The sequence below is a fragment of the Pseudomonas sp. 3MAES_34.3B genome (assembly GCF_058145875.1).
In genome coordinates, this window is record NZ_CM176960.1 from 2,618,432 (window position 1) to 2,674,803 (window position 56,372).

General features: G+C 62.8%; 53 protein-coding genes and 1 pseudogene (2 of these 54 running past the window's edge). 39 read left to right on the plus strand and 15 right to left on the minus strand.

Annotated features, from left to right (window positions below; all coding sequences use genetic code 11):
• Both AC3Z8Y_RS11655 and AC3Z8Y_RS11660 read right to left on the minus strand, forming a co-directional pair.
• Positions 1-386: the 5' end (the start) of a maleylacetate reductase gene (locus tag AC3Z8Y_RS11655; RefSeq protein WP_490089827.1), read on the minus strand. It extends 682 nt beyond the left edge of the window; the window shows 386 of its 1,068 coding nt (coding positions 1-386); its start codon is at positions 384-386; the stop codon falls past the left edge of the window.
• Between the two features lie 59 nt (positions 387-445).
• Positions 446-1,270 carry a dioxygenase gene (locus AC3Z8Y_RS11660; protein WP_490089828.1) on the minus strand — a complete coding sequence of 275 codons (825 nt, stop codon included), beginning with the start codon at positions 1,268-1,270 and terminating at the stop codon, positions 446-448.
• A 112-nt stretch (positions 1,271-1,382) separates the two neighbouring features.
• On the opposite strand from AC3Z8Y_RS11660, the gene AC3Z8Y_RS11665 reads away from it, so the two are divergent.
• From AC3Z8Y_RS11665 to AC3Z8Y_RS11735, 15 genes are all read left to right on the plus strand, one after another.
• On the plus strand, positions 1,383-2,297 hold the full coding sequence (locus AC3Z8Y_RS11665; RefSeq protein ID WP_490089829.1) for a LysR family transcriptional regulator: 915 nt from the start codon (positions 1,383-1,385) through the stop codon (positions 2,295-2,297).
• A gap of 201 nt (positions 2,298-2,498) precedes the next feature.
• On the plus strand, positions 2,499-3,932 hold the full coding sequence (locus tag AC3Z8Y_RS11670; protein WP_490089830.1) for a sugar porter family MFS transporter: 1,434 nt from the start codon (positions 2,499-2,501) through the stop codon (positions 3,930-3,932).
• A 75-nt stretch (positions 3,933-4,007) separates the two neighbouring features.
• Positions 4,008-4,904 (plus strand): intradiol ring-cleavage dioxygenase, encoded by an 897-nt coding sequence (locus AC3Z8Y_RS11675; RefSeq protein ID WP_490089831.1) that lies wholly within the window; start codon positions 4,008-4,010, stop codon positions 4,902-4,904.
• A gap of 42 nt (positions 4,905-4,946) precedes the next feature.
• Complete coding sequence (locus AC3Z8Y_RS11680; RefSeq protein WP_490089832.1) at positions 4,947-5,819, plus strand: sugar phosphate isomerase/epimerase family protein; 873 nt, start codon at positions 4,947-4,949, stop codon at positions 5,817-5,819.
• A gap of 56 nt (positions 5,820-5,875) precedes the next feature.
• Positions 5,876-6,871 (plus strand): inositol 2-dehydrogenase, encoded by a 996-nt coding sequence (gene iolG / locus AC3Z8Y_RS11685; RefSeq protein ID WP_181112083.1) that lies wholly within the window; start codon positions 5,876-5,878, stop codon positions 6,869-6,871.
• Positions 6,872-6,914: 43 nt separating this feature from the next.
• Entirely contained in the window at positions 6,915-8,006 is a 1,092-nt protein-coding gene (locus AC3Z8Y_RS11690; RefSeq protein ID WP_490089833.1) for a Gfo/Idh/MocA family protein, read from the plus strand.
• A 110-nt stretch (positions 8,007-8,116) separates the two neighbouring features.
• The gene (gene chvE, locus AC3Z8Y_RS11695) at positions 8,117-9,187 is read left to right on the plus strand and encodes a multiple monosaccharide ABC transporter substrate-binding protein (RefSeq protein WP_181112085.1); all 1,071 of its coding nucleotides are present in this window, start codon (positions 8,117-8,119) and stop codon (positions 9,185-9,187) included.
• A 51-nt stretch (positions 9,188-9,238) separates the two neighbouring features.
• Positions 9,239-10,774: a multiple monosaccharide ABC transporter ATP-binding protein gene (gene mmsA, locus AC3Z8Y_RS11700; protein WP_181120892.1), complete on the plus strand. Its 1,536-nt coding sequence runs from the start codon at positions 9,239-9,241 to the stop codon at positions 10,772-10,774.
• Positions 10,771-11,961, plus strand: a complete 1,191-nt coding sequence (gene mmsB / locus AC3Z8Y_RS11705; protein WP_181112087.1) for a multiple monosaccharide ABC transporter permease — start codon at positions 10,771-10,773, stop codon at positions 11,959-11,961. The genes mmsA and mmsB overlap by 4 nt, the downstream gene beginning before the upstream one ends.
• Positions 11,962-11,994: 33 nt before the next feature.
• Positions 11,995-12,297, plus strand: a complete 303-nt coding sequence (locus AC3Z8Y_RS11710; RefSeq protein ID WP_490089834.1) for a Dabb family protein — start codon at positions 11,995-11,997, stop codon at positions 12,295-12,297.
• Positions 12,298-12,365: 68 nt separating this feature from the next.
• Positions 12,366-14,219: an ABC transporter ATP-binding protein gene (locus AC3Z8Y_RS11715; RefSeq protein WP_490089835.1), complete on the plus strand. Its 1,854-nt coding sequence runs from the start codon at positions 12,366-12,368 to the stop codon at positions 14,217-14,219.
• A 73-nt stretch (positions 14,220-14,292) separates the two neighbouring features.
• The gene (locus tag AC3Z8Y_RS11720; protein WP_490089836.1) at positions 14,293-15,006 is read left to right on the plus strand and encodes an rRNA pseudouridine synthase; all 714 of its coding nucleotides are present in this window, start codon (positions 14,293-14,295) and stop codon (positions 15,004-15,006) included.
• A 65-nt stretch (positions 15,007-15,071) separates the two neighbouring features.
• A complete protein-coding gene (locus tag AC3Z8Y_RS11725; protein WP_490089837.1) occupies positions 15,072-16,076 on the plus strand; it encodes a DNA-binding protein in 1,005 nt (334 codons plus the stop codon).
• 574 nt (positions 16,077-16,650) lie between these two features.
• Positions 16,651-17,343 carry a response regulator gene (locus AC3Z8Y_RS11730; RefSeq protein ID WP_490089838.1) on the plus strand — a complete coding sequence of 231 codons (693 nt, stop codon included), beginning with the start codon at positions 16,651-16,653 and terminating at the stop codon, positions 17,341-17,343.
• Positions 17,321-19,684: an ATP-binding protein gene (locus AC3Z8Y_RS11735; protein ID WP_490089839.1), complete on the plus strand. Its 2,364-nt coding sequence runs from the start codon at positions 17,321-17,323 to the stop codon at positions 19,682-19,684. Before AC3Z8Y_RS11730 ends, AC3Z8Y_RS11735 begins: the two co-directional genes overlap by 23 nt.
• Here the strand turns inward: AC3Z8Y_RS11735 and AC3Z8Y_RS11740 are convergent, their stop codons facing one another.
• From AC3Z8Y_RS11740 to AC3Z8Y_RS11750, 3 genes and pseudogenes are all read right to left on the minus strand, one after another.
• Positions 19,685-20,548, minus strand: a complete 864-nt coding sequence (locus AC3Z8Y_RS11740) for a methyl-accepting chemotaxis protein (RefSeq protein WP_490089985.1) — start codon at positions 20,546-20,548, stop codon at positions 19,685-19,687. It abuts the gene before it with no gap.
• Positions 20,543-21,316, minus strand: a pseudogene (locus AC3Z8Y_RS11745) (MCP four helix bundle domain-containing protein); the annotation flags it as partial. The pseudogene AC3Z8Y_RS11745 and the gene AC3Z8Y_RS11740, both read right to left, overlap by 6 nt.
• A gap of 89 nt (positions 21,317-21,405) precedes the next feature.
• Positions 21,406-21,798, minus strand: coding sequence for a c-type cytochrome (locus AC3Z8Y_RS11750; protein WP_490089840.1), 393 nt, complete (start codon positions 21,796-21,798; stop codon positions 21,406-21,408).
• A 195-nt stretch (positions 21,799-21,993) separates the two neighbouring features.
• Here AC3Z8Y_RS11750 and AC3Z8Y_RS11755 point away from each other — a divergent pair, with 195 nt between their 5' ends.
• From AC3Z8Y_RS11755 to AC3Z8Y_RS11780, 6 genes are all read left to right on the plus strand, one after another.
• Positions 21,994-22,881, plus strand: a complete 888-nt coding sequence (locus AC3Z8Y_RS11755) for a LysR substrate-binding domain-containing protein (protein ID WP_490089841.1) — start codon at positions 21,994-21,996, stop codon at positions 22,879-22,881.
• Between the two features lie 92 nt (positions 22,882-22,973).
• Positions 22,974-24,098: an agmatine deiminase gene (aguA, locus tag AC3Z8Y_RS11760; RefSeq protein ID WP_490089842.1), complete on the plus strand. Its 1,125-nt coding sequence runs from the start codon at positions 22,974-22,976 to the stop codon at positions 24,096-24,098.
• The gene (locus tag AC3Z8Y_RS11765) at positions 24,095-25,204 is read left to right on the plus strand and encodes an extracellular solute-binding protein (protein WP_490089843.1); all 1,110 of its coding nucleotides are present in this window, start codon (positions 24,095-24,097) and stop codon (positions 25,202-25,204) included. The genes aguA and AC3Z8Y_RS11765 overlap by 4 nt, the downstream gene beginning before the upstream one ends.
• Before the next feature lie 67 nt (positions 25,205-25,271).
• Positions 25,272-26,339 (plus strand): zinc-binding metallopeptidase family protein, encoded by a 1,068-nt coding sequence (locus AC3Z8Y_RS11770; protein ID WP_490089844.1) that lies wholly within the window; start codon positions 25,272-25,274, stop codon positions 26,337-26,339.
• 70 nt (positions 26,340-26,409) lie between these two features.
• Positions 26,410-27,183 carry an OBAP family protein gene (locus tag AC3Z8Y_RS11775; protein ID WP_490089986.1) on the plus strand — a complete coding sequence of 258 codons (774 nt, stop codon included), beginning with the start codon at positions 26,410-26,412 and terminating at the stop codon, positions 27,181-27,183.
• Between the two features lie 137 nt (positions 27,184-27,320).
• Complete coding sequence (locus AC3Z8Y_RS11780) at positions 27,321-27,596, plus strand: hypothetical protein (protein ID WP_490089845.1); 276 nt, start codon at positions 27,321-27,323, stop codon at positions 27,594-27,596.
• On the opposite strand, the gene AC3Z8Y_RS11785 is transcribed toward AC3Z8Y_RS11780, so the two are convergent.
• Complete coding sequence (locus AC3Z8Y_RS11785; protein ID WP_490089846.1) at positions 27,574-28,059, minus strand: REP-associated tyrosine transposase; 486 nt, start codon at positions 28,057-28,059, stop codon at positions 27,574-27,576. The two genes, AC3Z8Y_RS11780 and AC3Z8Y_RS11785, sit on opposite strands and share 23 nt — an antisense overlap.
• Positions 28,060-28,339: 280 nt before the next feature.
• On the opposite strand from AC3Z8Y_RS11785, the gene AC3Z8Y_RS11790 reads away from it, so the two are divergent.
• The 3 genes from AC3Z8Y_RS11790 to AC3Z8Y_RS11800 are packed head-to-tail and all read left to right on the plus strand — an operon-like array spanning position 28,340 to position 32,198.
• Positions 28,340-28,984: a (2Fe-2S)-binding protein gene (locus AC3Z8Y_RS11790; RefSeq protein WP_490089847.1), complete on the plus strand. Its 645-nt coding sequence runs from the start codon at positions 28,340-28,342 to the stop codon at positions 28,982-28,984.
• On the plus strand, positions 28,984-29,964 hold the full coding sequence (locus AC3Z8Y_RS11795) for an FAD binding domain-containing protein (RefSeq protein ID WP_490089848.1): 981 nt from the start codon (positions 28,984-28,986) through the stop codon (positions 29,962-29,964). The genes AC3Z8Y_RS11790 and AC3Z8Y_RS11795 overlap by 1 nt, the downstream gene beginning before the upstream one ends.
• An 11-nt stretch (positions 29,965-29,975) precedes the next feature.
• Positions 29,976-32,198, plus strand: a complete 2,223-nt coding sequence (locus AC3Z8Y_RS11800) for a xanthine dehydrogenase family protein molybdopterin-binding subunit (protein WP_490089849.1) — start codon at positions 29,976-29,978, stop codon at positions 32,196-32,198.
• Here AC3Z8Y_RS11800 and AC3Z8Y_RS11805 read toward each other — a convergent pair.
• Positions 32,173-33,147: a D-isomer specific 2-hydroxyacid dehydrogenase family protein gene (locus tag AC3Z8Y_RS11805; RefSeq protein WP_490089850.1), complete on the minus strand. Its 975-nt coding sequence runs from the start codon at positions 33,145-33,147 to the stop codon at positions 32,173-32,175. The genes AC3Z8Y_RS11800 and AC3Z8Y_RS11805 overlap by 26 nt on opposite strands.
• Before the next feature lie 226 nt (positions 33,148-33,373).
• Between AC3Z8Y_RS11805 and AC3Z8Y_RS11810 the strand changes: the two genes are divergently transcribed.
• The 6 genes from AC3Z8Y_RS11810 to AC3Z8Y_RS11835 all read left to right on the plus strand — a co-directional run bounded on the left by AC3Z8Y_RS11810 (position 33,374) and on the right by AC3Z8Y_RS11835 (position 39,279).
• Complete coding sequence (locus tag AC3Z8Y_RS11810; protein ID WP_490089851.1) at positions 33,374-34,450, plus strand: ABC transporter substrate-binding protein; 1,077 nt, start codon at positions 33,374-33,376, stop codon at positions 34,448-34,450.
• Positions 34,437-35,435 (plus strand): ABC transporter permease, encoded by a 999-nt coding sequence (locus AC3Z8Y_RS11815; RefSeq protein WP_490089852.1) that lies wholly within the window; start codon positions 34,437-34,439, stop codon positions 35,433-35,435. Before AC3Z8Y_RS11810 ends, AC3Z8Y_RS11815 begins: the two co-directional genes overlap by 14 nt.
• Positions 35,429-36,211 (plus strand): ABC transporter ATP-binding protein, encoded by a 783-nt coding sequence (locus AC3Z8Y_RS11820; protein ID WP_490089853.1) that lies wholly within the window; start codon positions 35,429-35,431, stop codon positions 36,209-36,211. The genes AC3Z8Y_RS11815 and AC3Z8Y_RS11820 overlap by 7 nt, the downstream gene beginning before the upstream one ends.
• A 123-nt stretch (positions 36,212-36,334) precedes the next feature.
• Positions 36,335-37,300 (plus strand): ABC transporter substrate-binding protein, encoded by a 966-nt coding sequence (locus AC3Z8Y_RS11825; RefSeq protein WP_490089854.1) that lies wholly within the window; start codon positions 36,335-36,337, stop codon positions 37,298-37,300.
• Between the two features lie 14 nt (positions 37,301-37,314).
• The gene (locus AC3Z8Y_RS11830; protein WP_490089855.1) at positions 37,315-38,637 is read left to right on the plus strand and encodes an LLM class flavin-dependent oxidoreductase; all 1,323 of its coding nucleotides are present in this window, start codon (positions 37,315-37,317) and stop codon (positions 38,635-38,637) included.
• A gap of 81 nt (positions 38,638-38,718) precedes the next feature.
• Complete coding sequence (locus AC3Z8Y_RS11835; RefSeq protein ID WP_490089856.1) at positions 38,719-39,279, plus strand: DsbA family protein; 561 nt, start codon at positions 38,719-38,721, stop codon at positions 39,277-39,279.
• Positions 39,280-39,282: 3 nt separating this feature from the next.
• Here the strand turns inward: AC3Z8Y_RS11835 and AC3Z8Y_RS11840 are convergent, their stop codons facing one another.
• The 5 genes from AC3Z8Y_RS11840 to AC3Z8Y_RS11860 form a co-directional block, all read right to left on the minus strand.
• Positions 39,283-39,726, minus strand: a complete 444-nt coding sequence (locus tag AC3Z8Y_RS11840) for an RES family NAD+ phosphorylase (RefSeq protein WP_490089857.1) — start codon at positions 39,724-39,726, stop codon at positions 39,283-39,285.
• Positions 39,723-40,172, minus strand: a complete 450-nt coding sequence (locus tag AC3Z8Y_RS11845; RefSeq protein ID WP_490089858.1) for an Xre family toxin-antitoxin system antitoxin — start codon at positions 40,170-40,172, stop codon at positions 39,723-39,725. The genes AC3Z8Y_RS11840 and AC3Z8Y_RS11845 overlap by 4 nt, the downstream gene beginning before the upstream one ends.
• A gap of 119 nt (positions 40,173-40,291) precedes the next feature.
• Positions 40,292-41,218 (minus strand): aliphatic sulfonate ABC transporter substrate-binding protein, encoded by a 927-nt coding sequence (locus tag AC3Z8Y_RS11850; protein WP_490089987.1) that lies wholly within the window; start codon positions 41,216-41,218, stop codon positions 40,292-40,294.
• Positions 41,219-41,414: 196 nt separating this feature from the next.
• On the minus strand, positions 41,415-42,254 hold the full coding sequence (gene yghU / locus AC3Z8Y_RS11855; RefSeq protein ID WP_490089859.1) for a glutathione-dependent disulfide-bond oxidoreductase: 840 nt from the start codon (positions 42,252-42,254) through the stop codon (positions 41,415-41,417).
• A gap of 46 nt (positions 42,255-42,300) precedes the next feature.
• Positions 42,301-43,194: a LysR family transcriptional regulator gene (locus AC3Z8Y_RS11860; RefSeq protein WP_490089860.1), complete on the minus strand. Its 894-nt coding sequence runs from the start codon at positions 43,192-43,194 to the stop codon at positions 42,301-42,303.
• A 139-nt stretch (positions 43,195-43,333) separates the two neighbouring features.
• Here AC3Z8Y_RS11860 and AC3Z8Y_RS11865 point away from each other — a divergent pair, with 139 nt between their 5' ends.
• Both AC3Z8Y_RS11865 and AC3Z8Y_RS11870 read left to right on the plus strand, forming a co-directional pair.
• Positions 43,334-44,353 (plus strand): alpha/beta hydrolase, encoded by a 1,020-nt coding sequence (locus AC3Z8Y_RS11865; protein ID WP_490089861.1) that lies wholly within the window; start codon positions 43,334-43,336, stop codon positions 44,351-44,353.
• 118 nt (positions 44,354-44,471) lie between these two features.
• Positions 44,472-45,389, plus strand: a complete 918-nt coding sequence (locus AC3Z8Y_RS11870) for an alpha/beta hydrolase (protein WP_490089862.1) — start codon at positions 44,472-44,474, stop codon at positions 45,387-45,389.
• A 29-nt stretch (positions 45,390-45,418) separates the two neighbouring features.
• On the opposite strand, the gene AC3Z8Y_RS11875 is transcribed toward AC3Z8Y_RS11870, so the two are convergent.
• Positions 45,419-46,231, minus strand: coding sequence for a helix-turn-helix transcriptional regulator (locus tag AC3Z8Y_RS11875; RefSeq protein ID WP_490089863.1), 813 nt, complete (start codon positions 46,229-46,231; stop codon positions 45,419-45,421).
• A gap of 131 nt (positions 46,232-46,362) precedes the next feature.
• On the opposite strand from AC3Z8Y_RS11875, the gene AC3Z8Y_RS11880 reads away from it, so the two are divergent.
• From AC3Z8Y_RS11880 to AC3Z8Y_RS11905, 6 genes are all read left to right on the plus strand, one after another.
• On the plus strand, positions 46,363-47,184 hold the full coding sequence (locus AC3Z8Y_RS11880; RefSeq protein ID WP_490089864.1) for a carbon-nitrogen hydrolase family protein: 822 nt from the start codon (positions 46,363-46,365) through the stop codon (positions 47,182-47,184).
• 80 nt (positions 47,185-47,264) lie between these two features.
• A complete protein-coding gene (locus tag AC3Z8Y_RS11885; protein ID WP_490089865.1) occupies positions 47,265-48,590 on the plus strand; it encodes an APC family permease in 1,326 nt (441 codons plus the stop codon).
• Positions 48,591-48,708: 118 nt separating this feature from the next.
• Positions 48,709-51,216, plus strand: coding sequence for a M10 family metallopeptidase C-terminal domain-containing protein (locus AC3Z8Y_RS11890; protein ID WP_490089866.1), 2,508 nt, complete (start codon positions 48,709-48,711; stop codon positions 51,214-51,216).
• An 81-nt stretch (positions 51,217-51,297) separates the two neighbouring features.
• Positions 51,298-52,104, plus strand: coding sequence for an alpha/beta fold hydrolase (locus tag AC3Z8Y_RS11895; RefSeq protein ID WP_490089867.1), 807 nt, complete (start codon positions 51,298-51,300; stop codon positions 52,102-52,104).
• A complete protein-coding gene (locus AC3Z8Y_RS11900) occupies positions 52,105-53,274 on the plus strand; it encodes a PAS domain-containing sensor histidine kinase (RefSeq protein ID WP_490089868.1) in 1,170 nt (389 codons plus the stop codon).
• A 120-nt stretch (positions 53,275-53,394) separates the two neighbouring features.
• Positions 53,395-53,649, plus strand: a complete 255-nt coding sequence (locus tag AC3Z8Y_RS11905; protein ID WP_490089869.1) for an AbrB/MazE/SpoVT family DNA-binding domain-containing protein — start codon at positions 53,395-53,397, stop codon at positions 53,647-53,649.
• 54 nt (positions 53,650-53,703) lie between these two features.
• Here the strand turns inward: AC3Z8Y_RS11905 and AC3Z8Y_RS11910 are convergent, their stop codons facing one another.
• A complete protein-coding gene (locus AC3Z8Y_RS11910) occupies positions 53,704-54,564 on the minus strand; it encodes an urea carboxylase-associated family protein (protein ID WP_490089870.1) in 861 nt (286 codons plus the stop codon).
• A gap of 162 nt (positions 54,565-54,726) precedes the next feature.
• On the opposite strand from AC3Z8Y_RS11910, the gene zigA reads away from it, so the two are divergent.
• Entirely contained in the window at positions 54,727-55,935 is a 1,209-nt protein-coding gene (zigA, locus tag AC3Z8Y_RS11915) for a zinc metallochaperone GTPase ZigA (RefSeq protein WP_490089871.1), read from the plus strand.
• Positions 55,936-55,946: 11 nt separating this feature from the next.
• Here zigA and AC3Z8Y_RS11920 read toward each other — a convergent pair whose 3' ends face one another.
• On the minus strand, positions 55,947-56,372 hold the end of the coding sequence (locus AC3Z8Y_RS11920) for an NAD(P)/FAD-dependent oxidoreductase (protein WP_490089872.1). 852 nt of this gene lie beyond the right edge of the window; only the last 426 of its 1,278 coding nucleotides appear in the window; its start codon lies off the right edge, out of view; the stop codon is at positions 55,947-55,949.

Here is a 56,372-nt window from a genome sequence, read left to right on the forward strand (position 1 = left end):
ACCGGGGTCATTTCCGAGCCCGCGTAGGTGGTGGGAATTGCCAGGATGGGCAAGCCCGAATCCATGGCAATGGCCTTGCCAAGGCCTGTGGTAGAACCGCCACCGATGGCGACGGCGCAGTCCGCGCCCAGTTCACGCGCCACCTCGCGGGCCTTGCGCGCCGTCTCGATCGGCACATGCATCACCGCCTTGTCGAAGATAGCCGCAGCACGGTCCCCCAGCAATGCGGCCACTTGCTCGGCCTGGGCGCGCTGTTCGGGGGTACAAAGCACCAGGGCGCGGCGGGCACCGAGGCGGTCTATTTCGGCCTCGAGCTGGGCGAGCGAGCCTTTGCCGAAAATCACCCGTGAAGGTTGGCCGTTATAAACGAAGTCCGGTGTAGCCATGGAAGTACTCTCCTGTACCTGGGATAGGGGCGCCTGAACCCGAGAACTGCACGGGGTGGTCAGGCAGGTGCTAGGACAAAATCGAATTCGAGCGTATGGAAGGGCGCCTGGCTGACCACGCCATTGGGCTGTGGCCCGGGCGGATGCTGTTTCCATTCGGCAATCAACCCAGCGCGCACGCCAAACAGGGCATCACAGGCCAGATAAGGGTCGCCTTCCTGGAATACGGACGTGGTGAGCGGTCGATAGCCTGCCGCGTCGATGTCAAAGGTCATGTGCGCCGGCCGCCACGCTGGGCGATCAAGGGCTTCGAGCAAATCCTTGACTGGCCCTTGGGCTTGCACTCGCTGCGGCTGTGGCATCGCACATGCGAACCGGAAGTTGCCGCCACCATCGGCTTGCAACAAGGCTGCTGGCGCCGATGGGTTACCCGACGTCGTAAGGCGCAGCCTGGCGTGGGGTATCGGCTTGCCCAAGGGATCGCGCACAGTGCCGTGCACCCAGCTACGAGGGCCGGGTAGGCTGGCGCTGATGTCCGCATCAAGGTCATGAAGCGCGGCTGCGGGGGCAGGCCGCTGTTCCAGTGCGGCGGGCTCCGTGCAGCCGCCCGGCTTGGCCGAGTGTTGAGCCAGCACCAAAGTGGACAAGCCCAGCACATGGGACAGCAGCGCCAGCTCGCAGTGGCTGGCCGAACCCGCCTGGCCGGCCTGTTCAAGAAACGCAACGCCTTGCCGCCATTCGTGCTCGCTCAGCCGAATATCCCGTGCAAAGGCATGGAGGTGCTGCACAAGGCTGGTCATCACCTCGTTCAGGCGCGGGTTCGGCGCATTGCGATGTGTGGCCAGTACCGCCTGTGTGATCGTGGTTTCGTCCAGGTTGCGCATGGTGACTGCTCTTCTAGCCTGATGCGCTGAACGTTATAGTTCCACGAGCCGTTAAAAAAGGCCGGTTATGGAATTGTTTATTTCACTGATGAAAAAATAAGAAGGAGCGCCGATGGACCGTCTCACTGAGCTGGAACTGTTCGTACTCACGGCCGAAGTAGGCACCCTGAGCAAGGCGGCGGAGATTCTGGGGCTGTCCAATGCCGCCGCCAGCCGGCACCTGGTGGCGCTGGAGCAGCGGTTGAACGTGCGGCTGATCGACCGCAATACGCGACGGCTGGCGCTTACTCACTCAGGGCACCAATTTTATACAAGCTGCAAAAGCCTGCTAGGCGAGCTCAAGGAGGCCGAAGCGTCGTTGACCGAGTCCTTGGTGCAGCCGGTGGGCACCTTGACCATCACGTCTTCCATTTCTTTCTGCATGCTGCATATCGCGCCGCTGATCCCGGCCTTCCGCAAGCTGTACCCGCACATCAATGTGAAGGTACTGGGTGAGAACCGCTATTTCGACATCATCGACAGCGAGATCGACCTCGCCATCAGAACCCGCGAGTACGAGCCGGATTCCAACATCACTATCCGCCGGCTGGCTGAAACACGCCGCGTGCTGGCGGCGGCCCCCGGTTATCTTCAACGCAAGGGCATACCGCAAACGGTGGAGGACCTGGCCAACCACGACTTGCTGATCTACAGCCATGCCAACCAGCCGCGGGTGATGCGGTTCACCCGGGGCAGCGAGGAAGTGGCTTACAAGGTGGACCCTATCCTGGAAACCAACGACGGGCAGATCGTGCGGGCGGCGGCGCTGGCGGGTGGGGGCATTCTGGTGCAGCCTAAATACATCATCAATGCCGACCTCGTGGCCGGGCGCCTCATACCCGTGCTGGACGACTGGGACCTGCCGCGGCTGATCATCAATATGGCCTTTCAAAGCCGCCGCTACATGCCCACCAAGCTGCGAGTATTCATCGACTTTCTGCTGGCTGACTTCAACACGCACCAGTATGAGCGCCACTGGACCCGTTGAGCGGTTCAGATCATTCCCCGACTACGCGCGGTTCACACCCCTCGCGCGCCTCAAGCGATCCGGACCTCTAAGTCACTACTGGGCTATCAGTTTTCCACCAGGCGGAAAACACATTTGCCGCATGCGCGTTTGTTTTCCGTTTCATTGGCAGTAATCTCGACCTCACTGAGCGTACACACAATTTCAATAAAGGTTGACCTCATGTCCGACTACCCAGCAGTACGTAGCGCGTCGTCGAAGATCCTCTGGCGTATCGCGGCCATTACCACCATGGGCTCGTTGGGGTTCGGCTACGACACCGGCGTTATTTCCGGTGCGCTGCCCTTTATGTCGCTCGACGCCGCCCAGGGCGGCCTTGGGTTGACCCCGGTATCTGAAGGGCTTGTAGCATCGGCGCTGATTTTTGGCGGGGCGCTGGGCGCGTTGTTCGCGGGACAGCTGTCCGACCGTTATGGCCGCCTGGGTGTGCTCAAGGGCCTGGCCTTGTTGTTTGCCATCGGCGCACTAGGCACTGCCTGCTCCCCCGATTTGACCACCATGATCATCACCCGCTTCATCCTCGGCATCGCGGTGGGCGGCGCGTCGTCAGCGGTGCCGGTGCTGATCGCGGAGCTGGCAGCACCCCGGCATCGTGGCCGCCTGGTGTGCCAGAGTGAATTGATGATTGTCTCCGGGCAATGCCTGGCCTATGTGGCCAGCGCCGGCCTGGCCCACCTGTTCGACAGCCCGATCATCTGGCGGTACATGCTCGCCATCGCTTTGGTGCCGGCGGCGCTGCTCTATATCGGCATGCACTTTGTGCCCGCGTCGCCCCGCTGGCTGGTCAGCAAGGGGCGCATCGCCGAGGCCAAAGCCACGCTTTCGGGCATCCGCGACACCCAGCGCGAAGCCGACCTGGAAATGAAGGAAATTGTTACCCAGCACAAGCTGGAACGGCGCCACGGCAGTGCCTGGAGCGCCCTCAAGGCACCGTGGATGCTCAAGTTGCTGGCCATCGGGATCGGGCTGGGCTTTGTTATCCAGTTCACCGGCGTTAACGCCTTTATGTACTACACGCCGATGATCCTCAAGGAAACCGGCATGGGCACCCACGCCGCGCTGGTCGCCACCATTGGCAACGGGGTGGTCTCGGTAGTGGCTACGCTGATTGGCATGTGGGTGATCAACCGCATGGGGCGCCGCAGCATGCTGTTGCTGGGGCTGACGGTAGTGGTACTGGCGCAAATCTTCCTCGGCGTGGTGGTCAACTTCCTGCCGCACTCGCTGATGCAGAGTTATCTGGCGCTGTCCGGCGTGCTGGTCTTCCTGTTCTTCATGCAGATGTGCATCGGCCCGGTGTACTGGCTGCTGATGTCGGAAATATTCCCCACCCATGCCCGTGGTTTGATGAACGGCATTGCGGTAGGCATTTTCTGGGTGTTCAACGCGATCGTAGCCTTCGTGTTCCCGATCCTGCTCAGCCAGTTCGGTGGCATGACGTTCTTCCTCTTCGCGGTCATCAACATTGGCTCCATTGTGTTCTGCAGCCTCTGGCTGCCCGAGACCAAAGGCCTGAGCCTGGAAGAAATCGAGACACTGATGGAGCAGCGCCTCAGCGGCGGAAAACGTATCCCCGACGCGGCCCGGGCCTGCTGAACCTACATGGCAAATGCCGGCCATTGAGCCTTCGGGCAAGCCGGCTTTCACGAATACGTGCAAAAGGTGAACACCATGAATGCGCAACTGGATGCTGAATCGCCCATTGGCGGCATGTTCGAAGAGGAGCGCTCGGCTGACATTGTGAACGCTCGTATCAGCAAGGGCGCCGACGCCCGGTTGAGCGAAGTGATGGCAGTGCTCACGCGGCACCTGCATGCCGCGATCAAAGAGATCGAGCCCACCCATGAGGAGTGGTTCAAGGCCATCGAGTTCCTGACCCGCACCGGGCAGATGTGCACCGACTGGCGCCAGGAGTACATCCTGCTGTCCGACGTGCTGGGCGCGACCATGCTGGTGGATGCGATCAATCACCGACGGCCCACCGGCGCCACGCCCAACACCATCCTGGGCCCGTTCTATGTGGCTGACGCCCCGCGCTACGAAAACGGCGCCAACATCTGCCTGGACGGCAAGGGCGAACCTACGCTGGTCAGCGGCCGGGTGCTGGACACCGAAGGCCACCCTATTGCCGGGGCCACCCTGGACGTTTGGCAAACCAACGACGACGGCTTTTACGATGTGCAGCAAAAGGGCGTACAGCCGGACTACAACCTGCGCGGCCTGTTCACCAGCGATGAAAACGGGTTCTACGCCTTTCGCACGGTCAAGCCGCGGCACTACCCGATCCCTGCGGATGGCCCGGTGGGTAAGCTGTTAAGGGACCTGGGGCGGCACCCCAACCGCGCGGCGCACCTGCACTTTATCGTGACCGCGCCCGGCTACGACCAGGTGATCACCCACATCTTCACGCCCGATTGCCCGTATCTGCATGAGGACACGGTGTTCGGCGTTAAAAAGGAGCTGGTGGCGCGGTTTACCACCGAGACCGACCCCGGCGTCGCTCAACGATACGATTTGCAAACGCCTTTCCTGGCCGTGAACTGGGATTTTGTCCTCACCCCGGCCTGACCTCCCAACGATTGCTCATCAACTTTGACCCAAGTGACCACCATGCCCAATAACAATGTAGAACTGCTGGCTGCTTATTGGACCCTCGCGGGCGACACCTACCCGGGCGCACCGAGCGAAATTGCCACGCATTCCCTCCAGGCGAGGGCCGAAGCCGCAGCCAAGGCCGGCTGGCGTGGCATGGGGCTGCTGCATGCAGACCTGTTGCATAACCTGGAAAAGTTGGGCCTGTCCACCATGCGCAACATCTTCAAGGACAATGGCATCAAGTTCCTTGAAGTCGAGTTTCTCACCGACTGGCACCTGCAGGGCGCGCCGCGGGCGGCCTCTGACAAAATGCGCGATGAACTGCTGGAACTCGCCGGCGAGCTGGGCGCGCACAACATGAAAGTGGCCGGTGGCCTGTTCGAGGAAGGCCCGCCTGATGTTTCGCTGATGCGAGACAGCTTCGCCATCCTGTGTGACCGCGCGCAGCCCTTCGGCGTGAACGTGGTGATCGAGTTCCTGCCGTTCTCCAGCGTTAACACGATCGACCGCGCCATTGCCGTGACAGAAGGCGTGCGCCCCAACGGTGGCCTGCTGGTCGATACCTGGCACGTGGCTCGCGGCGGCATGCAATTCGATGAAATTGCCAAGTTGCCGCTCGAATTGGTGAAGTCCATCGAGCTCGATGACGCCAACCACAAGATCGTCGAATCCCTGTTCAACGATTCCACTCACCATCGCAAGTTCTGCGGCGACGGCGAGCTGGACGTTCCGGCGTTCATTCAACAGGTGGTGAACCTGGGCTACCGCGGGCCATGGGGTGTGGAATTGATCAGCGCCGAATGCCGCAAGCTGCCATTGGACGTGGCGGCCAAGCGAGCCTTCGATACCACCATCGCCCAGTTCGAGAACATCCGTTTTCCGGCCTAGAAACAAGCCGCAGGCGTCCTCTTACAACAATCAATAAGCAGATCTGGAGAAGTACCATGGTAGGTATCGCGGTTTTGGGCGCTGGGCGCATCGGCAAGATCCACGCCGCTAACGTGGCCGCCAGCAAGCTGGCGACACTGGTGGCGGTGGCAGACCCCTTCGCGGACGCGGCCGCCAGCCTGGCGGATGAGCTTGGCACGCAAGCCATGACCGATTGCGAAGCCGCCATCGACCGCCCCGACGTAGACGCCATCGTGATCGGCACCCCGACGCACACCCATATCAACCTGATGCTGCGCGCGGTGCGCCAGGGCAAGGCGGTGCTGTGCGAGAAGCCGATCGACCTGGACATGGCCAAGAGCCTGGCGGCGGTGGAGGAAGTGGAGCGGCTCAATGGCCGGGTGATGCTGGCCTTCAACCGCCGCTTCGAGACCACCTTCGCGCAGATGCGCGCCGCCATTGACGCCGGTGACATCGGCGACGTGCGCCAGGTCATCATCAGCAGCCGTGACCCCGGCCTGGCACCCGAGGACTACATCAAGCATTCCGGTGGGATCTTCCGCGACATGACCATCCACGACCTGGACATCGGTCGCTGGTTGCTGGGCGAGGAGCCGGTGGAATTGAGCGCGATCGGCAGCCGCCTGGTGAACTCGCCACTGATGGAAAAATACGACGACTACGACACCGCGATGGTGCACATGCAGACGGCCTCCGGCAAACAGTGCCACATCAACAACTGCCGCCAGGCCGTGTACGGGTACGACCAGCGCATCGAAGTGTTCGGCTCCAAAGGCATGTTGCAAATGGACAACCTGCGGCCCACCACCATCCGCCGCTGGAGCCAGGACGTAACGGATGCGCGCGAGCCGCTGCTGAACTTCTTCCTCGAGCGTTACCAGCAGGCCTACAAGGCAGAGCTGGAGGCTTACATCGACGCCTTGGCGTACAACAAACCAATGCCGACCACCGTGCAGGATGGCTTGCAGGCCTTGCGCCTGGCCGACGCCGCGGTGGAATCGGTTGCCACCGGCCGTGCAGTGCGCCTGTAAGCGGTTCGCGCTCAATTCTGGACAGCATCATCAGGAGAACCTCATGTCCTATCAACTTCAGAGCGGTACGACCATCGGCGTGGCCTGCCTGGGCATCACTCACCCACATACCTCGGGCCGGGTGAAAGCATTCCAGCGTATGGCCGATGTGCAGTTCCTCGGTGCCTTCGACGACAGCCCCTTGCTTGAACCGTTCTGTGACGCGTTGGGCCTGCAGGCGCGCAGCAAGGAGGAAATCCTCGCCGACCCCAACGTGCACGTGGTGCTGGTGCATCCCAAAAGCTATCTGATGGCCGACTGGGCTATCGAGGCCCTGAACGCCGGCAAGGCGGTGCTGTGTGAAAAACCGGCAGGCCGCGGTAGCCAGGACACCAGCAGAATCGTCGAGGCAGTGGAGCGCACCAATGGGCTGTTCCAGGTGGGCTACTGCTGGCGCTACGCGCCGTCGGTTGAAAAGATGCAGCAAGTGCTCGAAAGCGGTGAGATCGGCAAAGTGCTGCAAGTGCGCGCCCATGCCGGCTGCTCCCATGACGAGGCAGATACCAACCACATGAAGCAGCCCGGGGACCGCGGCGGCGCCTTTTATGTGATCGGCTGCCACACCATCGACCGGATCCTGCTGCACTTCGGCAAGCCTCGCTCGGTTAACGCCCGCATCACCAAGTTTGCCGGGCAAATGAGCGAATCCGCCCGGGAAGACGCGGTAGGCGCGGTGCTCAACTATGACGACAAGCTGATCACCATCGACTTCATGTCATGGGACCCGATGCCCTGGACCGAAAGCTGGGACATCACCGCCTATGGCACCCATGGGGTGATGCATTCCACCCCCATGCCAGCGTCGTACAAGCTGTACCACGACGGCAAGAACGGCCATCAGCAGGGCTGGACGCACTGGAACGAGAACAGCTTCCCGGAAATCTGGGCGGTGCGCAAAACCGTGTACTCGCCGGAAATCGCCGAGATCGGCAACCCGGTGTACTTCGATCGTGAGGCCGCTGCGTTCGTGAAGTCGTTGCGCACAGGCAGCCCCTCCACCGTGCCGGCCACGCAGGCACACAACATCAACGTGATCCTCGAAGCGCTGTTCGAGTCCGCTGATGCCAACGGCCAGGAAGTTTCACTGGCCTGGTAACCCGATAGCCGTCCGAGTACGCAACGTCTGCTTCACCGGCCTCGATTTCGAGGCCGGTCGGGCGCTTGCACCCTCGAGAGTTCACAACAACAACAAAAGCTGAGGGCATCATGCACAAGATCATCAAACTGGTTGCAACTGTGGCGCTGGGGCTGGCCGTTGCGGCGTGCTCCAAGCAAGACGCCAATACCAAGGGCACGGTAGGTATCGCCCTGCCGTCCAAGACCGAAGCGCGCTGGGTATCGGACGGCAGCAGCATCGTCGATTCGCTGAAAAAACTGGGCTACGACACCGACCTGCAATACGCCCAGTACGAAGCGCCCACGCAGCTCTCGCAGATCGAGAACATGATGGTCAAGGGCGTGAAAGCGTTGATCGTGGCGCCCATCGACGGCACCACCATGGCCGATGTGCTCAAGCAGGCAAAGGAGAAAGGCATCAAGGTCATTTCCTACGACCGCCTTATCCGCAATTCCAAGGACTTCGACTACTACGTTACCTTCGATAACTTCCGCACCGGGGTACTGCAGGGCCAGTCCATCGTCGATGCGCTGGCGCTCAAGCAAGGCAAGGGCCCGTTCAACCTGGAGATCTTTGCCGGCTCCACCGACGATAACAACGCGCACGTGGTGTACGCCGGGGTGATGTCCCAGCTCAAGCCCTACATCGACAGCGGCAAGCTGGTGGTGCGAAGCGGCCAGGTAGACATCGACAAGACCGCCACCCCGAACTGGGACGGCGCCCTGGCCCAGGCGCGTATGGACAACCTGTTGAGCGCCTTCTACGGCACCGCCCACCTGGATGCGGTACTGGCCATGAACGACCAGATCGCCAACGGGGTGGTGTCCTCGCTGCGCGGGGTAGGGTATGGCAGCGGCAAGAGCGCGATGCCCATCGTGACGGGCCAGGATGCCGAAATCTCCAGCGTGAAGTCGATCATCGCCGGTAACCAGTCCTCCACGGTGTTCAAGGACACCCGTGCCCTGGCCGGCGCCGCGGCGCAGATGACCGACGCGGCCTTGACCGGCCAGACCGTGAGCGTCAACGACACCAAGTCCTACGACAACGGCTCGATGGTGGTGCCTACCCAGTTGCTTACGCCCCAGCTGGTGGATCGCAGCAACTGGCAGAAAATCCTTGTGGACGACACCAAGTTCTACACCGCCGAGCAGCTGCGCTAGGCACCGCGCACGTCAACGCCATCGGCTTGCCCCCTGGGCAGGAGAGAGCACATGAGCAAAACCATTCTCGACATGCGGGACATCCAGAAAAGCTTCGGGCCGGTCAAGGCGCTGACCCGGGTCAGCCTCTCGGTGGGCGAAGGCGAAATCCACGCCATCTGCGGCGAAAACGGCGCGGGCAAATCCACGCTGATGAAAATACTCAGCGGCGTGTACCCCCATGGCAGCTTCGAGGGGCAGATCATTTTCGACGGCCAGCCCAGGAGCTTTCACAACCTGCGCGACAGCGAGGCCCTGGGCATCTGCATCATTCACCAGGAACTGGCTCTGGTACCGATGCTGTCGATCACCGAGAACCTGTTCCTGGGCAACGAAATTGCCAGCCGAGGCGTGATCGACTGGGACAAGGCGCACCGGCTCGCCCGGGGGCTGCTCGATCGCGTAGGCCTGGACGTACGGCCGCAGACGCTCGTTGCCAACCTGGGCATCGGCCAGCAACAGATGGTGGAGATCGCCAAGGCCCTGGCCAAGGACGTGCGCTTGCTGATCCTCGACGAGCCCACCGCCAGCCTCAATGAAAAGGACAGCGACACCTTGCTCAAGCTCATGCTGGAGCTCAAGGGGCGAGGGATCACGTCAATCATCATTTCCCACAAGCTCAACGAGATCGGCCGGGTGGCGGACGAAATCACGGTGATTCGCGACGGCAGCACCGTGGATGTCATCGACTGCCGAAGCGCGCCCATCGACGACGCCCGGGTTATCCGCTCGATGGTCGGCCGGGAGCTGTCCGACCGTTACCCCAGGCGAGAACCCAGCATCGGCGAGGTGCTGTTCGAGGTCGAGGGCTGGTCGGTGGGTGACCCCGAGCATGCTGGGCGGGACCGGATTCGCGACATCACCTTCAATGTGCGCCGCGGCGAAGTGGTCGGTATTGCCGGGCTGATGGGTGCCGGCCGCACAGAACTGGCCATGAGCGTATTCGGCCGCTCCTACGGTACCCGTATCCGCGGCAAAGCCCGCCTGGAAGGCCGCGAGGTAGACGTAAGCACCGTGCGCAAGGCCATCGACCTGGGGCTGGCCTACGCCACCGAGGACCGCAAGGGCGCGGGGCTGGTGCTGGGCGACAGCATCACCCGCAACACCACCCTGGCCAACCTGGCAGCGGTGTCCCGGCGCTGGGTAATGGACGGGGCGGCTGAAACCGACGTTGCCGAGGACTACCGCACGCGTTTGCACATCCGCTGCCCAGGGGTGGATCAGCCCGTGGAAAAGCTATCGGGTGGCAACCAGCAAAAAGTGGTACTGGGCAAATGGCTGTTCTCCAACCCCAAGGTGCTGATCCTCGATGAACCCACGCGGGGCATTGATGTGGGCGCCAAGTACGAGATCTATGGCGTGGTCAATCAGGTGGTGAGCGAGGGCAGAGGGGTGGTGATGATTTCCTCTGAAATGCCGGAACTGCTGGGTACCTGCGACCGCATTTATGTGATGAACGAAGGGCGCTTCGTGGGCGAGTTCCCGATAGCCGAAGCCTCTCAGGAAAAGATCATGCAAGCGATCATGAATAACGAGGTGACCCCATGAGCGAAGCCACGCTGCCGCTTTCCACCAAACCCACGGCGCTTACCTCGTTCAAGCGTGGCGCGCGTGAATATGGCCTGCTGGCCTCGCTGATCGTGATCATGGTGTTCTTCCAGGTGGCCACCGGCGGGGCCTTGATGCAGCCGCTGAACCTGACCAACCTGCTGCTGCAAAACAGCTACATCGTGGTGATGGCGCTGGGCATGCTGATGGTGATCGTGTGTGGGCACATCGACCTGTCGGTGGGCTCGGTGGTCGGGGTGATCGGCGCCCTGGCTGCAGTGCTGATGGTGCAGTACCGGATGGATTTCTTCAGTGTGTCGCTGATCTGCCTGCTGGCAGGCGGGTTGATCGGTGCCGCACAGGGCTATTGGGTGGCGGTGTGGCGGATGCCTTCGTTCATCGTCACGCTGGCCGGCATGCTGATCTTCCGCGGCGCCACTATCGCCATTTCCCAGGGGCAGTCCATCGGGCCGTTCCCACCGGCCTTCACGGCCCTCAGTTCCGGCTTCATACCGGAGCTGTTCGCGTACGCCGACCTGCGGATCACGTCTCTGCTGCTGGGCGCGGCCGTGGCGGCGATGTTCTGGGCCGTGGAATACCGCAGCCGCCGGAAAGCCGCCAAAAGCGGCGCGTCAGTGGGGCCCATGGCCTTGTTCGCGCTGAAGAACGGCGTGATCGCCGCGCTGATCGTCTACTTCTGTTACCTGCTGTCGACCTACCGCGGCATACCCACCGTGATGGTCATCATGAGTGTGCTGGTGGCTATCTACACCTTCGTGATGAACCGCACTGTGATCGGCCGCTGGGTCTACGCCGTGGGGGGCAACCTCAAGGCCGCCAAACTGTCCGGCATCAACACCTCACGCGTGACCTTCTTCGCCTTCGTCAACATGGGTGTGCTGGCGGCGGTGGCCGGGCTGATTTTCGTGGCCCGCCTCAACAGCGCCACGCCGCGGGGCGGTACCGGCTTCGAGCTGGACGTGATCGCTGCCGTGTTCATCGGCGGCGCCTCGGCATCGGGCGGTGTGGGCAAAGTAGTGGGTGTGGTCATCGGGGCGTTCATCATGGGCGTGCTGAACAACGGCATGTCGATCATGGGGATCGGGATCGACTATCAGCAGATGATCAAGGGCGCCGTGTTGCTCGCAGCGGTGTTCGTGGATGTGTACCAAAAGAGCAAGGCCTGACGGTCGCGGCAGTTTATTTTCAGAGAGACAGCGATGATCAAGCACATAGTGATGTGGAACCTTGCAGGCACCACCCCGGAAGAAACCCGCAAAGCCTGTTTCTACCTCAAGGAGCTGTTCGAGGGGCTGGCCGGGCGCATACCTGGCCTGCTCAAGGTAGAAGTAGGCGTTGATTTCAGCCGAATCGACTACGCCTGTGACGTAGTGCTTTATACGGAATTCGATTCCGCGCAATCGCTCGCCGGTTATGCCGAGCACCCGGAACACCTTCGCGTGCGCAAGGCGCTTGGCAACTCGCGCATTGCCCGCCACCAGGTCGATTACATCGTTGAATAAGGGATGGGCGGCCTCCCGCGGCTCAATCAATGGCAGAATCCCCTGACTGAAACGTTTCGGAGACTGCCATGCTTCGTTCATTCGAACGCCGCCTCGACCCTTTCCCGCCTGATGAAATACCGCCACCGCCCGACGGCCTGGCCCGTTTTCTCTGGGCCTGCACCCGTGGCGCGCGGGGGTATATCCTTGCCATGGCGGTGTTCAGCGCCGGTGTGTCGATCTACGAAGCCTGGCTGTTTTCCTTCCTTGGCCAGGTGGTGGACCAGCTCTCTGCCTGGCAGGGGGGTGGCGCGGCGGCCATCGAAGAAAAACGTGTGTTGTGGAGCATCGCGATTGTGTTGCTGACCAGCATCGGGCTGGTGGCGCTGCGCACGATGGTTCAACACCAGGTGTTGGCGATCAACCTGCCGCTGCGGCTGCGCTGGGATTTCCATCGGCTGATGCTCAGGCAAAGCCTGTCGTTCTTTTCAGACGAATTCTCCGGCCGGGTGACCACCAAGGTGATGCAAACCGCGCTCGCGGTGCGTGAGGTGCTGTTCACGGTGATCGAGATTGCCCCGGGGATTGGGGTGTATTTCATCGCGATCATTGCGCTGGCCGGTGGCTTCGACCTCAAGCTGATGCTGCCCTTCGTTGCATGGATTGTGCTGTTCGGGTTGGCTATGTGGTACTTCGTGCCACGCTTGGGCAAGGTGGGGCAGGAACAGGCCCATGCACGGTCGTCCATGACCGGCCGCATTTCCGACGCCTACACCAACATCACCACGGTAAAGCTGTTCTCTCATTCCCGGCGCGAGGCGCATTTTGCGCGGGCAGCCATGGAAGACTTCAAGCACACCGGCTTTCGCCAGATGCGCCTGGTGAGCCAGTTCGAGATCGTCAACCAGGCGCTGGTGGTAGGGCTGATTCTCGGTGCCGGCGGCTATGCCCTGTGGCTGTGGCACCAGGGCGAAGTGGGCACTGGCGCGGTGGCAGCGATCACCGCCATGGCCTTGCGCATCAACGGCATGTCGCACTGGATCATGTGGCAGATGACCACGCTGTTCGAGAACATCGGCACCGTGCAGGACGGTATGTCTACCCTTACCCGCGGGCCCAAGGTGCAGGACGCGCCTGGCGCGGGCGTGTTACAGACCACCGGCGGCGCGGTAGTGTTCGATAACGTGAGCTTCAACTACAACGGCGAGCGGCAGGTGCTCGATGGCCTTAACCTGGCCATACACCCCGGCGAGAAGATCGGCCTGGTAGGCCGTTCCGGCGCGGGCAAGTCAACCTTGATCAACCTGCTGCTGCGCTTCTACGACGTGGACACCGGCGAAATCCGCATCGACGGGCAGAACATCGCCCAGGTGACCCAGGACAGCTTGCGCAGCGCCATCGGCATGGTGACCCAGGACACCTCGCTGCTTCACCGCTCGATCCGCGACAACATCGCCTACGGCCGGCCCGACGCCACCGACGAGCAGGTACACCGCGCCGCGGTCAACGCACAGGCCGATGGGTTCATCAGCCAGCTCAGCGACAAGCAGGGCCACAGCGGCTACGACACGCTGGTGGGCGAGCGCGGTATCAAGCTCTCGGGTGGTCAGCGGCAACGTATCGCCATCGCCCGGGTGATGCTCAAGAACGCACCGATCCTGCTGCTGGACGAGGCCACCAGCGCGCTGGACTCCGAGGTGGAAGTCGCCATCCAGGAAAGCCTCGACGAAATGATGCAGGGCAAGACGGTAATTGCCATTGCGCACCGGCTGTCCACCATCGCGGCCATGGACCGGCTGATCGTGATGGATCAAGGGCGTATCGTGGAGCAGGGCACGCACGCCCAGTTGCTCGAGAAAAAGGGCACCTATGCCCGGCTGTGGCGGCACCAGAGCGGTGGCTTCCTGGGCGAGGATCAGGCGGTGGCAGAAGAAATGGAGTAGCGGCGCGCCTAACGGGCGGCGACTCACGGCGCGTGGCCCGTTACAATGGCTTCTTTTGCCTGAGCATCCTGTAATGACCGAAGCACAACGCCTGTCTCGCCGCCTGATAGAACTGGTCGGCTGCTCCCGTCGCGAGGCGGAGATGTACATCGAGGGGGGCTGGGTCACCGTGGATGGCGAGGTGGTGGACGCACCCCAAGCCCAGGTACAGCCCACGCAGCAAGTGGTGTTATTGCCGGGCGCCAAGGCCGAGCCGCCGGAACCGGTCACGCTCCTTCTGAATCAGGGCCCCGGCCTGGATGAGGACGGGGCCTTGGCGTCCATCACGCCAGACAGCCAGGCGCCAGCCTTCGACACGGGCAAACGGGTGCTCAAAAGCCACTTTCACCGCCTGCAATGCCTGGCGCCACTTCAAGCCGGCGCCACCGGCCTGCAGGTGTTCACCCAGGACTGGCGCATCGCGCGCAAGCTTACCGCCGAGTTCGGCAAGCTGGAGCAGGAATACGTTGTGGAAGTGCAGGGCACCCTGCGCGAAGGCGGCCTTGAGCGGCTCAAGCGGGGCGCGATGCATAAGGGGCAGGCATTGCCTGCCGCCAAAGCCAGCTGGCAGAACGAAACCCACTTGCGGATCGCCATCAAGGCCCCGACGCCCGGGTTGATTGCCCTGTTGTGTACGGCGGTAGGGCTCACGCCAGTCACGATGCGCCGGTTGCGCCTGGGCGGCGTGCCGATGGGCAAGCTGCCGGTGGGGCAATGGCGCTACCTTACCGGGCAAGAACGGTTCTGAATGCAACTGCAACCAGGCGCCTGCGGGCAGGCACTGGTCACAACACATACACCTCAGGGGCAGGCATGGCACGCGGCGGTATCAACAAGGCGGTAGTGGAGAAGGCGCGCAACGCGCTGATTGCCCAGGGGCGCAATCCCAGTATCGACGCCATCCGGATCGAACTGGGCAACACAGGCTCCAAAAGCACCATCCATCGCTACCTCAAGGAGTTGGAGCAGGCCGAAGGAACGCTTGCCGAGGGCATGCTTTCCATCAGCGAGGAATTGACCGCACTGGTGACTACCCTTGCCCAGCGGCTGCACGACCAAGCCCAGGGCCGCATCGATGTGGCCCAGGAAGGTTTTGACGAACACCGGGCACGGCTGCAGGCGCAGTTGAACGAAACCGCCAGCCGGGCGGATGCGCTGCAACAGTCGGTCGCCCACACGCAAGAGGCCTTGGGCCAGGCGTTGCAGCGCCATGAGCACCTTCAGGCGACGCACCAGGCCGAGCAAACACGGAGCGCGCGCCTTGCCCAGGCCAATGAAGACCTTCAGGCCCGGCTCGCCGACAAGCAGGCGCAAGTGCTTTCGATCGAAGAGCAGCTTCGCCAGGCCCGCGATACGATCGAGCAGCACCGCGCCCTGAGCGACGAGCAACGCGCGCAAGAGCAGCGGCGCCACGAAGCGCAGCTTCAACAGCTTCAAGCGCAGGTGCAGCAGGCTCAGGAAGCCTTGGCGGACCGCGAGAAGGCGCTGACGCGGCTTGAACGGGATAACGAACGCTTGATGTCTGCCTTGAGCCAGAGTGAGCAGCAACGGCTGCAGGCTGTAGAGCATGGCGCTCACTTGCAGCGCGAAGTGGCGCGGTTGGCAACGCTCCAGGGCCAGGCCCAGGGCGCCCGCGAGGTATTGGCCAGCCAGTTGGCCGACACTCGGCAGGCATTGGAGAACGCCCGCGAAAGTGCAGCGCAGCAGGGCCGCGACCTGGCAGAGGCGCGGGTGCGTGGGGAGCTACTGGAGCAGGCGCTATCCGAGGCGAAGGCTGCGCTTCGGCCGCCTGTGATCGACGCGCCCGAGCTCGCCTGATCCGTTCCCGGTAGCGATAGGGCAAAAAAAAGCCACCGTCCCCAAAGGGCGGTGGCAAACGTTATCACCAAAGGACGAAGTGGAGACGCGCCGGGCCGCGCAGACGGCGGGGGATGCCTGTCGCCCCGGCAGCATCAGTCTTCAGGGCAAACGTTAACACCGTTCGAAAGGTTTGATGAATCAGGGCTGTTGATAGCAATCATCGCTCAAATCCATGAATGGAAAGCGCATTAAGCAGCGCAGCGCCGCCGGCTAAATCGTTACATTTGGTTCGAATTCGGAACAATCCGATACTCTGCGTTACCCCCAGCCCCTAAAGTGCCCGGCCAGTTCAATGGCGGGCTTTTCGGCGGCAGCATCTTCCTGGGTTTCCCATGCCGGGTCTTCGGGCTAAGCTCTGAAAACGGGAGATTTCCCGAGCCAAGCCTTCCGGCGAACTCCCTCAAGGAGCGTGCCTGGCGCGCCATGAACCGAAAGTTTCGAGGCTTGGCAATATGAAAACACTAGTGCATCTACACAGCCCCCTTTTCCAGTTGCGTATTGTGGCCGTCGTCATGTGCGGGGTTGTCTCGTGATGAAGGCCAACCCCGTTCGCACACGGCTGATCCTGCTGGACGACCATGAGTTCATCCTCCATGGCATTTCCCAGATCCTCGCCCGCCACCCTGATGTGGAAGTGATCAGCACGCACACCGAGAGCCGCACCCTGCTGGAAGCCCTGCGCGTTGTGCAGGTGGACATCGTGGTGATGGATTACGCCCTCAGCCCAGGTGAAGTCGACGGCCTCAACCTTATCAAGGCCATCAGAACCCGCCATCCCCGAACCCGTGTGATCGTCATCTCCTCACTGCATACGCCTTCTACCGTCGCGCTCACGCTGCGCTGCGGCGCGGCCGGTTTTGTAGGCAAGGAATTGGGTGCAGAAGAATTGCTCAAAGCCATACGCGTCGTCTCGAACGGGCGGGTGTATCTGCACCCGGACATGGAGGACGCCCTCCAGCGTAATAGCGTTGCAGTGCATCCGTTGGGCCCGACCGAAGAGGTAGACGAGCCGGTGGCTGCGTTGGTCAATACCACCACCTTGACCTTGCGCGAACGGGAAGTGCTTCGCTGCTGCCTGGATGGATTATCCGTCACCGACATCAGCAGCAAATTCTCACGAAGCATCAAGACCATCAGCGCGCAGAAGCAGTCGGCCTATCGAAAACTGGGGCTTCGCACCGACCATGAGTTGTTCAAGCTCCGTGCGCTTCTTGAACGTCGGTAACGCCAGCCGGCGCAGCCTGATCGCTGCCGTGTGCGGCCTCTGGGCCGGCGTGGCCACAGGGCAGACGTTCACACCCCAGGAGCAGGCCTGGATACGCGAGCACCCTGTGGTGCGCTATGCCATTGACCCCTATTGGCCGATGGAATACTACGGCGGCCATGGCGAGCATCAGGGGCTCACCCGGGAATATATCGACCATATCGAGCAGGCCACCGGCCTTGCCTTCGAACTCGTGCCCAGCAGTGACTTCCAGCACAGCCTGGCGATGATCGAGCAGGGCGAGCTTGATGCCGTCTCGGCGGTGTCGGTGCGGTTGCTCGATGACCAGATCCGTCATCGGCTGCTGTTCAGCGATCCCTATTTCGTCGGGGCTTCGGTGATCCTGACCAAGGCGGCCAGCCCGATCGCCTATAGCCCGGCCAAGCTGGAGGGCCAATTGGTCGCCGTGAAAGGGGGCGGGGGCTACGAGCGCTACCTGAGCCGTAATTACCCGGGTATTCACTTGCTGTTATTGAACGATCCCGAAGCCGCCCTGGCGGCCGTGGATGAGGGGCATGCCGACGCCGTCATCGGCCTGGACCAGGTGTTGCGCCCGCTGGTGCGGCGCAAGTATTTCGACCAGTTGCACCTTTCCGGCATTCTTTCGGACATGCCGGCCGTGATCGCCATGGGCATCGCACCCACGGAACCGCTGCTTAAAAGCATCATCGACAAGGCCCTCGGGAAGCTTACCTCCCGGGAAACCGACCTGATGGAGGCGCGCTGGATCGCCAGCACCGACTTCGGCGTTCCGTCCTGGGGGTCGTTGTTGCGTTATTACCGCTGGGAGCTGGCCGGTGCGGCCCTATGCGTGCTGCTGCTGGCAGCGTTTGCTCGCCATGCCTTGATGGCCCGGCGGGCCGCGCTAGAGAGTGAGGGAGTGAAAACGGCCTTCCTGGCCATGATGAGCCATGAAATTCGCACGCCGATGAACGCGATTGTTTCGTCCCTCGAGCTGTTGCGGCGCACGCCTATGCCACCCCGGCAGGAGCAACTCACCAGCCTGGCCAGCAATTCGGCGGGGAACTTGCTGGAGCTGCTGGACAATGTACTGGACCTGTCGCGGCTGGAGGCTCAGCAGGTACAGCTGGAATCGCAACCCACCCGCGTGTGGGAACTGGCCAGCGCCGTGGCGGACATCCACCGGTTGGCCGCCGAGGCCAAGGGCATCGCCCTGCGCCTGCATACCGAAGGCCCGGCACATGCGGTAGTGGCGATTGACGCCATGCGCCTGCGGCAGATCCTGGGCAACCTGCTGTCCAATGCGGTCAAGTTTACCGAGCAAGGGCAGGTAGACCTGCGCGTCACGTTGCAAGCGCAGGAGCAGGCCCACCTGGTGGTGGAGGTCGCCGACACAGGCATCGGCATCCCGGCCGAGCGGCAAGCCAGGCTGTTCCAGCCGTTCGTTCAAGCTGACAACTCCACCAATCGCCGGTACGGCGGCAGCGGCCTGGGGCTTGCCATCTGCCGCGACCTGGCGCAGCTGATGGGCGGCGATATCGGCCTGCGCAGCGCGCCGGGGCAGGGCACTACCGTATGGGTACGGCTGCCTGTGCAGGTATTGCACATTTCCGCAGCGGTTGACCCTATGCCGCCCAAGCCGAATCTGGAAACCTCGCAGGCCCCGGACGGGCCCTGCCTTCTGGTGGTCGAGGATCATCCCGTGAACCAGCAAGCCATCGCCTTGCAGTTGCATACCCTGGGGTATCGCCACGAAATCGCCGCCGACGGGCCCTCGGCCCTGGCCCGATTGGCTGCGGGCGGCATTGATGGCGTGTTGCTCGACTGTAACCTCCCAGGCATGGACGGCTATGAAGTGGCTACGCGAATCCGGGCGTGGGAACGTGAAGCCAGGCGCGCACAACGCTTGCCTGTTCTGGCGATTTCCGCAGCCAACGACGATACACACCGGGAGCGCGTGTTTGCTCATGACATGGACGGCAGCCTGAGCAAACCCCTGCGCCTGGCCGAACTGGAGGATTTGCTGGCGCTGTGGATACCGCCAGCCCCGGCTGAACCCGCCGATAGCCCGCAGGATATGCTCCGAGCGTTATTCATCAGCGCTACGCAAGCCGACCTGCTGGACATCGAGGCGGCAACGCGTGCAGGGGATCTGCGTGAGGTCGCCCACCGCGCACACCGCATACTCGGTGCAGCGTTGATGGTGGGCGCTACGGAAGTGGCTGCACTGGCCGGGGCGCTGGAGGAGCAGCTGACCCGCGCCCCCGATCGCCACCCCGAGGCGCCTGTGCTCGAGGGCCTGCGGCAGGCCCTGGGCACATTCGCCGCAGCCAGGGTTTAGCTACAGCTTGAAACGCAGCACGGTGGCGTTGAGGCTTACCGCCAGGCGTGACAGATCGTTACCCGCTGCGGCGGTTTGCTGCGCGCCGGCGGCGGTCTGTGTGGACAGGTCGCGAATGCTCACCAGGCTACGGTCTACTTCGCGGGCCACTTGCGCTTGCTCTTCGGTGGCCGAGGCAATGTTCAAGTTACGGGCGTTGATTTGCGCGATGGCAGCGGTAATGTCCGCGAGCGCCGCGCCTGCAGCCTGGGCGACATCCACGCTCACGCGGGCGCGGTCACTGCTCTGGGCCATGGAGTTCACGGCCTTGTCAGTGCCGGCCTGGATGGCCACGACCATCTCTTCGATCTGCGCGGTGGACTGCTGGGTACGGTGCGCCAGTGCGCGTACTTCGTCTGCCACGACCGCGAAGCCACGGCCGGCTTCGCCTGCACGCGCCGCCTCGATGGCCGCGTTCAATGCCAACAGGTTGGTTTGCTCCGCCACGCCGCGAATCACCTCCAGCACGCCGCCAATGCTGCGCACCTGCCCAGCCAATGCGTTGAGTTCCCCGGCCGCCCGATCGACAGCACCTTGCAGGTCATTGATCGAAGCCACGGTTTGCGTCACTTGCTCATGCCCATGCTCCGCCGCTGTGCTCGAGGCCCGGGCAGCTTCAGAGGCCAGTACCGCGTTGTTGGCCACTTCGTCCACCGCAGCAGACATCTGGTTCATTGCCGTAGCCGATTGAGCAATTTCGTCGTTCTGCCGCTGGATACCCCGCAAGGCATCGTCAGTGACCGCCGCCATTTCTTCCGAAGTGGACGCCAGCTGATTGGACGAATCCCCCAGTTCGGTCAAGGTGCGGCGCAGGTTCACCTGCATCCGCCCCAGCGCCGCCAGCAGGCGGCCAGGCTCGTCGGTACCGTCTTCAGGTACAGCCTGGCTGAAATCGTTGGCGGCAATGCGTTCCGCGACACCGAGCGCGCGGGTGAGCGGTGCCACCAGGCTGCGGGTGAACAGCATGGCCAGGGCGATGGTCGCGGCGAGGGCCAGCACGATCACTACAATGGTCACCTCCTTGGCCTGGGTGTAGGTGGCGGTGGCATTGGCGTCTTCCCGCTTTACCTTGCCGTCGATGAGGTCGTTGAGGGTCTGGATCAGTTCCTGCACCCGGTCTGCGGCCAGGGTCATCTCACCCGTGCTGGAAGTGAGTACGCCAATAGTATCCTCTTGCCCGGCGCGCACCGCGGCAAGGTAGCGATCATGCACAGCGAGGTAGGCCTGGGCAGCCTGGCGCAGGCTGGCGTAGGCGGCCTGGCCTTTTTCACTGATCAACAGTGGCCGCAGCACCTCGAGGTTGCTGGTCAGGTCTGTGCGGGCCTTCTGGATACGTTGCTCGGCGGAGGCAGCACTGGCGCTGTCCTTGGCCAGCCGCAGGCTGCCGTTGTAGAGGCGGATAGAGAGCATGTCGTTGCGCAACTGGTCGATGGTCTGCACGCTGGGCAGCACGTTGAGTTGCAACACGCTTTGCGAAGCGCGGATGGCAGAAACCTGACCCAGCGAGAACAAGCCGAAGCCTGCCACCAGCACGGCAAAAAAGCCGAAGCACACAAGTGAGCGCTGTGCGATGCGCATTTGACGTAAGAACATGAAACCCCCCGGTGTATAGATGCCCTATTATCGGCTGAAACGGTTAATCTTTAGTATGGCCATGTGCCATTTCCTCGACCAGAGGCGTTTCAAGGGGTAGGAGCGGTCTGAGAGGCAAGGTAGGCGACCAGGTCGCTGAGCTTCTGCTCACTGCCGATCCACCAGAAATTCATCCGCGTACCGGGTACTACCGCCTTGGGGTCGTCTATATACGCCTTGAGTTTTTCCTCCGTCCACACAAAGCCCGCGTTGCGCATGGCTTCGGAATACTGATACCCCTCGCTACCAGCGGTGTGGCGGCCTACTACGCCCGTGAGTAGCGGGCCGAATGCGTGCTGGGCGCCTGGGCCGATGCTATGGCAACCGCTGCAGCGTGCCTGGAAAACCGCGCGGCCCGCGTCGGCGTCCCCTTCGGCCAGGGCGCCCGTGGCGGCGGTGAGCATCAGCAAGGCGCAGAGGTAATGCGGCGGCGAAAATGTCATGGGGGTATCCACTGCTGGGCGGGCCAATAGGGGTGGCAGGCCGGAACGTGCGCATAAATAGAACGGATGCCCAGCCAACGCAAGCCCAAGGCTCGCGACCCCTTGTCGCAGCCGTATGGAGCGCGCGCCTGCGCAGGGGGCCTTTACCCTGAAGGCAGCCACAGGCAGCATGGCCTTTTCGGTGGGGGCTGGGCCATGCGACGACTGCCGTCCCTGGGTGCGTTGAAAACCTTCGAATGCGCGGCGCGCCATGGCCATTTCGGCCGTGCCGCGGCTGAATTGTGCGTCACTGACAGCGCGGTCAGTCACCAGATTCGCCAGCTGGAAGAGCAACTCGGGGTGCCACTGTTCCTGCGCGAAGGCCGCAACGTGCGGCCCACGCCGGCAGCAGGGCGGCTCATGCAACGCCTGCAGCAGGCCTTTGAAATGATCGGGGAGGCCTGTGATCAGTTACGCGACCCCGCGTCATCTGCGGTATTGCGGCTGGCGGTCACCACGGAGTTGGCGCAGAAGTGGCTGGTCAGCCGGCTGGGCGATTTTTCCAGCCGCTACCCACACATCACTTTGCACCTCTATGAGCAAGCCATCGACGCCACGGTGCCAGGGCCGGACGTGGACATCGCAATCACTTATGGCGCCGGCCCGGCAGACAGCACCGCGTACTTCGTTCGCCCGCTGCCGGCGCTGGAATTCTTCCCGGTGTGCAGCCCAGGGGTGTTCAACCTCGGCCGGCTCAAAACTCCGGCCGACCTGGCCGGGCACTGCCTGCTGCATGACGATCAAGATGGCAAGACCTGGACCGCCTGGCTTACCAGCCACGGCGGCGACCTGCGCCCGGCACGCCAGCAGTATTTCGCCCATGCGGGGCTGAGCCTGGAAGCCGCCGCGCAAGGGCAGGGCGTGGCCATGGGCGACAACCTCACCGCCCAGGAAGACCTTCACAGCGGCCGGCTGGTGCGCCCCTTTGCCGCGTCGATCACAGCGCTGGGCCAATACGCGCTCGTGTGCGAGCGGGTACGCCTTGAGCGCCCACCTGTGGCGCACCTGGTTGACTGGTTCGCCGAGCAGCTGGGTGACCCCTGAGTTTTATTCAAGGGTTGGCCAGAAATGCTCGTTGGCGAGCGTATGCGCTGATCCCGTAGGGTGCGTACGTCCCCTTACCGTTCGAGGTTCACATGGCACGTTTGCTCGATACCCTTCCCAAAGCTGATGGCTTTCGCCTGCCCGGCGAGTTCGAACCCAAGGCCGGCTGCTGGCTCGGGTGGCCGGAGCGCCCGGACGTATGGCGCAACGGCGCCAAGCCCGCGCAGCGTGTGTGGGTCGATATTGTAACGGCCATCGCCGCCAGCGAGCCGGTGACGGTATGTGCCTCGGCGGCGCAATTCGCCAATGCACGTCGCCAGCTTCCGGCGCAGGTACGGGTGGTAGAGATGACCTGCAACGACACCTGGTTCCGAGACAGTGGCCCCTGCTTCGTGGTCAATGACGGCAGCGGTGAAGTGCGCGGCGTGGACTTCGAATTCAACGCTTATGGAGGGCTGGATGGCGGGCTTTATTTCCCTTGGGACAAGGACGATCAGATCGCCAGCAAAATACTGGAGATCGAACATCTGGATCGCTACCGTGCGCCGCTGATCGCCGAGCTGGGAGGCATCCAGAGTGACGGCCAGGGCAGCATCCTGACCACCGAGCAGTGCCTGCTTAACCGTAACCGCAACCAGCACCTGGGCAAGGACGAGGTCACCCGCCGGCTTACCGACTACCTGGGGGCCGAGCAGGTGATCTGGCTGCCGCGGGGGTGCAAGTTCGACGAAACCGATGGCCATGTAGACGACCTGGCGTGCTTCGTCCGCCCCGGGGAAGTGGTGCTGCAGTGGACCGACAACCGCAGCGACCCGCAGTGGGAAATCTATCAGGAAGCCTATGACATCCTGCGCAGCACGCGCGACAGCCGCGGCCGGGAGCTCACCGTTCACAAACTCATGCAGCCCCAGCCACTGGAATGGACCGCCCACGAGGCGGCGGGGCTGGACCAGCTGGACACCACACACACCCGCCAGGCCGGCACGCTGATCTGCGCCTCGTACATCAATTACTACGCAGGCAACAGTTCTATCGTGGTGCCGCTGTTCGGTGGGCCTGAAGACCGCCAGGCCCTCGCCACCTTGAGCGAACTGTTTCCCCGGCACCGCATTGTGGGTATCGAGAACTCCCGCGAGATCCTGCTCGGCGGCGGCAACGTGGCGTGTATCACCATGCCGCAATACGCAGCCCCTCGGCGGCAGGAGGGCGGGGCATGAAGCTACGCGACCTCGCCATAGGCCTGGCCGGGTGCCTGGGGGGTTGCCTGGTATCGGCCACGAGTCAGGGGGCCGACAGCTCGCCCGCCACGGTCAACCTGTACATCTGGGGCGAATACCTTGCTCCGGATACCCTGGCCAATTTCGAGCGCACCACCGGCATCAAGGTGGTCGCCGACCACTTCGACAACCTGGAGATCGTCGAGACCAAGCTGCTCACCGGCCGTAGCGGGTACGACCTGGTGCTAACGGCAGGGCAGCATCTGTCCCGGGCAATCGCCGCCAAGGCCATCCAGCCATTGGACAAGGCTCAGTTGCCGCACTTCGATGGCATCGGCCCGTGGTTCCGCCAGCAGATGGCAATATTCGACCCCGGCAACCGTTACGCCGGCATCTACGGCTGGGGCACCACGGGCTTTGGCTACCAGCAGCAGGCCATCGCGAGCCGGCTACCCAACGCCCCCACGGACAGCTGGGCCATGTTATTCGACCCTGCAGTGGTGTCGCGTTTCGCCGATTGCGGCGTCAGCCTGCTCAACGACCCGAACGAGGTGTTCGCGGCGGTGATGCGCTACCTCGGCCTGGACATCAACAACCAGCGCCTGAGCGACCTCAAGCTGGCCGAACAACAGCTGGCGAAGATCCGGCCCTACGTACGCTACTTCGACAACGACCTCAACCTCAGCGACATGGCCAACGGCAACACCTGCCTGGCCATGTCATGGAACGGCAATATCGGCATGGCAGCCGGCCAGGCGCAGGCGGCCGGCAAGCCGTTCAGCCTGGCCTACACGATACCGAAGGAGGGCACGCTGATCTGGTTCGATGCCATGGTGATTCCGGCAGACGCACCCCATCCTCAAGCCGCGCATGCCCTGCTGGACTACCTCATGACACCGGAGGTGATCGCGCCCATTACCGACACCATCCACTACGCCAATGCCATTACCGCCGCCGATACGCTGGTGGACCCGGTCATCCGTAACGATCCAGGCACATACCCGCCGGAGGCGGCGCGCGCGACGCTTTATGCGAAAAATGACAACAGCAAGGCCTTCAACCAGGCGTTGACCCGAGCGTTCACTCGATTGAAAGCGGGGCTTTGATAGCCCGCCTGAACCCTGCTTCCAGGCCTGAGGTCTACCCCCGGAACCCACCGCCTGGAACGAGTGAATGGAGCGCAATGAATGGATCGACCTTCTGCAAGCCCTGCTGATGGCGCGTGGGCCTGGCGGGCAGGAAGACGATGTACGCGAGTTGTGTCACAAGGCGCTGCAGGGCTGCTGTGACGAGTTGCGGGTGGACCCGGCGGGCAACCTGGTTGGCTTGATCAAGGCAGCAACGCCGGCGCCCGCCAGTGATGCGCTCAAGATAATGGCGCACCTGGATGAAATTGCCATGGTGGTCAAGCTGGTCGACCCGGACGGCACTCTGCAGGTCGCCGCGCTGGGCGGCGCAAAGCCCATCAGCTTCGGTGCCTGCCCGGTAGATATCCTCGGCGACGGGGCTGTACTGCCCGGGGTGCTCTCGTTCGGCTCCATGCACAGCAGCGGCGCCACCGCCCAAGGGCGCGACGTGTTGGCAGGCAATGTGGGCTGGGATGACGTTCACGTGGTTACCCGGCAAAGTCGTGAGGCGTTGATGGCAAAAGGGGTACGCCCTGGCACACGCATTGTATTGAGCCAGCACTGGCGCCGGATGTTCCGGGTAAACGATGGCCTGGCCGCGCACTTCATGGACGACCGCGCGCCGCTGGTTGCCCTCATACTGGCCGCCCACGGCGTGGCCCAACGGCGCGAGGCGCTTGCCCGCGATGTGTGGTTCGTGTGCACCACGCTCGAGGAAGAGTCCAACGCCGGAGCCATGTACGCCGCCTCCCGCTTGCCCGGCGACACGGTACTGGCGGTTGAGGTAGGGCCTGTGCTGGAAGAATACGGTACAGCGTTATCAGCCAATCCCATCGTCAATACCGGCGACCAGAAGGGCTATTACACCCGTGGCGTGGTGCAGGGGCTGATCGAGGCGGCCAAGCGCGCCGGCACCGAGGCGCAGGTCGCGCTACTGGTGGAGTTCGCCTCGGATGCCAGCGCGGTCATGAGCGCGGGCATCTGCCCCAAGGCCGGTTGCATTGCCATCCCTACAGAGAATACCCATGGCTACGAACTGGTCCTTGAAACCGGCATTGAAGCCTGCGCAGCCACTTTGGTCGAATTCGCGTCGGCCCGCCCTGAATCACTATGAGGTGACAGCCATGTATCACTATTTCCAGCAACCTCTGCGCACCGCTCAACGCGCCGTGGTGCTTGCAGCCATGGCCGCCGCAGCCGGTTGCGCGGGGCACTCCACTTCTTCGGACGTCACCGCGCCCGGGGCGGATAAAAAAGCCGATACCGTTGCTTTGGACGCCGGCGCTGCCTTGCTGCAGAGCCGCCCGCCCATCGACGCGTTGAACGCCTACCTCGATGGCTTCCACTTCTATAATGGCCACCCTGGGGCGCAGATGGAGGCTCATCACTACTGCTCGATCCTCAACGAAGAAGTGATCCAGTGCGTGATCTACGACGGCAACGTAAAGGACGCCAAGCTGATGGGGGTGGAATACATCATCAGCGCGCAGCTGTATGCGACCCTTCCGGCGGCAGAGAAACCGCTCTGGCACAGCCATGTGCATGAGGTGAAATCCGGGCAGCTGGTAGCGCCTGGCATACCGGAGCCCGCCGAGCACGCCTTGATGGAAAAGCTGGTCAATACCTATGGAAAAACCTGGCACACGTGGCACACCGACCTGGATAAGAAGCTCCCCCTGGGGGTGCCGCAACTGATGATGGGCTTTACCGCCGATGGCCAGATCGACCCTGAACTGGTCAGTCAGCGGGATCAGCGCCTGGGGATCAACAGCGCTGAAGAGAAGGTGAACCGCGCGGATATCCCCGCACCTGTGGTTAATCCAGGTGCCGATGCCTGGCAGAAGGGTAAGGTGATCCAGCTCGATGACCCTACCGGCCAGCAACACGGAGCAATGCAAGGCGCTGGGCAGAAGGCACCCGCCGCAGCGGCCGAGAATGCTCATTCCTTCAAGCCTTGAGGGTGCCTTTCGGCGGACGGTGGCAAGGCCGAGGAAAGTGGCGCTTTGCCACGGCCTGCGTTCAGGGTACATTCCGCCTAATGCCATGGTTTTTGCGGGATTGTTGTCGTGGCCCTATAAGCACCAAAGGGGGTGACATGTGCGACCACGACAACGACGCCGCGGCCGAGCAGGCGGTGAATGCGTTTTTCGACGAATTGGCAGAGGTACAGATGCCGCATGGCATCGCCTGGGGCCACCAGACCCAGGTTGGCGAATTCCGCGCGAAGGCCGGAACTTCAGGGGCGGCATACCCCACAGAGGAGTTGCTGGGCTACCTGAGCGGGCTGGCGGTTACCGGCGTATTGAGCGCTGACCAAGTGACCCGCTTTACCGACTGCATTCGCGCGTTCACTCAGCGAGGCTGGCTTTAGGGCTGAGTGGATCAGGTACCCATTGCGCATCCCAAAGTGAGTACTGGGCCAGGCTCGCCACCAGCCCGGCCCTTAACGGGTTGGCCACCACATACCGAGCGGCTTGAAGCAGAGAGTCTTCGATTCGAAGCGCGCGGTCATGGTAGCCCTTTTGCCACAGCGGCCCCGTACCTTCCCTGTTCTTGTTGAATACTACGGTTGACCTGGATTTCATTCGACCGACTACGCTGCCTGAGGATTTGTGCCGCAACGAAAACAGCCAGTGGAGATGGTCTGGCATCAGCACCCATGCATAGGTCGAGGTGTGAGCCTCCAGGTCGGCGGCGCGTAAAGCGTGAATAACGGGGCGAGCGCCTGGCCAGTCCATGAAATATCTCTGGCGGTTGTGGGTGACGACGGTTACTAGGTACATGCGGTTTTCTTCGGAAAACCGCCCTTTTCGAAGGGTGTGAGTTTTATACATATCAGGCCTCCATGCCTTGTATTCGTACAAGCCAGACCGTAGCAGCCAGTGCCATGTCGCGGGCAAGCCCGGCTGCTACACGATTTGAAAGTATGCCTGTAGCAGCAAGCCTTGGCTGCGATAGGCCCGACAGGGCCGAGGATTGATGAGCCCCTTTCATAGCTGCAAATAGCCAAGCGGGGCTAATCATTCCAGGCATTCACTTCTACCCTCATCGGGTTACCGCCCAAGCGATAGATTTCCATTGAACGAGAATCTGCGCGCCCGATGAGGACCTCCCATGACCGATGATGCGAACGCCCCTGGCGATCTGGCGCCGTCGCGCCGCAATTTCCTGAAATTCGGCGTGTCTAGCGTCGCTGCCGCTAGCGTGTCCACCTGGATACCTGGCGCAGTGGCTGCGGCCCAGGCAACCGCGCAAGTGGATGAGGAGGCGCCGAAGCAGGGCGAGCGGCGCATTGAGCTCAAGGTGAACGGCCAGGCCCATGTGCTCAACGTGCCGGTAAATGCCATTCTGTTGGACGTGCTGCGCGATCGCCTGCAGCTCACGGGCACCAAGAAGGGTTGCGACCACGGCCAATGTGGCGCCTGCACCTTGATCGTCAATGGGGTGTCCATCAACTCGTGCCTGTCTGTTGCGGTGCAACACGACGGCGACGAGATTCTCACCATCGAAGGGCTAGAGCAGAACGGCCAGCTGCACCCCTTGCAGCAGGCATTCTGGGAGCATGACGCCTATCAGTGCGGCTACTGCACCTCGGGGCAGATCATGAGCGCCTACGCCATTGTGCAAAACCCTGCCATCCCCGAAGACGACGCCAGTGTGCGTGAAGCCATGAGTGGCAACATTTGCCGCTGTGGCGCGTACAAGAACATCCTCAGCGCCATTCAGGCGGCACGGCCCAAAATGAAAGGAGTGGTGTGATGCGCACCTTCCAATACAGCCGCGCGGATTCGCCCGCTCAGGCCATCGGCCGCGCCCCGGACGCTGATCGCGCCTTCCTTGCCGGCGGCACCACCTTGCTCGACCTGGTGAAGCTGGACGTGATGCAACCGGCGGAAGTGGTGGACATCAACCGCCTCGCGCTCAAGCAGGTCGAGCGCCTGAACGACGGGCGCCTGCGCATCGGCGCACTGGTGACCAACAGCGATCTGGCCCATCACCCGGTTGTGGTGAGGGACTATCCGGTGCTGTCCCAGGCGCTGCTTGCAGGCGCGTCCACTCAGCTACGCAACAAGGCAACCACCGCCGGCAATGTGATGCAGCGTGTGCGATGCGGATATTTTCGGGACGGCATTTCGGCCTGCAACAAGCGAACGCCAGGCTCCGGATGCGCCGCCATCGAAGGCCACAACCGTAGCGTGCATGCGGTCCTGGGCACCAGTGATCAGTGCATCGCCACGCACCCGTCAGACATGTGCGTGGCGATGGCGGCCATTGGCGGCACGGTGACGGTGCAGGGCGCAGGCGGGGTAAAGGAGGTGGATTTCGCCGACTTCCATCTATTGCCCGGCAAAACGCCTTGGCTGGAGCACGCCTTGGGCAACAACGAACTGATCACCCACGTCACCCTGGACGCGCCGTTGGCCAACGCTCGTTCGGCGTACCTGAAGTTGCGTGACCGCACCTCATACCAGTTCGCCCTGGCCTCCAGCGCGGTGATCGTGGTGATGGACGGGCCACGCATCGCCCAGGCGCGCGTGGCCCTGGGCGGTGTGGGCACCAAGCCATGGCGGGGCGCTGAAACCGAAGCCGTGCTGGTGGGGCAGGCTCCGTCGCCCGAACTGTTCGCCCGGGCTGCCGCGCGGGCCTTTGAAAGCGCTACGCCGTATTCGCAGAACGCCTACAAGGTCCCGCTCGGGCAGCAGGCAATCGTTCGCAACCTGCGCAACCTTCTGGTGTAAGGAGAGAGCCCATGACCGAGCCCACTATTGGCGCCCCTCAGCGGCGCATCGACGGCCGCCACAAAGTCACCGGCCGTGCCCGTTACGCCGCTGACCATCCGGTGAAAAACCTCGCCTATGCCTACGGGGTGTACAGCACCATCGCCAGCGGGACCGTGCTGAGCATCGACGACCGGGTAGCACGCGCCATGCCTGGCGTGCTTACCGTGCTGCACCACGGCAACATGCCGCCCATCCACCGCTCACCCGCCGCGGCGTTCACCTTCGATATCCGTGCCATTACCTACGTGGATGAACACCGTTTGCCGTTCGAAGATGACCAGGTGTACTACCCCGGCCAGTTCGTTGCGCTCGTGGTTGCCGACAGCTTCGAGCGTGCCCGGGAAGCGGCGCAGCAGGTAAAGGTGCAATACCGCACCGGGGACCTGGCGCCGGGGTTGGAACAATCCCTGCAACGTAAACCTGCAGCGGACGGCGGCGCGGGGCATACCCGCGGCAACGCCGACGCTGCTCTGGCAACCGCGGCGCGCAAGGTAGAGGCCACCTACACCACGCCGGTGGAAGTGCACAACCCCATGGAAATGCACAGCACTACGGCGTATTGGGAGAACGGTCGACTGTTTGTGTATGAATCCACGCAAGGCGTGGTCAATCATCGTAACGTGCTGGCCAACGTATTCGACCTCACCCCCGACCGCGTGGAAGTGAAGGCGCCATTCATTGGCTCGGGCTTTGGCAGCAAACTCTTCCCCTGGCCCCATTCGATTGCGGCCTGCGCCGCCGCGCAAGTGACCGGCCGGCCGGTGCAGCTGGTGGTACCGCGGGCGCAGATGTTCACCACCGTGGGCCATCGGCCACAAACTTCCCAGCGGGTACACGTGGCCGCAGATGCCAAGGGCAAGCTGGTGGCGATCAAGCATGAGTCGGTGAACACCACCTCCATGGTGGACGTGTACATCGAGAACTGCGGCGGCGTAACCAAAAGCTTGTATTCGTGCCCTAACGTGGTGGTGAGCCATGCCAGCGCACCGGTCAACCGTGGCACGCCCACGTCCATGCGGGCGCCTGGCGCGGCGCCGGGGCTGTTCGCGCTGGAGTCGGCCATGGACGAACTGGCGTTGGCCTGCGACATGGACCCCTTGGCGTTTCGCCAGAACAACCTGTCCAGCCGGGACGAAAGTACGGGGCTGCCGTGGTCCAGCAACCACTTGGCCGAAGCCCTGAGCACCGCCGCAGAGCGTTTCGGCTGGCAGCAGCGCAAGCCTGGCGTAGGCGCCATGCGCGAGGGGGACGAGATCATCGGTTATGGCCTTGGCGCCTGTAACTGGGAGGCTTATCGGATTCCTGCCGAGGCGCGGGTCACCCTTCGCGCGGATGGCACCGCGCTGGCCCAGTGCGCGGTGCAGGACATCGGCACTGGCACCTATACCATCATCGCGCAAACGGTGGCGGACCTTACCGGGCTGCCGCTGGAGCGCATCGAGGTAGAGTTGGGCAGTTCGGCGTTCCCGGCCGGCCCATTGTCGGGCGGCTCCTGGGCCACCGCCAGCGTGATGCCCGCCGTGGCCGAGGCTACCCGGTTGGCACTGCGCAAACTCAGCGGGTATGCCACCGGCAAAGGCGGGCCCTTCGCTGGCACCGCACCCGAAGCGCTCACCGTAAGCGGTGGGCGGCTGAGCGACGGTCAGCGGGCGATCGCCTTCGCCGACGTGCTCAAAAACCAACGGCTGTCGCGGGCCGAAGCGGAGTACCAGAGCCCCGGGGCGGACACCAGCAAGTTCGCCTTCCGATCCTTCGGCGCGCACTTCGTGGAAGTGCGCTGGGACCCGGGTATTTCGAGGCTGCGCGTGGCGCGGGTGGTAAGCGCCATCGACGTAGGCCGGGTGGTCAATCCGCTGGCGGCGCGCAACCAGGTCGAGGGCGCGATTGTGATGGGCATCGGCATGGCCTTGTTCGAGGCTGCGGAGTTCGACCCGCGCAATGGGCTACCAGTGAACAACAACTATGCCGAATACGTGGTACCGGTGAACGCCGACCAACCCGAAATCGACGTGATCCTTCTGAACCATCCGGACCTCCACCTCAATGAATTCGGTGTGCGAGGCATCGGTGAAATCGGCGTGACCGGGCTGGCGGCCGCAGTCGCCAATGCCGTGTACCACGCCACCGGCAAGCGCATCCGCAACCTGCCGATCACCCTGGACAAACTCATGGACGGTATTGAGCAAGGTTGAACAAGGGCTGCCCGGCAAAGTGCCGCTCGAGGTTAGCCAGAAAAATGTCGATGATCGCCTCGCCGCTGCCGGTGGAAATGGCCGAGGTATGGGGCGTGATGCGCACCTTGGGGTGCAGGTACAACGGATGCCCGTCGGGCAAGGGCTCTGGTTCGGTCACGTCGAGCGAGGCAAAACCGAGCGGGCCATGGTCGAGCGCCTGGAGCAGGGCGGCGTGATCCACCAACCCGCCACGGGCGATGTTGATCAGGTGCGAGCCCGGCTTGGCGCTGGCCAATACCTGCGCGTTCACAATATGCCGCGTGGCGGTGGTCAATGGGGCAGCGAGCACCAGATGGTCGGCCTGGGCAAACAGTTCGTGGATATCCGCAGCCACCGTTACGCCTGCGATGCCCGGAGGCGTATCGCTCTGGCGCAACGCAGTCACCCTCAAGCCCAAAGCAAGGGCCTTGCACGCCAGGTGCTCACCAATGGAACCGAAGCCAAGAATCCCCAGCGTTTGCCCGGCAACTGGCGTGAGCGCCGTGTGCTGCCATTGGGCACTGCGCACGTAGAGCTCAGGCAAGCGCTTGTTGCGGGCGAAAATCGCCGCCAGCACAAACTCGGCGATGGGTTCGCTGGCGCTTCCCCGCGCGGTGGTTACGGGCACCCCATCGAACAGCCAGGCGGGGTAGAAATCTATCCCGGAGGAGGTGAGCTGAACCCAGCGCAGGCCATAGGGCCAGCCCGGCGGCGGCGTGTCAGGCGCAACATAGCCGCGCACATTGATCGGGCGCCCCAGCAATATATTGGCCTGAGGTGGAAGGTCGCTGGGCACACCTGCGGGCACATCGACCACTTCAATGTTTGGGTATAACCCGGCCAATCGCGCTCGGAGTATCTGATTGAGGGTGCGGTCAAGCTGGCTTGCGACCAGCAGGCTGGCGAGCGAAGCAGGGGACGCAGGCATGTCAACTGTCCATGTCGGAAGATCGATCCGCACGATAAGGGCATGCGGCGTTCGCAGTGAAATGCCCTGTTCGAATAAGCTAATGATAATTCGATTGCATATTAGGATATGCCAATAATGAATTTAGGGCATGCAACAAGCGGTGCTATGTTCAGCCGATAAAGCCCGCTTCCTCTTTCGGCGACCGTGCGCGCGGATCCGAACCCACCCGTTCCGGAGATGCTGCATGCCTGGCCGTTCTGCCAACCCCGTATCCCGCCGCCGCTTGCTCGGTTATGGCGCTGCCGCCCTGGCTAGCCCGCTGTGGCTACCACTTGCCGGGCGCGCCCTGGCTGATGAGCCCAGCCATGCCGACCATGGCCAGGCCGCTGAACCCCCAGGTACGGGGGCCTTTATCAAACTCGACGCCCCTTACAAACTGAAACTGGCCATCAACCTCAACGCCGTTTGCCTTGCCCCTGTGGTGATAGCGCACGGGGAAGGCTTTTTCACCAAACACAACCTGGATGTGGAATTCGTGAATTTCGGTAATTCCACAGAGGTACTTCTCGAAGCCATCGCCACGGGCAAGGCGGATGCCGGGTTGGGCATGGCCCTGCGCTGGCTCAAGGCGCTGGAGCAGGGCTTTGACGTGAAGCTCACTGCGGGCACTCACGGGGGCTGCCTGCGCCTGTTGAGCGCCAGCAGCAGCCCGATCACATCGTTGGAAGCGCTCAAGGGGCAAACCATCGGTGTAACCGACATGGCCAGCCCGGACCGCAACTTCTTTTCCATTCTGCTGAAAAAGCATGGGGTGGACCCGGTGAGCGACGTGCAGTGGAAGCTTTATCCCGCAGACCTGCTCGGCACGGCGCTGGACCGGGGAGAGGTGCAGGCTATCAGCGGCAGCGACCCGTTCATGTACCGGCTGATCAAGGCGGGGCAGGCGCGGGAGCTATCGAGCAACCTGGTGGATGAATACGCCAACCTGTCGTGCTGCGTGGTGGGCGTTACCGGCAAGCTGGTGCGAGACAACCGCCAGGTGGCTGCGGCACTCACCCAAGCCGTGCTGGAAGCCCACGACTATGCGGTTCAACACCCGGCGGCAGTGGCCAAGGGGTTCCAGAAGTTCGCGTTGAACACCACCGAAGCCGAGGTGCAGGCCATTCTGCATGACCACACCCACGGGCATCATGCGGTGGGTGCCGCGTTTACCCAGGAAATCGTGACCTATGTGGACGACCTGAAAACCGTGCAGGTGTTCGATGCCAGCACCGATGCCAGGCAGTTCGCCGGGGAGATCACCGCCGATGTCTTCAGCTGAGCTCACCCAATCCACGCCCGCCGCCCGTCGGCGAAGCGGGCCCATCGCCTGGCGGCCCGCGCTGGCAAGCCTGGCATGGCTCATGGCGGGCGTGCTGACCCGCTTTTACCCGGACGCCACCCGCCATTGGCCGCTTACTGACGCCTTGGGAAATGCGCAGCTGGCCGCCGCAGTGCTGATTGCAGCACTGGCGCTGGCAGGTGTACGCCTGCCGGAACTGAACCGGCGATTACGCCACGCCTCAGCCTGGCTGATCGCACTGGGCGCTTTGTTGGCCTTGTGGGAACTGGGCACGGCAAAGCTGGCGCTGCTGCCCGTGCCGTTTTTTGCTCCCCCTCAAGCTTTGGTCGCCGTTTATGTGAACGACTGGGCGCGGTTGCTGGACAGCTTGGCCCATTCGGCACTGCTGTTGGGCACTGGTGTGATTACCGGGGCAGCGTGTGGCTTTGTGGCGGGGGTAGCCATGGGCTGGTCCAGCGCGGTCGGCTACTGGCTGCACCCTGTGCTGCGCATTCTTGGCCCGGTGCCGTCCACGGCGCTGTTGCCCTTGTGTTTTTTCCTGTTCCCCAGCAGCTGGAGCGCGAGCGTATTTCTGATCGCGCTCGCCACCTGGTTCCCCGTCACCGTGCTCACCTGGTCAGGTGTGACCAGCGTGGACAAGGCCTATTACGACGTGGCCCGTACCTTGGGTGCCAGGCCGTGGTTCCTTGTGCGTCGAGTGGCCATCCCGGCTGCCTTGCCCCATGTATTCGTGGGCGTGTTCATGGGGCTGGGGGCCTCGTTCTCCACCTTGGTGGTGGCGGAAATGATGGGGGTTAAATCGGGCATCGGCTGGTACCTGCAATGGGCGCAAGGCTGGGCGGCCTACGCCAACATGTATGCGGCCTTGCTGTTGATGGCGGTGTGTTGCTCAGGGCTGATATCCGCCCTGTTCAAGGTGCGTGATCGGCTGCTGGCCTGGCAAAAAGGAACGGTGAAATGGTAGCGCTCAACCAACGCCCCACGGCGGGGCTGGCCGTGCACATCGAGGCGCTAAGCCATGCTTTCCACCTGGATGGTCAACCGCTGCCGGTGCTGGATAACGTGAGCCTGAGCATCGCGCCGGGCGAGTTCGTCGCCCTGCTGGGCCCCTCCGGCTGCGGCAAATCCACACTGCTGCGGCTGGTGGCGGGGCTGGAGCCCGCCGATGAAGGTACGTTGCTGGGCGATGGGGTGCCGATTACCGGGCCGCATCCTAGCCGCGTAGTGATGTTCCAGGAGCCCACGTTGTACCCGTGGCGGCGGGTATGGGACAACGTCGCCATCGGCCTGGAAGCCCAAGGGGTGCTCAAAGGGCAACGCAGCCGCGTGGACAACGCCTTGGCCAAGGTGCATCTGACCGAGTTCGCCCGCGCCTGGCCGCGGCAGCTGTCCGGCGGCATGGCGCAGCGGGTGGCACTGGCCAGGGCCTTGGTGAACGAGCCGCGCTTGCTGATCCTCGACGAGCCGCTGGGCAAGCTGGATTCGCTTACCCGTATCGCCATGCAGAAGGAACTGACCGACCTGTGGCAGCGCCAAGGCTATACAGCCTTGCTGGTTACCCACGACGTGGAAGAGGCGCTGTTGCTGGCCAACCGTATTATCGTGTTTGGCGACCGCCCGGCGAGGGTTCGTTCCGAAATCACCGTAGACCGAGGCTTTCCACGGCGCAGGGACGACCCGTACCTGGTAGGCCTGCGCAGGGACATCCTGGCTCAGCTAGGGCTGAGAGAGCCCGCTTGAGATGCAGTATTTGCATCTTAGGATATGCCTTAAATGAATTTCACAACGGCTTCGCCAGTGCGTAGGTTATAAGCGAACAGTCTTAATATCACTTCGCTTATAACCGGCCATATGGAGGCCCCTTTGCGCACTCTCTTCAAACTCGCCGCTGCCGCGCTCGCTGCTTCGATCAGCCTGGGCGCCTCCGCGCTAACGCTGACCGTAGGCGACCAAAGCTACAACACCCGTGCCGTGATGGAAGCCGCCGGGGTGCTCGAAGGCCTACCGTATACCCTGGAATGGAAACAGTTTACCGCTGGCTCGCCGGTGGCCGAGGCGTTGAACGTGGGCAGCCTTGACCTGGGCCTGCTGGGGGATGCGCCGCCGCTGTTTCTTGGCGCGCTGGGGGCGCCTATCAAGGTGATCGCGGTGACCCAACAAAACCTCGACGGCGTGGCCATCATTGCGGCCAAGGATTCTTCGATCAAAACCATCGCCGACATCAGAGGAAAGCGCGTGGCGATCTGGAAAGGTTCCTGGAGCCAACAGTTGTTGTTTACGGCCTTGGACAAGGCGGGCATACCCCGGGATCAAATAGACATCCGCTACCTCAGTGCGCTGGATGCCTCCCACGCCTTGGATGGCGGGTCAGTGGATGTGATCGCCACCTGGGAACCCTACGTGACCCAGCAGGAGCGCCAGGGCGCACGGGTGATCACCACGGCCAAGGGATTGATCCCGGCGCAAAGCTTTGTGGTGGCCAACAATACGTCACTGGAAGAGAAGCGCGCGGCCATTGAGGATTTCCTCGGCCGTTTGAAAAAAGCCCGCAGCTGGACCCTCAGTGACGCTGCCCATAACGAGGCCTATGCCGACGCCTGGGCCGAGCGCAGCCGCGCCGATCGCGAGATCGCCCGGGCCTGGTTCTCCCGGGCGCAAACCAACCTTGGGCCGGTGAGCGAGCAGAACATCGCGGACGCGCAAAAAACCATCGACTTCTTCGCCGGGCTGGGCCTGATCAAGGCGTATCCGGCGGCCCAGTTGTTCGACCGCTCGTTCACCACCGCCCTGGCCGTGCCGGGTACCGCCACCGCGCAAACCGCGCCCTGACACGAGGCCCGAACATGAGCAAACGACAGCTGAAACTAGGTGCCCTCACCATGGGCGTGGGCGGCCCCGGCCGGCATAACCTGTGGCTGGACCCGGAACTGCCCGCCGACGCCAGCGTGAATATCGACTGGTACATCGACATCGCACGCCAGGCCGAAGCGGCGCTGTTCGACCTGATCTTCATCGTTGACAGTCAATTCATCACGCCCGGTTCGCCGCCCCATTACCTGAACCGGCTGGAGCCGCTCACGCTGCTGTCGGCCCTGGCGGTCAGCACCCGGCACATCGGCCTGGTGGGCACGCTCACCACTTCGTATAACGAACCCTTCAATGTGGCCCGCCGCCTGGCGTCGCTGGACCTGATCAGCAAGGGGCGGGCAGGGTGGAACGTGGTCACCAGCGGTGACGCCGGGACCGCCGGCAACTATGGCCGTGACGAGCACTACGACTACGACACCCGTTATGGCCGTGCCCGTGAGCATGTGCAGGTGGTGCAGGGATTGTGGCAATCCTGGGAAACCGATGCCTTTGTGCGCGACCGCAACACCGGGCGCTATTTCGACCCGGCCAAGCTGCATGCGCTGAACCACAAGGGTGAGCATTTCTCTGTGGTGGGGCCGTTGAACATCCAACGGTCGCCACAAGGGCAGCCAGTGATTTTCCAGGCGGGGGATTCCGAGCAAGGCCGGGAACTGGGCGCTGCCATTGCCGACGTGGTCTTCACTCACGCGCCGAGCCTGGAGCAAGGCCAGGCGTTTTACAAAGAGATCAAGGAGCGCGCGCGCCTCCAGGGGCGCGATCCCGATCAGGTGCTGGTATTGCCAGGCGCAGAGATCTTCGTGGGCGATACCGATGAGCAGGCTCGGGAAATCGAACGCCATTATCATCAGGCCGACCACAGCTTCGAGCAGGCCTTGCTTGAATTTGGCCGCTCGTTTGGCTGGCATGACTTCAGCCAGTATGACCTCGATGCGCCGTTCCCGGCCCAGGCGCTGGAGTTTGCTCGCAGCAGCTTTTTCACTGTGGCAAAACGGATCACCGACCGGGCCGTAAGTGAGGGCCTTACCCTGCGCCAGGCCGTGGAAGCCTCTCGGCAGTTGCGCCCGGGCGCATTTGTGGGCAGCGCGGCGACCATCGCCCACAAAATGGCGTTGTGGCTGGAGGCCAGGGCAGTAGACGGCTTCAATATCTATATCGGCCACCCGGGCCAGTTCCGCCGGTTCACTGAGGAAGTGGTGCCGCTGCTGCAGGCGCGCGGGGTGTACCGCACCCAATACCCAGGCACCACGTTGCGCGAAACCCTGGGATTGGAGATTCACGGCAACGTACGCGGTTAGCTCACTGGCAGTGTGGCGAAGCGACGCGCCCAATGGTAGCGTCGCCGCTGATTACCCTACATACGCTATGAGGAGACGGCTATGAGTGATTCGAACTGGCGGGCCGCGCCGCTGACCTGGGGCCAGGGGCCGCGAACCTTCGAGGTATTTCTGGAGCCTACGTGCCCGTTCTCGGTCAGGGCTTTTCGCAAGCTCAAGCCCTTGCTGGAACTGGCCGGAGAGGATCGGCTTACTGTAAAAGTGCGCCTGCAGTCGCAACCCTGGCATATGTACTCGGGCGTGCTGGTACGTTGCATCCTCGCTGCCTCCACCCTGGAGGGTGGCGCGGACGCTGCCTGGCGGGTAATGGAGGCCATTGCCGATCACCGGGAGGAATTCGAGTTCGAGCACCACGCAACCGGCCCAAACCTGGATGCAACGCCCCACGACATCATCGCCCGGCTGGAAGGCTACAGCGGCGTGACCCTGGCCGCGGCGTTCGCCATCCCGGACCTGGACCGTGAGATCAAGTGGCATTGCAAGTACGCCCGCCAGAACGGCATTCATGTATCGCCCACGTTCATGGTCGACGGGCTGGTGCAGCCGGCACTGAGCAGTGGCGACACGGTAGAGCACTGGCTGGCGCAGCTTAAGCTCGAATGACCGTTAGTGTTTGAACAGCCGGGTATCCAGTGCGAACACCTCGGGAGTTACCGTGGCCAGCGCCGCGCCGGGGTGCAGGGGATTGAACAGGTAGTTGGTGGTGTGTGGCATCACTGCGCTGGGTACCGGCAGTAGCAGCGCCTGTACGCCACGCAGAAAACCATCGCCTACAGCTCGTGTGCGCGCCTGATCCTGCTGCCACCCTGGATCAAGCTCAGGGGCCGGTGCCTGGACTGCTCCGTCCGGGAGCTCTACCCGCAGCAGCTGCAGGCTCTCGGGAAAATCCTCCTGGTCCACTTCAAGATGCACCAGCACTTCCAGCAACGCCCCCGAAGGTGTGCCCGCCAAATACACCACCGGGTGGCCGATCGTATGCCAGCGCCCCCCGGCCATCAGCCCTCCGCGGCCGGTGAGGTCGGCGAACGCGCTGATGCGCCATAGCGTCAAAAGGCAAAGCCTTCAGCCAGCTGCACCAATGCCTCTTCCACTTGGCGGGTACCCTGGATGGTGGAAAGCATGGCAACAGGCGTTTTACCCCCGAAGCGTTCCTTGGGCTTGGTGAGCCAGCGGCGTGCCTTGGCATCGTCCCCGAACAAGGCTTGGGCCATGGCAGCGATGTGAGCGGAGCGAAACAGCCGGTCACTCTCGTCGACAGTCAGCGGCTGGCCTTTGGTAAGGCGGCTTTTGAGTGTTTTCAGCGGGATGATGTGATCACGCTCCAGCGGGCTGATCGTCCCTTCATCGGCCAGCGTTTTAACACGGCTCGCCGGGAAGCCTAGCTCGATCAGCTCATGGATTCGCTGGTCCGACGCGCTGGCTGGAATTTCCAGCAGCGCCTCGAGACGGGTACGGTAGGCGAAGTAGGCAGGTTCGCGCAGGATTTCGGCATGCATGGAGGAGACCCTCGTTGCGGCATTTGCCGAATAGTATCCGGCGAACCCCGGATTTGTTGCAAGGTGAATCTTCCCTACGGGCACTGATCGTTAGCGATTTCCAGGGCTGGCCTGGGCCATCACGGCGCCCAGATGTCCACGTCGCTGGCTTTCACAGGCTCAGGCAGCAACCCGGCCGCAAAGAACGCATCCGCGATGCGCTGCTGCTCTCCCAGTTCGCTGGCGGTAACCGGCTGCACCTGGTAACTGCGTTTGGCATTGGCCGCTTCAACCGTGTCCGCGTCCAGGTTGCCCCACAACGGCCCCAACACTTCGGCGGCCTCGCGCGGGTGAGCCTTGACCCATGCCCCGGCATTCACAAGTTGCCCGTACACCAGTTTCAATACATCCGGGTGCGCCTTCGCATACGGGGTGCTGGTCAGGTAGTAGCGCTTATAGCTCGCCAGGCCTTCGCCATCGGCCAGGGTGCGGGTAGGGAGCTGGCGCTGAACGCCGCTGAGGAAGGGCTCCCATGTCACCCAGGCATCCACCTTGTGGTTCTCGAAGGCAGCACGGCCGTCCGCGGGCGAGAGGTAAGCAGGCTTGATGTCAGAGAATTGCAAGCCGGCTTTCTGCAGCGCCGCAATCAACAGGTAATGCGCCCCGGCTGCCTTGGTCACGGCGACGGTTTTGCCCTTGAGGTCTGCCAACGTCTGCAATGGCGAGGCTTGGGGCACCACGATTGCCTGCGCGGAAGGCGAGCGAGCTTCCTGGGCGAAATAAGTCAGCTTGGCATGCGCCGCCTGGGCAAACACCGGGACGGTATCCGCCACATCCGCGCTGATATCGACGTTGCCCACGTTAAGGGCTTCGAGCAACGGCAACCCGCTGGGGAATTCATGCCAGCTGACGTCGATATCCTTCTCGGCCAAAGCCTTGTCCAGCGTGCCGCGGCTTTTGAGCAAGGCAATGAGCGTGGAGGATTTCTGATACCCGATACGTACGGTCTCCCGGGCTTGAGCCTGGGTAACAGCCCCCAGCGCTGCCACGGAAATCAAGGCGGCCATGGCGGTAAAACGAAAAAAATTGGGCATAGTGCACTCGGTGTTGGACGGTTGGGCGAAGCGGCAACGAGCGCAATGCTAAAGCCCCTGAAAAAGCGGGATAAATACTTTGTGCGCATAAGCTTACGCCCAACCGTGCATGCAACCTGGCGAGCGCCCGGGAACCTGCCGAGGCACAGGTCCCCAGCCCAGCCATGCATCAACCGATGTCGCTGGCCTGGTGCCGCTCGGGCACCTGCTCGGCCTCGTCGCCCCATACGCGGTTCACCCGGCGCCCACGGATCACCGCAGGCCGCTGAGCGATTTCGTTCGCCCAGCGCAGTACGTGCGTGTACTCCTGCACGGCGAGAAATTCGCCCGCGGAATAAAGGTTGCCCCGCACCAGTTCACCGTACCAGGGCCACACGGCGATGTCGGCGATGGTGTAGGTGCTACCGGCCAGGTACGGTTGCTCGGCGAGGCGGCGATTCAATACGTCAAGTTGGCGTTTCGCCTCCATGGTGAAGCGGTCGATCGGGTACTGCATTTTCTCCGGCGCGTAGGCATAAAAATGCCCGAAGCCGCCACCCAGGTACGGCGCGGCACCCATTTGCCAGAACAGCCAGTTGAGGGTTTCTGCGCGGCCGGCGGGGTCGGCTGGCAAAAAGGCCCCGAACTTCTCGGCCAGGTGCAGCAGGATCGAACCGGATTCGAACACCCGGACAGGCGCCTCACCGCTGTGGTCAACCAGCGCGGGGATCTTGGAGTTAGGGTTGATGTCCACGAACCCACTGCCAAACTGGTCGCCCTCGGAGATGCGGATCAGCCACGCGTCGTACTCCGCGCCGGTATGGCCCAGGGCAAGCAGCTCTTCCAGCAGCACGGTGACTTTCACGCCATTGGGCGTGGCCATGGAGTACAGCTGCAACGGGTGCTTGCCTACGGGCAGGGGTTTGTCATGGGTAGGGCCAGCGATGGGGCGGTTGATGCTGGCAAACTGGCCGCCAGACGGCGCCTCGTGTTTCCAGACCTTGGGTGGAACGTACGCGGTGTCGCTCATGGGTAACCTCCAGGGGTTCGATAGCCGGTAGGGTGGCACTAGCGTATCAGGCAGCGTTGCCACCCAGTTCGTTCTTCAGGAAATCGAGAAACGCGCGAGTTTTCATCGGCACCCGGCGCGCGGTGGGGTACACGGCGTTGATGGAGATCGGCGGTGCCTGCCACTCGCACATCATGGCCACCAGGCTACCGCGGCCCAACGCCTGCTCCACAATAAACGTAGGCAGCAGGGCAATGCCCATCCCGGCCTCGGCGGCCTGGGCCAGCAGGTCCCCGTTGTTGGCATGCAGCGGGCCGGTTACATGCACGTTCTGGGTTTCCCGCCCGTTGGTCAACTGCAAGGTGACGCCGCTTTGCAGGTAGCCATAGTTCAGGAACGCATGGCCGGCCAGGTCCCTGGGGTGCAGCGGCGTGCCGGTGCGTTCCAGATAATCAGGGGAGGCCACCAGCACCCGCGGCGCAGGCGCCAACTGGCGCGCTACCAGCGAGGAGTCCGCAAGGCTGGCGATGCGGATGGTCACATCGAAGCCGCCCTTGATCGGGTCGACTTGCTGGTCACTGAGCACCAGCTGCAGCTCCAGCCGAGGGTGCAGCGCATGAAAGCGGGGCAGCAGCGCCCCCAGCTGGGTGAGCCCGAACGACATCGGCGCGTTCACCCGCAGCACCCCTTGCACTTCGGCCAGGCCACTGCGCGCGCGCTGCTCGGCTTCATCGAGCGAGGCGATCAATTCGCGGCAGGCTTCGTAGTATTCGGCGCCGGCTTCGGTCAGGTGCAGGCTACGGGTGGTTCGCAGCAGAAGCTGTACCCCAAGGTTTTCCTCCAGTGCCTGAATCTGCTTGCTCACCTTTGAACGGGGAACGCGCATGGCCCGGGCCGCTGCGGCAAAACCGTTGGCATCCACGGTTGAAACAAAAGCGCGCATGCATTCAATACGGTCCATCAACACTGTCCCTAAACTGGAATCAATAAGTCCTGATTCTAGGGAATTGTTGCTCCGCTGCGCTAGCCCTAAAGTACACCCATGCCGCGGCGATCACCCGAAACCGCCCTGGCGCCTCATCACTATAAGGAGATACTCAATGACCCTGTTGCGCAAAAGCCTCACCGCCACCGTACTCGCCCTGTCCATTGGCAGCGCTTTCGCCGCTGAGCCCGATGCCATTGCGAATCAGCGTACCCAGGCCTTCCTCAATGCCCTGAATGCAGGCGGCGGCAAGCCGCTGGAGCAGCTGTCGCCCAAGGATGCCCGCGCCGTACTGACTGGCGCGCAGAATTCCGTGAAGGTGGACCTGAGCGGCACGGAGGTGAGCGAGCGTCGTATCGAGGCCAGCGGCCAGTCGATCAAGCTGACCGTGGTAAGGCCGGCCGGTGTCAAAGGGGCGCTGCCCGTGTTCATGTTCTTCCACGGTGGCGGCTGGGTGCTGGGCGACTACCCGACCCATGCGCGGCTGATCCATGACCTGGTGGTGGGCTCTGGCGCGGTAGCGGTGTATGTGGACTACACCCCCTCGCCCGAAGCGCATTTCCCTACGGCCATCAACCAGGCCTATGCGGCCACGCGCTGGGTAGCCGAGCACGGCCGCGAGATCAACGTGGACGGCAGCCGCCTGGCGGTCGCAGGTAACAGCGTGGGCGGCAACATGGCTGCGGTGGTAAGCCTGATGGCCAAGGAACAGGGCACACCGAAGCTGCGCTTCCAGGCGCTGCTGTGGCCGGTGACCGATGCCAGCTTCGACACCGGCTCCTATCAGCAATACGCTGAAGGGCATTTCCTCACCCGCAACATGATGAAGTGGTTCTGGGACAGCTACACCACCGACGCTGCTCAACGCGCCGACATCCACGCTTCGCCCCTGCGTGCTACCACCGAACAGCTCAAGGGCCTGCCGCCTGCGCTGGTACAAACCGCGGCCCTGGACGTGTTGCGTGATGAAGGCGAGGCCTATGCTCGCAAGCTGGACGCCGCCGGGGTGCCGGTTACCGCCGTGCGCTACAACGGCATGATCCATGACTACGGGCTGCTCAACCCCTTGAGCGACGTGCCAGAAGTACAGGCTGCAATGCGCCAGGCTGCAAACGAGCTCAAAGCCCACCTTTGAGTGGCCTTCGAGCGGCAAGCCATAAGCTGCAAGCTGCAAGCTGAGGGGGCTTGGCTTGCGGCTTGCAGCTCCAGTGGCTATGGTCGCGGGCCGATCATTTGCCAGGAGCTGTTGCCTGATGCCCGCCAACACTTACCAACCCAACCCTGACCTGCTGGCTTACGCACAGCAGGGGCGCGCCAGTTACCGGGGAATGATCCCGAGGGCCGGCGTGCCGGACCCGGTGGCCGAAGTGCGGGACATGGACATCCCGGTGGCGCATCTGCAGCAGGCCTTGGCAGCCAGGTTGTACGTGCCTTCTACCCCTCCATCCGAACCTTGCAGGCCCGTGGTGTTGTTCCTCCATGGCGGGGGCTTCATCTGCGGGGATCTCGACACCCACGACGTCATGCTCCGCGCGCTGGCCAATCGCAGCGGCGCATTGGTAATGTCACTGGCGTACCGGCTGGCCCCCGAGGCGCCCTTTCCGGCAGCGCTGGAGGATACGTTCGCTGCGCTGACCTGGCTCAAAGCCAACGCTCAGGAACTGGGGGGTGACCCACAACGCCTGATCGTGTGCGGCGACAGCGCTGGTGGCAACCTGGCGGCGGCGGTGTGCCTGCTGGCCCGGGAGCGGGGCGGGCCAGGCATTGCCGGGCAAGTGTTGTTCTATCCCAACCTTGACGGCATCGGCGACACCGCTTCCTGGGCTGCGTTGGGTGACCGGTATTTCCCCACCCGGGCGGCGATGGAGCTCACGCTGCAGTGCTACGTGCCAGGCCCGGCGCAGCAGCGACATGACCCTCTGGTGGCGCCGCTGCGGGGAGCCCTGCATGGCTTGCCACCTGCATTGGTGATCAGCGCCGGGCTGGACCCCCTCAAGGATGAAGGCCGCGCGTACGCGCTGAAGCTGCAAGAGGCAGGGGTTGCTGCGCAGGAGACGCTGTACCCGGAGGTGGAACACGGCTTCGTGCAGTTTTTCAAGGAAGCCTGCAACGGCCGCATGGGCGAACAGGCATTGGACCAGGCGGCCGCGTTCGTGAAAGCTTGCCGCTGACGGTAGGCCTCACGAGGCACCCGCTGGGGTCAGCTGCTCCTGTTTTGCGCTTGAAGAAAGATGGAAAACAGCTCGGACTGCGATTTGATGCCAAGCTTGCTGTACATGTGCTTCTTGTGAACCCGCACGGTTTCCGCGGAAATGTCCAGCTTGCGGGCAATTTCCTTGCTGGAGCAGCCGCTGAGCATCAGCCGGCCCACGTCCAGTTCCCGCGCGGTGAGCTGGGCGCCGCGGCTCTGTTGCACCGACGCTTCCAGCCGGTCTCGCCAGCTGTCTGCGCAGGGCACGGGAGCGGCCAATAGGGCAGCCGGCTCACTCACCTCGAAGGGCATTCGCTGTCGCAACAGTGCAACTACCCATGGGTGGATCATTGCCAGCAAGGCGATCTGTTCAGGGCTGAAGCGTTGTGTACAGCCCAATGAAAGGCACAGGGTGCGGTCCGGGTCCAGTTGGCAGTTGAATTGCACCTCGTCGGCGACCACGTTCAGGCAGAAGTAACGCTGGTAGTACTCCGTCAGTTCAAAGTGTTCGGGCGCCACCTCGGCCAGGCGGAACAGGCCACTGTGGGGGCGCTCCCGGCTGGCGATATAGAAGGGGTCCAGCAGGTACAGGCCATGGAGGTAATCCTGGAACAGTTCGTCGGGGCTGCCATCCTGCGCAGGGCACTCGGCGAACACCAACGGGCGCTCGGCACTGCTGAATTGCAGCGCAACCCAGCTATCGAAGGGCACGTGCTGTTGAATCAGCCGCACCAGTTGTGCCCAGAAGTTCGGGCGGTCCAGGCCCTCGATCAATTGCGCGATCGAGCGGTGCCATGCCATGTCCTGAAGCGTGACTGTCATCGTTCTACCCCTGATGGGTTACCCCAGCTGCGGAATACCCCCTGGCCCGCGCTGATGCGCATACTGCCCGCACAGCCGCCCGCCGGCCAGCATTTTGCGGCGGGCAAGCACAAGAACCTTGAGGAGCACCCATGAAGGTCGAACTCGCCCAACTCGCAGGGCAGGACAACGATACCGCCCACAACCTTGCCCAGGCCTTGCGGGCGATTGCTGAATGCAGCGCTGGCACACAGCTGATCGTTTTCCCGGAAACGCACTTGATGGGGTTTCCGTCCCGGGAAACCGTAGCGCACGTGGCTGAACCGCTGGATGGCCCCACGGTGGCTGCCGTGCAAGCCGCCGCCCGGGAACGCGGGGTTTCGGTAGTGATTGGCCTGGCGGAAAGCGACAAGGGCCAGTTCTATAACACCACAGTGCTGATCACCCCTGAAGGCATTGCACTGCGCTATCGCAAAACCCACCTGTGGGCGTCCGACCGTGGGGTTTTCAGCGCCGGCGACCGCTTCGCCACCTGCCTGTGGAATGGCGTGCGGGTAGGCCTGTTGATCTGTTACGACATCGAGTTCCCGGAATCGGCCCGGGCCCTGGCCCAGCTGGGGGCTGAGCTTATCATTGTCACCAACGGCAACATGGACCCTTACGGCCCGGTACATCGCACCGCGATCATGGCGCGGGCTCAGGAAAATCAGGCCTTTGCGCTGATGGTCAATCGGGTAGGCGAAGGAGATGGAGCGCTGGTGTTCGCCGGCGGCAGCGCAGTGGTCGACCCGTTCGGCACGCTGCTCCATGAAGCCGGCCGCGACCAGACGTGCTTCGCGGTGGAGCTGGACGTCGCGCAACTGGCCGCGGCGCGCCGGGACTACCGCTACCTGCACGACCAGCGGCTGCGGCTGCCAGGGCAGGTGATCGAGCATCCCGGCGGCCTTCGTGAGTTGCTGATCCCCCAGGCATAACCGCTTTTCTCAGAACAAGAACGTTTGTTGCGCCGTACTTTACCTCTGCCATAAAACCTATAAATCCGGAGTGGTCGCTCATGGCTCGTTTGCAACGTACCCTTTCACTGGGGGCGGTGGTGCTGTTCGGCATCGCTTACATGACCCCTATCATTGTGCTCGGCACCTTCGGCATTCTTGCCCAGGCGACCGATGGCCAGGTGCCAGCAGCCTACCTGGCTGCGCTGATTGCCATGTTCTTTACTGCGATGAGCTATGGCCGTATGGCCGCGGCGTTTCCCGTGGCGGGCTCGGCCTACAGTTATGTGCGCAAGGCCATCAGCCCCAGGCTGGGCTTTATCGCAGGCTGGGCTGTGCTGCTCGACTACCTGTTCCTGCCCATGGCGATCTGGCTGATTGGCGCGGCTTACCTGGGCTCGGCATTTCCGTCGGTGCCGCAACCGGTGTGGGTGCTGGCGTTCATCGTGGTCACCAGTGCGATCAATATCGTTGGCTTGAAGCTGGCCAATACCGTCAATGCCTTGCTCATGCTGGTGCAGTTCCTGGTGCTGGCAGCCTTCGTGGCCTTGTGTATCCACTATATAGGCGGTGATGGGCATACGCCGCTGTGGTCCTTGGCGCCTTTCACCAGCGGCAATCTGCAAATGCCGCTCATCATGAGCGGCGCGGCCATTGCCTGTTACTCCTTCCTGGGCTTCGACGCGGTCAGTACCCTGACCGAAGAAACGCGCGACCCGCGCCGCACCATCCCCAGGGCCATCATGCTGATCACGCTGGCGGGCGGGTTGATATTCGTGGGGGTGTCGTACTTCGTCCAACTGGCCCATCCGGGCGCACAGTTCGAGAACATCGACGCCGCGGCTTACGAGATCGCCCGGAACATCGGAGGCGACGTGTTCGTCTCGGTCTTTTTGATTGGCCTGGTGGTGGGGCAGTTCGCTTCGGGGTTATCGGCGCAGGCCAGTGGCTCCCGGCTGCTGTATGCCATGGGCCGCGATGGTGTGCTGCCGGCATCGGTGTTCGGCAGGCTGAGCGAGCGCTTCGGTACGCCGGTCAGCAGCATCCTGCTGTGCGCGGTAGTGGCGTTGCTGGCACTGAAGCTGGACGTGACCACTTCCACGTCGTTCATCAATTTCGGCGCGTTCCTGGCGTTCAGCCTGGTGAACCTGTCGGTGATCTTCCATTACTGGATAGGTGGCACCCGCCGCGGCGCTCGAGAAGCGGTGCTGTTCCTGCTGTGCCCATTGATCGGGCTGGTAGCGGACCTGTGGCTCATGGTAAGCCTCGACCGCGCCGCGATAATTCTGGGCATAAGCTGGCTGGTGCTAGGCTGTGGCTGGCTGGCGTGGCTCACGGGCGGGTTCCGTCGGCAGCCGCCGGAAATGGACTTCCAGGAAGCGACCTGACCCCCGGGCCCACGGTTTTGAGGCACATCGGCGGCCATCAGCTACCGTAAACCCACGCGCACCGTTCGACTCGTAACCCATCCTTCACCACGAACGCCAGGCGCGACGGGAGAAGCACATGGCTACGTTTGACGTGAAAGACTATGGCGCGGTGGGCGATGGCGTAACGGATGACACCGCGGCGATCCAGGCGGCCATCGACGCCGCGGGCGTGAACGGGGGCGACGTCTACATCGGCCCGGGCACCTATGTAGTGTCCCCGGGTGCCAGCGGTCGCTGCCTTGTGTTAGGCGATAACACCCGGCTGACAGGCGCCGGCATTGGCGCAAGCATCATCGAACTGGCCGACGATGCAGCGGGTGCCACGGCACTGGTGTTCAACAACGGCGACAACGCCGGCGCCAGCGAGCTGACCCTTGATGGCAACCGGGAAAACAACACAGGCACGGTCAATGGCTGGGTGAGCGGCAACCACGACAACGTGACGATCGCGGCCGTTGAAGTGCGCGAGGCCAGTGGTGTGGGCTTCGACCTGCGTACCACGGGCTCGTTTCTGGTCAGCAATGCCGAGGCCCGCCTCAACAGCCAGGACGGTATGCTTGCCGAGGGCCAGGCCGAGGGTGTGATTCAGGATTCACTGGCCTTTGGCAACGGTGCGGCGGGTTTCCATCTGGCCGGCGACCTCAAGCTGCTGGACAGCGACGCCGTGGGTAACGGCCAGGACGGCGTTCTGCTGTATGAAACCGACGGTGCCACCAATGCCTTGCTGGTCGACGGTGGCAATGTGCAGGGCAATGGAGGCGAAGGCATACACACGCTGCAAGTGGACGGCTACACCGTGCGGGGCGTAGAGGTGTTCGAGAACACCAATTACGGCATCGAAAGCGACGGCTCGCGCAACGGCGTGATCGACCTGAACATCGTTCATGACAACGCTCAGGATGAATTTTCCGGGGTCGAAATCAACATCGATGGCTGGAACGGCAACGAAACGATCACGGCGATCAATATTGCAGCGACCCACAACCTGGTATACGGCGGCCGCTACGCCTATTACGGCATCGCCGAAGGCTACCAGGTGGGCCACGACAACCTGATTGCCGACAACATCGTGACCCATTCGGTGGCGCCCATCGTGGCGGCCGGGGAAGACAGCGTGGCCCGTGGTAATGCCCCTTGGGTGATTCGCTACGGTACCGACAGCGCCGACCGCCTTGGCGCGACCATAGTACGGGACCAGTTGCACGGCGGCCTTGGCAACGATCGCCTCGAAGGCGGGAAGGGCGAGGATGTGCTGGACGGTGGTCGGGGCGCCGATGTGCTCACCGGAGGCGCGGACGCCGACGTGTTTCGGTTCACCCTGGCAAGCGACAGCTATCGGGACGGTACCGCGAGCCATGCTGACCGCATCACCGATTTCAACCTGAGCGAGGACCGGCTCGACCTCACCGCGCTGGGGTTCAGCACCTTGGGTAACGGTCATGGCGATACGCTGCGGCTGGTGTACGACGCCACACGGGACGTGACCTACCTGAAAAACCTCGACGCAGACACCGACGGTAATCGGTTCGAACTGGTATTGCAGGGTGACCTGTCTGGCTTTACTGCTGCCAACCTGCAGGGCGAGCAGAGCGGAACAGGGGCCGCAGATACCCTCAATGGTGCCAACACGGCGGAAACCTTCCATGGCGACACAGGGCGCGACCGCATTCTGGCCCAAGGCGGGGACGACCTGCTTTACGGCGATGCCGGCGGCGATACACTCACCGGCGGCGCCGGGGCCGATACCTTTGTGTATAGCCAGTTGAGCGACAGCCTGCGGGCGAACGTGGCCAATGGCACCCAGGGTCGAGATACCTTGGTGGATTTCAGCGCCACCGCAGGTGATCAGATCGATGTCTCTGCCTTGGGCTTTACTGGGTTGGGCGATGGCCATGGCACTACCCTCAAACTGGTGACCAGCGCGGACGGCACGAAAACCGTGCTCAAATCCCTGGACAGCGATGCCAGTGGCTTGCACTTCGAAGTGTTGCTGCAGGGCGTGCAAAAAGCCTCACTGGCAGATACCAGCATCGTGTTCGCCCACGATTACGGCAGCCGGCCCAGCACGGTGCCCGATTGGCTGGACAACAATGTGTTTGGAACCTCGGGAGCCGATACCCTGACCGGTACGTCGGCCGATAACGTGCTGCGCGGCGGGGAGGGCAAGGATCGCCTGTTTGGCGGCGTCGGCAACGACACGCTGGTAGGCGGCGGCGGTTCCGACGCGCTGGACGGCGGCACCGGGGATGACACCTTCGTGTACACCCAGGTCAGTGACAGTTACCGGCTTGGGCAGGTGTTCACCGACACCCTGAACAATTTCTCGGCCCACGATGACCGTGTGGACGTTTCTGCGCTCGGTTACACCGGCCTGGGTGATGGCCATGACGGCACGCTTACCTTGGTCGAAGACTCCGGGCGCACCTTCCTGCGCAGCCTGGATGCCGATGCCCAAGGGCGGCTGTTCGAGATCCGCTGGGCCGGAGAGATCGCCAGCTCGTTGAATGCTGATAATTTCGTGTTCGCGCAGCCAGAGCCTACCGCGGACCTCCATTTGCTTGGAGCTGCGGCGCAACCCGCGTAGCAGGCCAGCTTCCTGCGCCGCTGTGTATTGTGCCGTTGCACGCAAGCCTTCAAACTGCGCCTGTCCAGAGGGAGTGCAGTGATGGATTTCGAGCGTCGCAATAACGTACAGGTAAGCGGCGATGGGCCGGTAACGCTCGTGTTCTCGCACGGGTTCGGCTGCGATCAGAGCATGTGGCGGCAACTGGCGCCCGGGTTCAGCAAGCAGTTCCGGGTAATTACCTATGATCTGGTGGGCGCCGGTGGCTCTGATCTTTCGGCCTACGACCGCCTCAAATACGGGCATTTGCAAGGCTATGCCCAGGACCTGAACGAGCTCATCGCACAGTTCGGCGAGGGGCCTGTCGTTGTGGTGGGCCACTCGGTCAGTGCGATGATCGGGGTGCTGGCGGACCGTGCCAAGCCAGGCGTGATCGCGGCCCATGTGATGGTCGGGCCGTCCCCGTGCTATATGAACAAACCCGGGTACTACGGCGGGTTCGAGCCCGCCGATATCGAGGAATTGCTGGAAACCCTCGAAAGCAATTACCTGGGGTGGTCGAGCAACATGGCGCCAGTGATCATGGGCGCGCCGGGGCAACCAGCCTTGAGCGAAGAGCTGACCAATGCGTTCTGCCGCACCGACCCCGAGATCGCAAAGCACTTCGCTCGGGTGACCTTCCTTTCAGACAACCGCGCCGACGTCGAGGGCCTGGAAACACCCACACTGATCCTGCAGTCGACCGAGGACATCATTGCGCCCCCGGGTGTTGGGGAATACCTGCACAAAGCGATGCCCAACAGCACCTTGTGCGTGCTCGACAATGTGGGTCATTGCCCACACATGAGCGCGGCGGATGAGTGTGGCGTGGCCATGCGGCAGTTTCTGTCGGCCTTGGCGTTGCGCTGAATGGAGCCAGGTGACAACCCGCTGGGCGCCGATAGCCTGTTCGACCAAGCGGCCTGCGGGTTGCTGGTGACCCGCGAGAATGGCGAGATCCTGCACGCCAACGGTACCTTTCTCAAGGGGTTGGGCTACGAAGCACCGCAACTTGTGGGGCGGCGCTTCCAGGACCTGCTGACCATCGGCGGAAAGATCTTCCACCAGACACACTGGTTGCCGTTGATGCGAATCCAGGGTTCGGTGCGCGAGGTGAAGCTCGAAGTCCTCAATGGGGAAAGGCAGCGAGTGGTGATGTTGATCAACGGTGTACGGAGCGAGCGCGACGGGGCCTCCTATCATCACCTGGCATTTTTCGAGATGGCCGACCGCGACAGCTACGAGCGGGAGATCCTTGCAGCACGCACGGCTGCCGAACTGGCGTTGCAAGCGAAAACTGACGTTGAAGCCGCGCTGCGCCAGGCTCGGGATGAGTTGCAGGAAACTTATGAAATGGCGCGGGACCGGGCGCTGGCCGCGGAGCAGATGGTTGCCATCGCCAGCCACGACCTGAAGACGCCGCTGGCGGCGATTCTAATGGCGGGGGATTTGCTGAAGCGCTCGCCAAGCGTCGAGCGCCAGCACGCCTTGGCCAACCTCATCACCCAGTCTGCGGAACGCGCCGACCGGCTGATCCGAGACTTCCTCGACTTCACTTTGGTGCGCGTGGGGCAGGGTATCCGTATCCGCCCTACACACGCGGATATCCATCAGGTGGTGGCCAGCGCAGTGAGCGAGTTGCGGATTGCCTTTACGCAAGCGGTCATTGAACATCGGCAAAGCGGCGAGGGCATGGCACTGTTCGACGGGGACCGGGTCCGCCAACTGGTGGCCAACCTCGTTGCTAACAGCGTTGCATATGGTGACCTCGGCGAGCCCGTGCGGGTGACCACTGAAGTCACCGCGCAACAGCTACGGGTGTCCGTACACAACGCGGGGCCAGCCATTCCAGCTGAAGCCAGGGCCACGCTGTTCGACGCCATGAGCCGAGGATCGGACCGTGGAGACGCGCGCAGCGTTGGCCTGGGGCTGTTCATCGTGCGGGAAATCGTCCGCGCCCATGGCGGCGAAGTGGAGGTGGCCTCCGAGGAGGGCAGCGGCACCTTGTTTACCGCTACCCTGCCGGTGAGGCGGGATTAGCCTGGGATTTCTGGCAAGCGTTCAAGTTCGAGTGAAGTGGTCCAAGTAGATACAATGTATCTACTTTTCCTTGTGCTTGGCTTTGGGGCTATTTACCACAGGCCGCCTTATGGAGGCTTTATGAAAATCGAGATCCAGCAATGGGGCAACAGTGCAGCAATCCGTATCCCCGCTGCAATACTCAAGCAAATGAGCTTGGCCAGCGGAGATGTCCTGGTGCTTGACGTATCCCCCGAAGCATTGACCCTCAAGCCTGTAAAAGCCAAACCTCACTACCGCTTGGCTGACCTGATGGCTCAGTGTGATTTGACAGCAGCGGAGCCCGAGGAACTCGCCGAGTGGGACGCAACGCAATCTGTCGGGCGTGAAGTATGAAACGTGGGAGGCTCAACCGAGGAGACGTTCTTCCCCTGGCTGTTCCCGCAGCCCTTACACCCCATGCGTCCGGTCATAGCCATTGATCGCCGGCGGTACCCAGCCTTCCGGTAGCGACGCGGCGGCATACACTTCGACCTTCATCGGGTAGCACGCCACGCTATCGGAGGAGTGTTCGGAGGAGCAGTCCCCCCCAGGGCACGCCGACATGCAGGCCAACAAGTCGATCTCGGCGAAGAACTCAAGATAGTCACCCGGGCGTACCGGGCTGGCTTTCATGAAGTACTGCCCCGTATCCCGGGTAAACCCGGTACACATGAACACATTCAGCACATCGTGCACATGGGCTTCGGCCTCACGCAGCGCAAGGCCCGTGGCACCTGCCAGCGCACGAGTCAGGTTGGAATGGCAGCAGTAATGATACTGGCCACCATGGCTGAGCAGGTTATGCGTGTAGGGATCGCAGCGGGTGCCGATCACATCATGGACCGCACCGCCGTACTCATCGAAACCATACCAGTCCAGGCTGTCATGAGTGATGGTCGCCATGGGTCGCAGGTAGGGGAAGCTGGAAAACAGCTGGTCGCCCACACCCACGTGGGTACCGTTGAGCGCGCGGGTTTTACCGGTATACAACCGCTCGGTGAGGTTATGCGCATTGAACAGGTTGAGGTCGCCCACCTGCGGGCCCTCTGTGCAAACAATGCGGCAGAAATGCCCGGCGGGTACTGACCAGGTAGCGGCGCTGCGAGGTGCCACGGTTACCGTTTCGACCAGCCTGAGCGTGCTTCTCAGGGCCTGATAACTGGGCAAGTGCGGCCGGGGCAGGCTATCGACCGGGTAGCAGATCACCGGCTTGATCGCCCGGCGCGCCGCTGCGTCCAGGGGCACGACGGTAGTGGAATGTCCTTTCATGGCAAGGTCTCGCGTGATCAGGCAAAGGGCAGGGCGTTCGGCTTACTGTAACGGGCCCCGCGGGCGCTTGCGAGCGCTTGATGGGCGGGCCCACAAACGAGCACGTATTGACAATTAATAGTTATAACATAACATTCCAGTGCCACTTCACTGGAGCTGTTCATGCGCCCGATTGCCTTTGCTTCACCCCCCACTGACGCCCGCCTGCCCGTAACGGTGCTGTCGGGCTTTCTCGGGGCAGGTAAAACCACGTTGCTCAATCATATCCTTGCTAACCGCGACGGGCGGCGGGTGGCGGTGATCGTCAATGACATGTCTGAAGTCAATATTGATGCCGCTTTGGTGCGAGGCGGGGCGGCGCTTTCTCGAACCGAGGAAAGTCTGGTGGAACTAAGCAACGGCTGCATCTGCTGCACCTTGCGCGAAGACTTGCTGATAGAGGTCGCCAAGCTCGCGGGGCAGGGCCGCTTCGACTATCTGCTGATAGAGTCGACAGGTGTTTCGGAACCTTTGCCCGTCGCGGAAACCTTCACCTTTACCGGCGAAGACGGCCGTTCGCTTTCGGATGTCGCTCGCCTGGACACGCTGGTCACGGTGGTGGACGCGTTCAACTTCCTGCGTGACTACGGGTCGGAAGACGACCTGGCGGCGCGGGGCCAGGCTCTGGGTGAAGAAGACACGCGTGCGGTGGTCGATCTGTTGATCAAGCAGGTCGAATTTTGCGATGTGATTGTGGTGAACAAGCTGGACTTGGTCACCGACCTTGAGCGCGAGCATCTGGAGGCGATCCTGCAACGGCTGAACCCCCGGGCGAGTATCGAAACCGCACAGTTCGGCAAGGTTGCATTGAACCGCGTACTCGGCACGGGCCTGTTTGATTTCGACCAAGCAACTCAGGCGCCAGGGTGGCTCAAGACCTTGCGCGGCGAGCACCTGCCGGAAACCGACACCTACGGTGTAGGCAGCTTCATTTACCGCGCACGCCGTCCGTTTCATCCTCTGCGGTTGCACGCTGCAATCAACCAGGAATGGCCCGGCGTGGTGCGCTCGAAGGGGTTTTTCTGGTTGGCCAGTCGCCCGGAACAGGCCTTCGAATGGTCACAGGCCGGTGCCATCTGCCGGCATGGGCCCGCCGGGCTGTGGTGGGCTGCCGTGCCCAAGGAGCAGTGGCCCACGGCAGCCCAAGAGCGCGGGGCCATCGAAGCGCTATGGGACAGCGCGGTGGGTGATGCCCGGCAGGAACTGGTGCTGATCGGTATCGGCATGGACGAGCGTGCGCTTACCCATCTGCTGGACAGCTGCCTGCTGACCGATGTTGAGATGGCAGCCGGCCCCGAGGGTTGGCGAGGCATAGAGGACCCATTCGAGTAAGCCAGGCGTGTTCAAAACCGCGCCAACCGATAGGGCGTTGGGTCCGGCAGGGCGTCAGGGGCTTCACCGTGGCCGGCCAGCGCTCCGATCATTTCTGCAGTGATCGCCGCCTGCGTCAGGCCCAGGTGTTGGTGACCGAACGCCAGCAACACTTTCCCATTGGCAACCTGGTCGATCACCGGCAGCGAGTCGGGAAGGGAAGGGCGAAAGCCCATCCAGGGCGTGGCGCCTTCGGTGTTCAAATCATCGCGGAACAAGCCCTGGCTCAACCGTTGCAGTTGCCAAGCCCGGCCCATGTTGGGCGAGCGATGCAGCCCGGCGAATTCCACCGTGCCGGCCAGGCGCAGGCCCTCGGCCATGGGGGTCATTATGAACTTGCGCTCCAGCGAGGTCACAGCGAACGGCAACCGATCCCGCTCGGCCGGCAGCATCAGGTG

Coding starts and splice junctions, on each gene's coding strand:
- AC3Z8Y_RS11755 (WP_490089841.1), top strand. CDS start 21,994: ATGCGACGACTGCCGTCCCTGGGTGCGTTGAAAACCTTCGAATGCGCG.
- AC3Z8Y_RS11790 (WP_490089847.1), top strand. CDS start 28,340: ATGACCGATGATGCGAACGCCCCTGGCGATCTGGCGCCGTCGCGCCGC.
- AC3Z8Y_RS11875 (WP_490089863.1), bottom strand. CDS start 46,231: ATGACAGTCACGCTTCAGGACATGGCATGGCACCGCTCGATCGCGCAA.
- AC3Z8Y_RS11725 (WP_490089837.1), top strand. CDS start 15,072: ATGGCACGCGGCGGTATCAACAAGGCGGTAGTGGAGAAGGCGCGCAAC.
- AC3Z8Y_RS11865 (WP_490089861.1), top strand. CDS start 43,334: ATGACCCTGTTGCGCAAAAGCCTCACCGCCACCGTACTCGCCCTGTCC.
- AC3Z8Y_RS11690 (WP_490089833.1), top strand. CDS start 6,915: ATGTCCTATCAACTTCAGAGCGGTACGACCATCGGCGTGGCCTGCCTG.
- AC3Z8Y_RS11670 (WP_490089830.1), top strand. CDS start 2,499: ATGTCCGACTACCCAGCAGTACGTAGCGCGTCGTCGAAGATCCTCTGG.
- yghU (WP_490089859.1), bottom strand. CDS start 42,254: ATGAGCGACACCGCGTACGTTCCACCCAAGGTCTGGAAACACGAGGCG.
- AC3Z8Y_RS11780 (WP_490089845.1), top strand. CDS start 27,321: ATGTGCGACCACGACAACGACGCCGCGGCCGAGCAGGCGGTGAATGCG.
- AC3Z8Y_RS11860 (WP_490089860.1), bottom strand. CDS start 43,194: ATGGACCGTATTGAATGCATGCGCGCTTTTGTTTCAACCGTGGATGCC.
- zigA (WP_490089871.1), top strand. CDS start 54,727: ATGCGCCCGATTGCCTTTGCTTCACCCCCCACTGACGCCCGCCTGCCC.
- AC3Z8Y_RS11730 (WP_490089838.1), top strand. CDS start 16,651: ATGAAGGCCAACCCCGTTCGCACACGGCTGATCCTGCTGGACGACCAT.
- AC3Z8Y_RS11880 (WP_490089864.1), top strand. CDS start 46,363: ATGAAGGTCGAACTCGCCCAACTCGCAGGGCAGGACAACGATACCGCC.
- AC3Z8Y_RS11715 (WP_490089835.1), top strand. CDS start 12,366: ATGCTTCGTTCATTCGAACGCCGCCTCGACCCTTTCCCGCCTGATGAA.
- AC3Z8Y_RS11680 (WP_490089832.1), top strand. CDS start 4,947: ATGCCCAATAACAATGTAGAACTGCTGGCTGCTTATTGGACCCTCGCG.
- AC3Z8Y_RS11800 (WP_490089849.1), top strand. CDS start 29,976: ATGACCGAGCCCACTATTGGCGCCCCTCAGCGGCGCATCGACGGCCGC.
- AC3Z8Y_RS11795 (WP_490089848.1), top strand. CDS start 28,984: ATGCGCACCTTCCAATACAGCCGCGCGGATTCGCCCGCTCAGGCCATC.
- AC3Z8Y_RS11845 (WP_490089858.1), bottom strand. CDS start 40,172: ATGCATGCCGAAATCCTGCGCGAACCTGCCTACTTCGCCTACCGTACC.
- AC3Z8Y_RS11765 (WP_490089843.1), top strand. CDS start 24,095: ATGAAGCTACGCGACCTCGCCATAGGCCTGGCCGGGTGCCTGGGGGGT.
- AC3Z8Y_RS11720 (WP_490089836.1), top strand. CDS start 14,293: ATGACCGAAGCACAACGCCTGTCTCGCCGCCTGATAGAACTGGTCGGC.
- mmsB (WP_181112087.1), top strand. CDS start 10,771: ATGAGCGAAGCCACGCTGCCGCTTTCCACCAAACCCACGGCGCTTACC.
- AC3Z8Y_RS11895 (WP_490089867.1), top strand. CDS start 51,298: ATGGATTTCGAGCGTCGCAATAACGTACAGGTAAGCGGCGATGGGCCG.
- chvE (WP_181112085.1), top strand. CDS start 8,117: ATGCACAAGATCATCAAACTGGTTGCAACTGTGGCGCTGGGGCTGGCC.
- AC3Z8Y_RS11675 (WP_490089831.1), top strand. CDS start 4,008: ATGAATGCGCAACTGGATGCTGAATCGCCCATTGGCGGCATGTTCGAA.
- AC3Z8Y_RS11815 (WP_490089852.1), top strand. CDS start 34,437: ATGTCTTCAGCTGAGCTCACCCAATCCACGCCCGCCGCCCGTCGGCGA.
- iolG (WP_181112083.1), top strand. CDS start 5,876: ATGGTAGGTATCGCGGTTTTGGGCGCTGGGCGCATCGGCAAGATCCAC.
- AC3Z8Y_RS11885 (WP_490089865.1), top strand. CDS start 47,265: ATGGCTCGTTTGCAACGTACCCTTTCACTGGGGGCGGTGGTGCTGTTC.
- AC3Z8Y_RS11870 (WP_490089862.1), top strand. CDS start 44,472: ATGCCCGCCAACACTTACCAACCCAACCCTGACCTGCTGGCTTACGCA.
- mmsA (WP_181120892.1), top strand. CDS start 9,239: ATGAGCAAAACCATTCTCGACATGCGGGACATCCAGAAAAGCTTCGGG.
- AC3Z8Y_RS11900 (WP_490089868.1), top strand. CDS start 52,105: ATGGAGCCAGGTGACAACCCGCTGGGCGCCGATAGCCTGTTCGACCAA.
- AC3Z8Y_RS11805 (WP_490089850.1), bottom strand. CDS start 33,147: ATGCCTGCGTCCCCTGCTTCGCTCGCCAGCCTGCTGGTCGCAAGCCAG.
- AC3Z8Y_RS11710 (WP_490089834.1), top strand. CDS start 11,995: ATGATCAAGCACATAGTGATGTGGAACCTTGCAGGCACCACCCCGGAA.
- AC3Z8Y_RS11905 (WP_490089869.1), top strand. CDS start 53,395: ATGAAAATCGAGATCCAGCAATGGGGCAACAGTGCAGCAATCCGTATC.
- AC3Z8Y_RS11785 (WP_490089846.1), bottom strand. CDS start 28,059: ATGTATAAAACTCACACCCTTCGAAAAGGGCGGTTTTCCGAAGAAAAC.
- AC3Z8Y_RS11770 (WP_490089844.1), top strand. CDS start 25,272: ATGGAGCGCAATGAATGGATCGACCTTCTGCAAGCCCTGCTGATGGCG.
- AC3Z8Y_RS11850 (WP_490089987.1), bottom strand. CDS start 41,218: ATGGCCGCCTTGATTTCCGTGGCAGCGCTGGGGGCTGTTACCCAGGCT.
- aguA (WP_490089842.1), top strand. CDS start 22,974: ATGGCACGTTTGCTCGATACCCTTCCCAAAGCTGATGGCTTTCGCCTG.
- AC3Z8Y_RS11910 (WP_490089870.1), bottom strand. CDS start 54,564: ATGAAAGGACATTCCACTACCGTCGTGCCCCTGGACGCAGCGGCGCGC.
- AC3Z8Y_RS11830 (WP_490089855.1), top strand. CDS start 37,315: ATGAGCAAACGACAGCTGAAACTAGGTGCCCTCACCATGGGCGTGGGC.
- AC3Z8Y_RS11835 (WP_490089856.1), top strand. CDS start 38,719: ATGAGTGATTCGAACTGGCGGGCCGCGCCGCTGACCTGGGGCCAGGGG.
- AC3Z8Y_RS11890 (WP_490089866.1), top strand. CDS start 48,709: ATGGCTACGTTTGACGTGAAAGACTATGGCGCGGTGGGCGATGGCGTA.
- AC3Z8Y_RS11810 (WP_490089851.1), top strand. CDS start 33,374: ATGCCTGGCCGTTCTGCCAACCCCGTATCCCGCCGCCGCTTGCTCGGT.
- AC3Z8Y_RS11665 (WP_490089829.1), top strand. CDS start 1,383: ATGGACCGTCTCACTGAGCTGGAACTGTTCGTACTCACGGCCGAAGTA.
- AC3Z8Y_RS11740 (WP_490089985.1), bottom strand. CDS start 20,548: ATGCAGGTGAACCTGCGCCGCACCTTGACCGAACTGGGGGATTCGTCC.
- AC3Z8Y_RS11820 (WP_490089853.1), top strand. CDS start 35,429: ATGGTAGCGCTCAACCAACGCCCCACGGCGGGGCTGGCCGTGCACATC.
- AC3Z8Y_RS11775 (WP_490089986.1), top strand. CDS start 26,410: ATGGCCGCCGCAGCCGGTTGCGCGGGGCACTCCACTTCTTCGGACGTC.
- AC3Z8Y_RS11750 (WP_490089840.1), bottom strand. CDS start 21,798: ATGACATTTTCGCCGCCGCATTACCTCTGCGCCTTGCTGATGCTCACC.
- AC3Z8Y_RS11660 (WP_490089828.1), bottom strand. CDS start 1,270: ATGCGCAACCTGGACGAAACCACGATCACACAGGCGGTACTGGCCACA.